The organism is Streptosporangiales bacterium (assembly GCA_009379955.1).
Lineage (GTDB): Bacteria > Actinomycetota > Actinomycetes > Streptosporangiales > WHST01 > WHST01.
The window spans coordinates 1-44,891 of record WHST01000047.1 but is presented as its reverse complement, the minus strand read 5'-3'; the positions used below and the strand labels follow the sequence as shown (position 1 = coordinate 44,891).

Genomic DNA, 44,891 nt, shown 5'->3' with positions numbered 1-44,891 from the left:
CAGGTTGACGTGCGGGCTCTACCGCACCGTTGTGATCACGCCGTCGCCAGGGACACCGCGGGCCACCCCCTACTTTTCACCCGTAGGGGATGGCCCGCCAGGGTCCCCCAGTGGTTGACGTGATCAACGGGGACTTCACCCTGTGCCGGGACGAGGTGAAGTCCACCGTCACGAGGTGAAGTACGGATCCCACCTAGAGCAGCTCCTGGGGATCGACCTGGACGCGCGCGGTACCCGGCTTCTTCGCGGCGCTCCGGACGGCGAGACCCGCGTGCAGGGCGCGGGCGAGCGCCGCACCCTCGGCGCGCGGCACCCGCACGACGGCCCGGACGTGGTCGGCGCCGTCGCGCGCCGGCACGGGGACCGGGCCGAGCACGTCGACCACCGCCGGCATGCCCTCGATGCGCAGCAGCTCGTCGACGGCGGACGGGTCACCGCTGACCACGGCGGCCCTGACCGCGGGTGGGAACCGCATCTCCTCGCGCTCGGCCAGCTCACGGTCGGCGAAGCCCGCGGTGTCCCACCGCATCAGCGACTGGACCGGTCGGAGGGTGCTCTCGGCCAGCACGACGACCCGCCCGCCGCTGCCACCCGACCGGACGAGCGCGCACGCGTTGGCCCAGCGGCGCAACGTCTCCTCGCCCGCCCGCAGGTCGGCGCGGCCGAGCAGCGCCCAGCCGTCGAGCAGCAGCGCGGCCGCGTAGCCCTGCGCCGCGACCGGCTCAGCCCCCGGTGTGGCGACGACGAGCTGCGGCGTGGCCGACACCTCGGCGAGGACGCCCGAGTCGCCGCCGCTCACCCGCACGGTGACGCCGGGGAAGGCACGGCCGAGCTCCTCGGCGGTGCGCGCGGCGCCGACGACCACCGCCCGCAGCCCGGTGCCGCCGCACGACCCGCATGCCCAGCGCGTGACCGGGCGGCCGCACCAGCGGCACGCCGGCCTGCCTCCCTCGCGGTCCGCGGCGAGCGGGCCGGCGCAGTGCGGACAACGGGCGCCGGTGCGGCAGCGCGCGCACGCCAGCGCGGGGACGTACCCGCGTCGTGGCGTCTGCACCAGGACCGGCCCGTGCTCGAGTGCCTCGTGTGCCGTGCGCCACGCGAGGTGCGGCAGCCGCGCGCTGCGCGCCCCTGGGTCACGCGCCAGCTCGGCGTCGTCGCCAGCGGCGCGGACCGCCGGCATGCGCTCCCGCACCTCCGCGCGGGCGCCGGCGACCACCTGTGCCCAGCCCGTCCGGACGAGCAGGGTCGCCTCGGCCGTCCGCGCGAAGCCGCCGATCAGCGCGGACGCGCCCTGCAGGTGCGCGCGGGTGCACAGCACCTCCCTGACGTGCGGGTACGGGGCACGCGGCTCCGCATGCAGGTCGTCGCCGTCGTCCCAGCACACGACGAGACCGAGGTCGTGGACCGGCGCGAACATCGCCGCCCGGGTGCCGACCGCGACCCGCACCGTGCCGCGGCGAACGGCGAGCCACCGCCGGTAGCGCTCGGCCGGCCCGAGCTCCGCGGTCAGCACGACGTGCCGGCCGGTGCCGAGGGTGGCAACCATCGCGGCGTCGACCCGGTCGAGGTCACGGTGGTCGGGCACCACCACGAGGACGCCGCGACCTCCGCCCGCGGTGCTGACGGCGGCCGCCGCGATCGCGGCGGGCCAGTCCTCGCCTGGCAAAGCGTCCCAGACAGCACGCACCGCGCGCCCCTCCGCGAGGCCGCGCAGGAACGCCGCACCCGCGACGTACCGCCGCCACGACTCCGCCGCCGGCGACTCGCCGACCTCCTCGGGCCGGGCTGCGCCGGCCGGGGGCTCGGCCTCCACCTTCGCGTGCCGGGGTGGGACGGCGAGCCGCAACACGTCGGCGAGGCTGCCCGCGTACCTGTCGGCGACGGCCCGCGCCACGGCCGCGACCTCCGGCGAGAGCACCGGCTCCGCCGACACCACGCGGTCGAGGAACGCCAGCCGGCCCTCGTGCTCGCTGCGCTCGACCCGTTCGAGGACGTAGCCGTCGGCCAGCGCGCCCGCGAACCGCACGCGCACCCGGCAGCCGGGGACGCAGTCGTCGGCGAAGCGGGCAGGCACGAGGTAGTCGAAAGGCCGGTCGAGGTGCGCGAGCGACATGTCGACCGCCACCCGCGCCACCGGACGCTCGGCGGCGGCCTCCACGGCCGGCTTGGTCCGCGACCGCCTGCTCCGGTCGCGGACCAGCGCCAGCTGTTCGGCCTCGGATCCGGTCACGGGTCCGTTCTACCTGACGCCCCCGACCCCGGCCCCGCCGCTTCCACAGGAGCCCCCATACCCCCTTGGTCATGCCGTCCCCTCCGCCGGCAGGGCCTCGTGCCCTGCTGTCGGATCCCAGTGGACAGGCGCGCGCTTACGTCGCGCCTACGCCCCACTTTCGTGTGGGGCGCAGGCACGACGGTGGAGCGGAAGGGTGGGTCAGACGCCGAGGAAGGACCGCAGCTGGTCGGCGCGGTCGGTGCGCTCCCAGGTCACATCGAGGTCGGTGCGGCCGAAGTGACCGTACGCCGCGGTGCCCTTGTAGATCGGCCGGAGCAGGTCGAGGTCGCGGACGATCGCGCCGGGGCGCAGGTCGAACACCTCGCCCACGGCCTTCTCGATCTGGTCGACGGGGATCTGCTCGGTGCCGAACGTCTCGACGAACAGGCCGACGGGGTGCGCCTTGCCGATCGCGTACGCGATCTGCACCTCGCACCGCTCGGCGAGGCCCGCGGCGACGATGTTCTTGGCGACCCAGCGCATGGCGTACGCGGCGGACCTGTCGACCTTGGACGGGTCCTTGCCGGAGAACGCGCCGCCGCCGTGCCGCGCGTAGCCGCCGTAGGTGTCGACGATGATCTTGCGGCCGGTGAGCCCGGCGTCGCCCATCGGGCCGCCGATCTCGAACCTGCCGGTCGGGTTGACGAACAGCCGGTAGCCGGTCGAGTCGATCGCGAACCGCTCGAGGATGGGCTCCACGACGTGCTGGCGGACGTCGGGGGTGAGCAGCGAGTCGAGGTCGATGTCGGCGGCGTGCTGCGACGACACGACGACGGTGTCGAGGCGTACCGGGGTCAGGCCGTCGTACTCGACCGTGACCTGGGTCTTGCCGTCGGGACGCAGGTACGGCACCAGGCCGTCCTTGCGCACCTTGGAGAGCTGCCTGGCCAGCTCGTGCGCGAGCTGGATCGGCAGCGGCATGAGCTGCTCGGTCTCGCTGCACGCGAAGCCGAACATCATGCCCTGGTCACCGGCGCCCTGCAGGTCGATCGGGTCGACCGAGCCCTCGGCGCGACCCTCGTACGCGGTGTCGACGCCCTGCGCGATGTCCGGCGACTGCGAGCCGATCGAGATCGAGACGCCGCACGACGCGCCGTCGAAGCCCTTGCTCGAGGAGTCGTAGCCGATGCCGAGCACGGTGTCGCGCACGATCTGCGGGATCTCGGCGTACGCCTTGGTCGTCACCTCGCCGGCGACGTGCACCTGGCCCGTGGTGATCATGGTCTCGACGGCGACGCGGCTCCTGGGATCCTGCTCGAGCAGAGCGTCGAGGATCGCGTCGCTCACCTGGTCCGAGATCTTGTCCGGGTGGCCCTCGGTGACGGATTCCGACGTGAATAGACGACTGGACACGAGTATTTCCTCCAAGGAGTTGGCTTCGGTCCGGGCAGAGTCTACCGAGAGCGCCGCGCACACAGAACCGCCGTTCGACGGGCGGTACCCCGAAATGACACCGGTCACAGCAGTTGACGCTGGTCACGGCCCCGACCGGCGTGGTCGCTCACGGCCTGTAGGCGTCGCTCAGCCGGTGAGACGCTCCACGACGAGGTCCCACACCCGATCCGCGAGCGCGGTCTTGGCGGACTCCTCGATCTCGGTCTCCGACCCGTCGGCGCCGAGGACGACGGCGGCGTTGTCGGCCGACTCGAAGCCGCGACCGCCGCCGACCTCGTTGACGACGAGCAGGTCGCAGCGCTTGCGCGCGAGCTTCTTGCGTCCGTTGGCGACCGCGTCGTCGGTCTCCGCCGCGAAGCCGACCAGGACCCGCAGGCCGGCCGGACGGTGCGCGCCCAGCTCGGCGAGGATGTCGGGCGTGCGGGTGAGGCGGACCGCCGCCGGGTCGTCGTCGGTCTTCTTGATCTTGCTCGTGGCGACCTCGACCGGGCGGAAGTCGGCGGGCGCCGCGGCCATCACGACGGCGTCGACGTCACGGACGTGCCGCTGGACGGCGTCGCGCATCTCCTCGGTGCTCTCGACCCTGACCACCGTGGCCCCGGCCGGGTCGGGCAGGCCGGTCGAGGCGGTCACCAGCACGACGTCTGCGCCGCGGGCCCACGCGGTCTGCGCGAACGCGTACCCCTGCCGCCCGCTCGACCTGTTGCCGAGGAAGCGCACCGGGTCGAGCGCCTCGCGGGTGCCGCCCGCGGTCACGAGCACCCGGGTGCCGGCGAGGTCGTGGGTCACCCGTCCGCGGTCGAGCGCGGCGCGGGCGACGGCGAAGATCTCCTCGGGCTCGGGCAGCCGTCCGGGTCCGGAGTCGGCGCCGGTGAGGCGGCCGCGCGCGGGGTCGAGGACGAGCACGCCGCGCTCCCGCAGGGTGCGGACGTTGGCGACCGTCGCGGGGTGCTCCCACATCTCGGTGTGCATCGCGGGAGCGACGACGACCGGACAGCGCACCGTCAGCAGGGTGTTGGTGAGGAGGTCGTCGGCGAGCCCGTGGGCCGCGCGGGCGAGGGTGTTGGCGGTCGCGGGGGCGACCACCAGCAGGTCGGCGCGCTGACCGAGGCGTACGTGGGGCACCTCGTGCGCGTCGTGCCAGACGTCCGTCGCGACCGGGTGACCGGTCAACGCCTCCCACGTGGCGGCGCCGACGAACCGCAGCGCACTCTCGGTGGGCACGACGCGGACGTCGTGTCCGGACTCGGTGAAGGCGCGGACCAGCGCGCACGCCTTGAAGGCGGCGATGCCGCCCGCGACCCCGACGACGACCAGCGGTCGTCCTTCGTCACCGGACACGCGCAGTGGGGGGCGCTACTCGCTGCGGGTGGCGGCGAGAGCGTCGTCCTCGGGAGTCTCGACCGTCTCGGTGTCGAGCAGGCCGGCGTGGATCTCGCGCAGCGAGATCGACAGCGGCTTCTCCTGGACGTGGGTCTCGACGAGCGGGCCGACGTACTCGAGCAGGCCCTCGCCGAGCTGCGAGTAGTACGCGTTGATCTGGCGCGCACGCTTCGCGGCGAAGATCACCAGCTGGTACCGGCTCGGCGTGGTCTGGAGCAGCTCGTCGATGGGCGGGTTGGTGATGCCCTCGGCGACCGGCTGGGTACCGGACAAGGCGGTCCTTCCGTGTGATGTGGCGACGCCGACCACCTGGTCAGGTGGCGGGTCGGTGGGGAATTCCCCACAAGGCTACCAGCCGGTCGCAGACCTCCCCCACCGATGTGTTCACCAGGGTCACGTCGAACTCGGACTCCGCGGCGAGCTCGATCCGCGCCTGGGCGAGCCGCTTCTCGACGACGTCCGGCGGCTCGGTGCCGCGTCCGACGAGGCGCTGGACGAGCTCCTCCCACGACGGCGGCGCGAGGAACACCTGGAGTGCGTCGGGCATCGACCTGCGCACCTGCCTGGCGCCCTGCAGGTCGATCTCCAGCAGCGTCGGCACGCCCGCGCCGAGGTGCTCGCGCACCGGGTCGCGCGGCGTGCCGTACCGGTTGCCCGCGAACTCGGCGTGCTCGAGCAGCTCGTCGCGGTCGCGCATGCCGTCGAACGTGGCGTCGTCGACGAAGCGGTAGTGGACGCCGTCGACCTCGCCGGGGCGCATCGCGCGCGTCGTCACCGAGACCGACAGCCACACCTCCGGGTGGTGCTGCCGGAGCCGCGCGACGACCGTGCTCTTGCCGACCCCTGACGGGCCGGACAGCACGACCAGGCGTGGGTCAGTCGGCCGCACCGAACTCGCGCTCGAGCGCGGCGACCTGGTTGGTGCCGAGACCGCGCACCCGGCGGGACTCGGCGATGCCAAGGCGCTCCATGATCTGCTTGGCGCGCACCTTGCCGACGCCGGGCAGCGCCTCGAGCAACGCGGCGACCTTCATCTTGCCGACGACCTCGTTCTGCTGACCCTCGCGGATGACCTCGGCAAGGGTGGCACCGGAGTGCTTCAGTCGGTTCTTCACCTCAGCGCGCGCCCGCCGGGCGGCAGCTGCCTTCTCCAGGGCGGCGGCCCGCTGCTCGGGTGTGAGAGAAGGGAGGGGCACTCGCAGTCACCTCGGTCTCGCTCGTTCTGACGCCTGAACATCGGCCGTCGACGCCGGTGCGTTTCCACCGGGTTCGCGACCGGCCTCAAGGGAACCTAGCGAGTCCAGTCGGCGCAGGGCAACGTGGGGTATGTCGCGCCGTCGTTCCGCGGTCCCGGATAGGGTGCGGAACCGCGTCGAACGTGCCCGAATGACGCGGATGCACCGTGAGATCCACGCCGATCCGCATGCACCGGAGGTCCGCTTGGCCGACGAGCGACGTACCCGTCGCCTCCTGCTCATCGGCATCGTCGTGCTCGCTGTGCTGACCGCGACGACCGTCGTCACCGGCGTGATCCGTTCGGGTTCGTCCGACGACACCTCGCCGCGGACGAGGGGTCCCTGGCGCGACCAGGCGGTGCTCGGCACCCCGCGCGACGACTTCGGCAGCGTCGTCGTCGGTGGGCGGATCTGGGCGATCGGGGGGATGACCGGCGAGCGCGGCAACCTGCTCGACTCGGTCGAGGTCTACGACCCACGCGGCGATGCCTGGTCGGAGGGACCGTCGCTGCCCGAGGCGCGTAGCTCCGTCGGCGCGGCCGCGGTCGGCGGCGTGATCTACACGATGGGCGGCCTGCGTCCACCCACCCGCGTCACCGGCACCGCGGCGGCCCTCGACACGGGCAGTCGCACCTGGACCAGGCTGCCCGACCTGCCGACGCCGCGGTACGAGCTCGCCGCCGTCGCCGTCGGTGACCGCGTGTACGCGATCGGCGGCGACGACGGCGACGGACCGTCGACCGCCGTCGAGATCCTCGACACCCGCACCGGGACGTGGTCGAAGGGTCCCGACCTGCCGCAGGCGAAGTCGAGCCTGCGCGCCGTCGCCCTCGACGGGAGGATCTACGCGGTCGGCGGCATCACGGCCGACCTCGAGACCCGCGACGTCCAGGTCCTCGACCCCGCGACCGGCCGCTGGACGAAGGGCCCCGACCTGCCGGGCCCGCTGGCCAACTTCGGCCTCGGCACCTACGACGGCCGGGTGCACGCCCTCCACCACGGCGACCATTGGACCTACCGTCCGAGCGACGACCGCTGGCAGGAGGCTCCCCCGATGCCCACGAGCCGGCACGGGCAGGGCGTCGCCACGGTGTCCGGCCGCCTCTACGTCATGGGCGGCTGCTCCCCGCAACCCCTGCGCGACGTCAACGTCGTCGAGTCCTACCGAGTGGCGACCTGACGGGTGACCCCGCGGTGTTCAGGCGGTCAGGTGGAGGCGGCGCAGCGAGCTGGCCAGCGCCGCCGCGGCGGCTCCCGGGTCGGCGGCGCCGGTGATGGGGCGGCCGACGACGATCAGGTCGGCGCCGTCGGCGATGGCCTGCTCCGGGGTGGCGATGCGGACCTGGTCCTGCGCGCCCGTGCCTGCGGGACGGACACCCGGGGTGACGAGGACGATGTCGGGGCCCACCTCGGCGCGGACGGACGCGACCTCGCGCGGCGAGCAGACCAGCGCCCGCGCACCGGCCTCGACGGCGCGCACCGAGAGCCGGCGGACGGCGTCGGTCAGCGGGCCGATCAGGCCGATCTCGTCGAGGTCGGAGTCGTCGAGTGACGTGAGCACCGTCACGGCCGCGATCCTGGTGTCGGGCAGCGCCTCGACCGCGGCGCGGATCATCGTGGGGCCGCCGCTCGCGTGCACGGTGAGGAACGTCGGCCGCAGGGACGCGACCGCGCGGGCGGCACCGGCCACCGTGGCCGGGATGTCGTGCAGCTTGAGGTCGAGGAAGATGTCGACGCCGCTGCCGCCGCGGACGCTGGCGAAGACCTGCGGACCGTGCCGCAGGTACAGCTCGAGACCGATCTTGAGCGTGCTCACCTGCGGTGTCACGGCCTCGGCCCAGCGTGCCGCCAGCTCGAGGTCGTGGGTGTCGAGCGCGACGGCGATGGGTGCACGTGTCACTGGCGCACCATCCTTTCTGCGGACGCCGAGACGGCGGGTTGGGGGCGGTGGGCGTGGCCGACGGCGTCGGCGAACGTGGCGAAGCCGCGCTCGGTGAGCGCGGCGGCGAGCTCGTCGTGGACGCGGCGGCACGCGCCCGGGTCGCCGAAGACGGCCGTTCCGACGGACACGGCGTTCGCGCCGGCGAGGACGAGCTCGAGGGCGTCGAGGCCGTGGCGCACGCCGCCCATCGCGAGGATCGGGACGTCGGGCATCGCCGCGCGCACCTGCCAGACGCAGCGCACGGCCACCGGGCGGATCGCCGGGCCCGACAGGCCGCCGGTGACGCCGGCGAGGACGGGACGCATCGTGTCGACGTCGATGACCATGCCGAGCAACGTGTTGATCATCGACAGGCCGTCGGCACCGGCGGCGACGCACGACCGTGCGATCGCGACGATGTCGGTCACGTCAGGGGAGAGCTTGGCGAGGACGGGCACGCCGGGCGCGGCGACCTCGCGCACGCCGGCCACGACCGTGGCAGCGGCGTCCGCGTCGCAGGCGAACACCTGGCCGCGGTTCTCGACGTTGGGGCAGGAGATGTTGACCTCGAGCGCGACGAGGCCGGGCGCGCCGCGCAGCCGCCGCGCCACCTCCACGTACTCGTCGGCAGACCCGCCGGCGACGGAGACGACGACCCGTGCTCCCTGCGCGGCGAGCCACGGCAGGTCGTGGGCCAGGAACGCGTCGATCCCCGAGCCCTGCAGGCCGATCGAGTTGAGCATGCCGGACGGCGTCTCGGCCATCCGCGGCGTCGCCCGGCCCGACCGCGGGTGCAGCATGATCGACTTGGTGACCACGGCACCGAGCGCGGTGAGGTCGACGTACGGCGCGAGCTCCCTGCCGTAGCCCGCGCAGCCCGACGCGGTGAGGATCGGCGCCGGCAGTTCGAGCGAGCCGAGTCGTGTGCGCATGTCGATCACTAATGGACCCCCGCTCCCCAGGTGTCTGCGGGCACGGTGCCGACGTCGGCCCAGCGCACCCGGTCGCCACGGAACACCGGCCCTTCGGTGCACGACCGGGTCATGCGGGTGACGCCGTCGTCGCCCACCACCGGCAGCACGCAGGTCATGCAGACGCCGACGCCGCACGCCATGGCCTCCTCGACCGCGGTGTACGCCGTCACGCCCGCTGCCTCGGCCGCACGCGTGCAGGCCGCGAGCATGGCCATCGGCCCGCACGCGTACAGGCGCGCGGCGCCGCTCGCGGCGAACAGGTCGGGCAGCACGTCGGTGACCATGCCCCTGGTGCCGGCGGACCCGTCGTCGGTGGTGACCGTGACCGAGGCGAAGGTCCGGTCGGCGTCGTCGCCGGCGAACAACCGGTCGGCGGACGCCGCGCCGACCACGAGGTGGGCCGCGGAACCGCCGGCCCGCAGTGCCGCACCGAGCGCGAACAGCGGCGCGGAGCCGTAGCCGCCGCCGACGAGGACGCACGCACGGGGAGTCTCCGGCAGCGGGAACGGCCGGCCCAGCGGTCCGACGACGTCGACCGTGTCGCCGGCACGGCGTTCGGCCAGCCACCGGGTGCCCTTGCCGTGCGTGGCGAAGACGAACTCGATCGTGCCGCCGGCGTCGCCCGCGTAGAGCGAGAAGCAGCGCCGCAGCATCATGCCGGTGTGCCGGCCGCCGACAGCGACGGCGACGAACTGGCCGGGCAGGAATCCCGCGAACTCCGGCGTGCGCAGCCGCAGCGACAGGTACGCGCCGCGCGTACCGACGGCGACGACCTCCGCCTCGCGCTGCACCGGCCGGGGGATCACGTTGCCGGCCCCTCCGCCGTCGCGGCGCGCAGGGCTGCGGCGTGCTCCTGCAGGGAGCGGACGCCGATCTCCCCGCGCACGGTCGCCTCGATGCCCTCGACGGCCGCCGCGAGTCCCTGCACCGTGGTCATGCACGGCACGCCCGTCGTCGTCGCGGCCGTGCGGATCTCGTAGCCGTCGACGCGCGGGCCGCCGTGGCCCGGGCTGCCGAACGGCGTGTTGACGATCAGGTCGACCTCGCCGTCGAGGATCCGCCGCACGATCGTCGGCTCGCCGTCGGGCCCGGTGCCCTCGCTGTGCTTGCGCACCACCGTCGCGGTGATGCCGTGCCTGCGCAGCACCTGCGCGGTGCCCTGCGTCGCGAGCACCTCGAAGCCGAGGTCGGCGAGCCGCCTGACCGGGAACACCATCGACCGCTTGTCGCGGTTGGCGACCGACACGAACACCCGGCCGGACGTCGGCATCGGGTGGCCGTAGACCGCCACCTGCGACTTCGCGAACGCCGTGCCGAACTGCGCGTCGATGCCCATGACCTCGCCCGTCGACCGCATCTCGGGACCGAGCACCGTGTCGACGCCGCGGAACCTGCCCCAGGGCAGCACCGCCTCCTTGACCGCGATCGGCGCGTCGAGCGGAAGGTCGCCGCCGTCGCCGCTCGGCAGCAGCATGCCCTCGCCGCGCAGGTCGGCGATGCTCGCGCCGAGCATCACGCGGGCCGCCGCCTTGGCGAGCGGCACGGCCGTCGCCTTCGACACGAACGGCACCGTGCGGGACGCGCGCGGGTTGGCCTCCAGGACGTACAGCACGTCGCTCGACAGGGCGTACTGCACGTTGAGCAGGCCGCGGACCCGGACACCCCGCGCGATCGCCTCGGTCGACTCCCTGATCCGCCCGATGATCTCCTGGCCGAGTGTCGTCGGCGGCAGCGCGCACGCCGAGTCGCCGGAGTGGATGCCGGCCTCCTCGATGTGCTCCATCACCCCGCCGAGGTAGAGCTCGTCGCCGTCGTAGAGCGCGTCGACGTCGATCTCGATCGTGTCGTCGAGGAACCGGTCGACGAGCACGGGACGCTCCGGCGAGACCTCGGTCGCACTCGCGAGATAGGACTCGAGCCGTTCGTCGTCGTACACGATCTCCATACCGCGGCCGCCGAGGACGTACGACGGCCGGACGAGCACCGGGTAGCCGATCTCGTCGGCGATGCCCTTGGCCTCGCCGAACGACGACGCGGTGCCGTGCTTGGGCGCGGGCAGCTCGGCGGCGGCGAGCACGTGACCGAACGCGCCGCGGTCCTCGGCCAGGTGGATCGCGTCGGGGGACGTGCCGACGATCGGCACCCCGGCCTGCTCCAGCGCCTTGGCCAGGCCGAGCGGCGTCTGCCCGCCCAGCTGCACGATGACGCCCACGAGCTCACCGGTCTGCCGCTCGGCGTGCACGACCTCGAGGACGTCCTCCAGGGTGAGCGGCTCGAAGTACAGCCGGTCGCTGGTGTCGTAGTCGGTGGAGACGGTCTCGGGGTTGCAGTTGACCATGACGGTCTCGAAGCCGGCGTCCTGCAGCGCCATCGAGGCGTGCACGCAGGAGTAGTCGAACTCGATGCCCTGCCCGATCCGGTTCGGCCCCGAACCGAGGATGATCACCTTGCGCCGGTCGCCCTCGGGGACCTCGGACTCCTCGTCATAGCTCGAGTAGAGGTACGGCGTGCGCGCCGCGAACTCGGCCGCGCACGTGTCGACCGTCTTGTACACCGGGCGGACGCCGAGCGCCTGCCGCAGCGCGCGGACGAGCATCTCGTCGATGCCGCGGATGCCGGCGATCTGGGCGTCACTGAAGCCGTGCCGCTTCGCCCGCCGGATCAACGCCGCGTCGAGGTCGCGGGCGTCGCGCAGCTCGGTCGCGACCTCGTCGAGCAGCACGATCTGGTCGAGGAACCACGGGTCGATGTGGGTGGCGTCGAACAGCTCGTCGAGGGTGGCACCGGCGCGCAGCGCCTGCTGCATGGTGGCCAGCCGTCCGTCGTGCGGGGTGCGCACGGCCTCCAGGAGCGCCGCACGGTCTCCGGGCTCCCCCACCCAGGAGAAGGTCGCCTCGGCGCGCTCCAGCGAGCGCAGTGCCTTCTGCAGCGCCTCGGTGAAGCAGCGCCCGATCGCCATCGCCTCGCCGACCGACTTCATGTGCGTGGTCAGCTCCGGGTCGGCGCCGGGGAACTTCTCGAACGCGAACCGCGGCGCCTTGACGACGACGTAGTCGAGCGTCGGCTCGAAGCTGGCTGGCGTCTCCTTGGTGATGTCGTTGGGGATCTCGTCGAGCGTGTAGCCGATGGCGAGCCGCGCCGCGATCTTGGCGATCGGGAAGCCGGTGGCCTTGGACGCGAGCGCGCTGGAACGCGACACCCGCGGGTTCATCTCGATGACGACCATGCGCCCGGTGCCGGGGTGGATCGCGAACTGGATGTTGCAGCCGCCGGTGTCGACTCCCACCGCGCGGATCACCGCGATGCCGACGTCGCGCATGTGCTGGTACTCGCGGTCGGTGAGTGTCATCGCCGGCGCGACGGTGACGGAGTCGCCGGTGTGCACGCCCATCGGGTCGATGTTCTCGATCGAGCAGACGACCACGACGTTGTCATGGTGGTCGCGCATGAGCTCGAGCTCGTACTCCTTCCAGCCGAGCACGCTCTCCTCGATCAGCACCTCGGTCGTCGGGCTCGCCTGCAGCCCGGCCGACGCCATGCGCCGCAGGTGCTCCTCGGAGTGCGCCATGCCAGAGCCGGTGCCGCCGAGGGTGAACGACGGCCGGACGACCACCGGGTAGTGCAGCTCCTGCGCCGCGGCGAGGCACTCGTCGAGGGTGTGGCACACGCGGCTGCCCGGGCTCTCGGCGCCGATCGCCGCGACGATCTCCTTGAACCGCTCGCGGTTCTCCCCCGCCTGGATCGCCTCGATCGACGCGCCGATCAGCTCGACGCCGTACTTCTCCAGCACGCCGCTCTCGTGCAGCGCGACCGCGGTGTTGAGCGCAGTCTGGCCGCCGAGGGTGGCGAGCACGGCGTCGGGGCGCTCCTTGGCGATCACCTGCTCGACGACGTCGGGAGTGATCGGCTCGACGTACGTGGCGTCGGCGAACTCCGGGTCGGTCATGATCGTCGCCGGGTTGCTGTTGACCAGGCTCACCCGCAGTCCCTCGGACCGCAGCACGCGGCAGGCCTGGGTGCCGGAGTAGTCGAACTCCGCGGCCTGGCCGATGACGATCGGGCCGGACCCGATGACGAGGACGCTGGAGAGGTCAGCCCGCCTGGGCATCGCCACCCCTCTCCATCAGCTCGGTGAACCGGTCGAACAGGTACGCGGCGTCGTGTGGGCCCGCGGCCGCCTCCGGGTGGTACTGGACGGAGAAGGCCGGCACGTCGAGGCAGCGGAGCCCTTCGACGACGTCGTCGTTGAGGCACACGTGGCTGACCTCGGCGCGGCCGTACGGCGTGTCGGCCGGGCCGTCGAGAGGCGCGTCGACGGCGAAGCCGTGGTTGTGCGCCGTGACCTCGACCCGTCTGGTGGTGCGGTCCTGGACCGGCTGGTTGATGCCGCGGTGGCCGTACCTGAGCTTGTAGGTGCCGAACCCGAGCGCCCGGCCGAGCACCTGGTTGCCGAAGCAGATGCCGAAGATCGGCACCCGGCGTTCGAGCAGCCGCTTGACGACCTCGACCTGGGCGTCGGCGGTCGCGGGGTCGCCGGGTCCGTTGGCCAGGAACACGCCGTCGGGCTCGACCGCGAGCACGTCGTCGAGGCCGGCGGTCGCGGGCAGCACGTGGGTCTCGATGCCGCGCTCGGCCATGCGGCGCGGGGTCATCGCCTTGATGCCGAGGTCGAGGGCGGCGATCCGCAGCCGCCTGGTGTCGAGGGCAGGCACGACGTACGCGGCCTCCGTCGACACCTCCTCGCACAGCTGCGCGCCGACCATGCCGGGGCTGGCGAGCACCCGGTCGCGCAGTGCCTCGACCGGTTGCGCGGAGCTGTCGCCGCTGAAAACGCCGGCGCGCATCGCGCCGCGTTCGCGCAGGTGCCTGGTGAGCGCACGGGTGTCGACGGCTTTGATGCCGACGACCCGCTGCGCGCGCAGGTGGTCCTCCAGGTCGCCCGTCGACCGCCAGTTGGACGCGCGCCGCGCCGGGTCGCGCAGCACGTAGCCCGCCACCCAGACCCGTCCCGACTCGGGGTCGTCGTCGTTCACACCGGTGTTGCCGACGTGTGGCGCGGTCATCACGACGATCTGCCGGTGGTACGACGGGTCGGTGAGCGTCTCCTGGTAGCCGGTCATGCCGGTCGAGAAGACGATCTCGCCGAACGTCTCCCCGACGGCGGCGTACGGCTCGCCGCGGAACACCCGGCCGTCCTCGAGGACGAGGACGGCGCCGCCCGTCGTGTCGGTCACGTTCCGATTCCCATCTGCCGCAGGCTCCTCGCCCAGCCGGCGGTGTCGCCCGTCGGGTCGAGCCGGATCGACGTCTCCAGCGCGACGCCGCCGTGTGTCCAGCGCACCACCAGCACCCCCTCGCGTACCTCTCCGCCGCCGAGCTCCTGCTCGTCGACGAGCAGGTCGTTGGTGCCGCGGCGCTCCAGCACGAGCCCCTCGGCCGCGAGCACGAGCTTCACCCGGCCGCGCCCGCCGAGCCCGTGGATCCGGACCGCCGACCCGTCCGACACGCGCACGGTGCCGAGATAGCCGCCTTCCGCGGGAGCCCGCAGCGCGCGGGGATACGTCGGCGGCGACGACAGCGGCGCGATCGGGGCGGGTGCCCGCCGCGACCGCAACCAGCCCGGCCGGACGAACAGCAGCGCCACGAAGAGGACGAGCACGACCGCGCCGAGCACCATCGCGAGGAGCGGCAGGAGGTTCACAGCGACCCGCCTCCTCTGACCGACTCTCTCACGCCGGCTTCCCGTCGAGCACCGTCGGCCTGCCGCGCAGGAACGTCGCGACCACGCGTCCGGACATCTCCCGACCGGCGTACGGCGTGTTGCGGCTGCGCGACGCCAGCTGCGCCGGGTCGAGGGTGTACGCGGCCGCCGGGTCGTACAGCACCACGTTGGCGGGCTCGCCCGCGGCGAGCGGCCTGCCGTGCTCGGGCAGCCGGCCGATCACGGCGGGTCGCGCGGACATGCGGTCGGCGACGCCGGCCCAGTCGAGCAGGCCGGTGTCGACCATCGCCTCCTGGACGACCGCCAGCGCTGTCTCCAGGCCGAGCATTCCCGGCGCGGCGCCCGGCCACTCGGCCTCCTTGTACTCCAGCGAGTGCGGGGCGTGGTCGGTCGCGACGCAGTCGATCGTGCCGTCGGCGAGGCCTTCGCGCAGGGCCAGGACGTCGTCGTCGCCGCGCAGCGGCGGGTTGACCTTGAAGAGCGGGTCGTACGTGCGCACGAGGTCCTCCGTGAGCACGAGGTGGTGCGGCGTGACCTCGGCCGTGACGTCCCAGCCCTTGCTCTTGGCCCACCGGATGATCTCGACCGAGCCGGCCGTCGAGACGTGGCAGACGTGCACCCGCGAGCGCACGTGCCCGGCGAGCAGCGCGTCGCGGGCGATCACGGCCTCCTCGGCCACCGCCGGCCAGCCCTGCAGGCCGAGCACGCCGGACAGGGCGCTCTCGTTCATCTGCGCGTCCTCGGTGAGGCGCGGCTCCTGCGCGTGCTGCGCGACGACGCCGCCGAACGCCTTCACGTACTCCAGCGCGCGCCGCATCAGCACCGCGTCGGACACGCAGTCGCCGTCGTCGCTGAACATCGTGACGCCGGCCGCGGAGTCGGCCATCGCGCCGAGCTCGGCGAGCCGCTCCCCCGCACGGCCGACGGTCACCGCGCCGATCGGACGGACGTCGCAGTGACCCGCCTCGCGGCCGAGCCGCCAGACCTGCTCGACGACGCCCGCGGTGTCGGCGCACGGCTCGGTGTTAGGCATGGCGAAGACCGCGGTGTAGCCGCCGAGCGAGGCGGCGAGCGTGCCGGTCTCGACGGTCTCGGCGTCTTCGCGGCCCGGTTCGCGCAGGTGCGTGTGCAGGTCGACGAGGCCAGGCAGGGCGACCAGCCCGTCACCGTCGACCACGCGCGCGCCGCCGGCGTCCAGGCCGCTGCCGACCTCGGCGATGCGCCCGTCGACGAGCAGCAGGTCGGTCGGCTCCGCGCCGAGCGGCGCGACGCCGCGCAGCAGGTAGGTTTCGCCGCTCACGCGTCAGCACCTTCCGTGTCGATGTCCGTGACACCGATCGCGGGCTCCGCGCCCCCGAGCAGCAGGTACAGCACCGCCATCCGCACCGAGACGCCGTTGGCGACCTGCTCGGTGATCGTGGACCTCACCGAGTCGGCGACCTCGGCCGCGATCTCCATGCCGCGGTTCATCGGTCCCGGGTGCATCACGATCGCGTGGTCAGGCAGCGTGGCCATGCGCCGGGCGTCGAGCCCGTAGCGCCGACTGTACTCGCGCGCGCTGGGGAAGAACGCGGCGTGCATCCGTTCCTGCTGCACCCGCAGCATCATGACGACGTCGCACTTCGGCAGCACCGAGTCGAGGTCGTACGACGTGTGGCACGGCCAGGTGTCGACGCCGACCGGCAGCAGCGTGGGCGGCCCGACCACCGTGACGTCGGCGCCGAGCGTGGCGAGCAGCAGCACGTTGGAGCGCGCGACCCGGCTGTGCAGCACGTCGCCCACGATCACGACCGACAGGCCCTCCAGCCGGTCGAGCCTGGTGCGCATCGTGTACGCATCGAGCAGCGCCTGGGTCGGGTGCTCATGGGTGCCGTCGCCGGCGTTGACGACACTGCCGCGGATCCAGTTGGTGAGCCGCAGTGGGGTGCCCGACGCCCCGTGCCGGACGATGACGGCGTCGGCGCCCATCGCCTCGAGGGTGAGCGCGGTGTCCTTGAGGCTCTCGCCCTTGGCCACGCTCGAACCCTTGGCCGAGAAGTTGATGACGTCGGCGGAGAGCCGCTTCGCCGCGACCTCGAAGGAGGTGCGGGTGCGGGTGGAGTCCTCGTAGAACAGGTTGACCGCGGTACGGCCGCGCAGCGTCGGCAGCTTCTTGACCGGGCGGCTCGCCACCTGCGCGAGCTCCGCGGCGGTGTCGAGGACGAGGAGGGCGTCGTCGCGGCTCAGGTCGCCGGCGGAGATCAGGTGCCGGTTCACCGTGCGTCCTCCGTCGCCTCGTGCTCGATGAGCACGGCGTCGTGCCCGTCACGTTCGGCGAGCAGCACCCGGACCGTCTCGGTGCGCGCCGTGGGGAGGTTCTTGCCGACGTAGTCGGGGCGGATCGGCAGCTCCCGGTGACCGCGGTCGACGAGCACGGCGAGCTGCACGGCCCGTGGCCGGCCGAGGTCCTCAAGGGCGGTCAGCGCGGCGCGGACCGTGCGTCCGGAGAAGAGCACGTCGTCGACGAGGACCACGAGCTTGCCCTCGACCCCGCCCTCGGGCTCCTCGGTGTGCTCGAGCGGCCGGGCGGGACGCAACCGCAGGTCGTCGCGGTACATGGTGGGGTCGAGCGACCCGACGGGCACCTCGACGCCCTCGACCCCGGCGATGCGTTCGGCGAGCCGCCGGGCGAGATCGACGCCGCGGGTCGGGATGCCGAGCAGCACCACGTCGGTGCCACCCTTGGCACGTTCGACGACCTCGTGCGCGATCCTGGTGAGCGCCCGCCGGATGTCCGATCCTTCGAGGACGACCCGGCCACTGCTCAAGACGTCACTGCTCACGACAGTCTCCTTCCCCGCCTCACGGGACGGGCCTTAAAGGATGCCGGCGTGGATTCGCGACGGCTGTCACCGTCGCGGAGATCCCCTGGTCAACCAATCACGTTAGCACCCCGCGTGCTGCGCCCCGCGCAGACTCGCCGTCAGTAATTGTCACTAACCCGTGACTGACAGCGACTACTCTCGTTGTCTCTCTGTAGGCGATAAATCACGGATCGTCGGGTTACATGCATCCCTTGACCCCGGTCGCGGTCATACTTACGGTCACTGTGAGTAGTCACTCGGGGTTTGGGTCTGCCGGTCATCGGGACCGAGGTCCAGTGACGGGGAAAGGACCGGAATGTCAGACTACGGAAAATCACTCGGCGCGCGACTGCGTGCCATTCGGCAGCAGCAGGGGCTCTCCCTGCACGGGGTGGAGGAGAAGTCCCACGGGCGATGGAAGGCCGTCGTCGTCGGGTCGTACGAGCGCGGTGACCGTGCCGTCACCGTGCACAAGCTCGCGGAGCTCGCGGAGTTCTACGGCGTACCGATCTCCGAGCTGCTGCCCGGCGGTCACCCGAGCAACGGCGTCGCCGACCGTCCACCCAAGCTGGTCATCGACCTGGGCAAGCTGTCCTCCCTCCCCCAGGACCAGTCGGGACCGCTCGCCCGCTACATCGCCGCCATCCAGCACCAGCGGGGCGACTACAACGGCCGGGTCCTCACCATCCGCAGCGAAGACCTGCGGGCCCTCTCGGTGATCTACGACCTCGAGCCGTCCTCCCTCGTCACCCAGCTCATCGGCTGGGGAGTGCTCAACGACGAGGCGCAGACGATCACCGAGACCCTCTGAGGGCTACGTACGCCCGCCCCCGGCTCTGGCCTGTCTCCCGCGAAGGCCGGGCCCGGGGGCGGTCTCGTGCTCGACCTCCGGCGCCACCTGGGGTCCCCAGCGGGGGTCCTGGCACCATGTGGGGTCCCCAGCGGGGGTCCCGGCACCGGCTGGGGTCCCCGGCCGGGGTTCGGCTCAGAGCGTCAGTGACGGCTTGAGGTTCAGCAGGGTCGCCAGCAGGCCGTTGACGAAGGCCGGCGAGTCGTCGGTCGACAGCTCCCGCACCAGGCGCACGGCCTCGGCGATCGCGACGCCGTCGGGCACGTCGTCGGCGTAGAGCAGCTCGTACGCGCCGAGCCGCAGCACGTTGCGGTCGACTGCAGGCATCCGGTCGAGCGTCCAGTCGACGGCGTGCTCGGCGATGAGCCCGTCGAGGCGTGCACGGTGCGCCGCCACGCCCTCGACGAGCGCGACCGCGTACTCGGGGATCGGCGGGTCGCCGGTGACGACGCGGTCGGCCAGCAGCCCCAGCGCGTCGATGCCGCGGACGTCGGCCTCGAAGAGTACGTCGATCGCCCGCTTACGCGCCTTGCCCCGCGCGCCGACCTCCGACCGCGGCGGCATCAGTTGGACACGCGGGAGATGTACTCGCCCGTCCGGGTGTCGACCTTCACGCGCTCACCGGTGGTGACGAACAGCGGCACCTGGATCTCCGCGCCGGTCTCGAGCCGCGCGGGCTTGGTGCCCCCGCTCGACCGGTCACCCTGCAGGCCGGGCTCGGTGTACTCGATCGCCAGCTCGACCGCCGCGGGCAGGTCGAGGTAGAGCGGCGTACCGCCGTGCATCGCCACGGTCGCCTCCTGACTCTCGAGCATGAAGTTCGCCGCGTCACCGACGGTGTCGGACGAGACGAAGATCTGGTCGTACGTCTCGGTGTCCATGAAGACGAAGTCGGCGCCGTCGCGGTAGAGGTACTGCATCCCCCGCTTGTCGACCGTCGCCACGTCGACCTTCACGCCCGCGTTGAACGTCTTGTCGACGACCTTGCCCGACGTGACGTTCTTGAGCTTGGTGCGGACGAACGCACCGCCCTTGCCGGGCTTCACGTGCTGGAACTCGACGACGTTCCACAGCGCGCCGTCGATGTTGAGTGTCATGCCGTTCTTCAGGTCATTGGTCGTGGCCACAGCTGTGCTGTCTCCTGCGCTCTGGTGGGACCGCGCCTCAGCCGAGGACGACGAGATCGCGGTCGGTTCGGGTCAGGGACTCCGCGCCCTCCGCGCCCACGAGGACGGTGTCCTCGATGCGTACACCGCCACGTCCGGTCAGGTAGACGCCCGGTTCGACGGTGACGGGAATCCGGTTCGCCAGTGTAGCCGTCGCGCTGTAGCCCAGAAACGGGTCCTCGTGGATCTCGAGTCCGACGCCGTGTCCCAGGCCGTGGGTGAACCGGTCGCCGTAGCCCGCCTCGGTGATCACGCCGCGACTGGCGGCGTCGACGTCCTTAGCCGGCACGTCGTGGCCGAGGGCGTCGCGACCGGCCTGCTGGGCGGCCTGCACGAGCTGGTGGATCTCCTTCTGCCAGCCCGCGGCGACGCCGACCACGAACGTGCGCGTCTCGTCGGCGTGGTAGCCGGCGTACCGCGCACCGAAGTCGATCTTCACCAGGTCGCCGCGCTCCAGCAGCCGGTCGGTGGGCTGGTGGTGCGGGATCGCCGAGTGCGGCCCGCTCGCCACGATCGTCGCGAAGCCGGGCGCGTCGGCGCCGTACTCGCGCATCTTGGCGTCGAGGCGGCGGGCCACGTCGCGCTCGGTCATGCCCTCGTGGACGCTCGGCAGCAGGTCGCCCAGCGCCTGGTCGGTGATGGCGCACGCCTTGCGCAGGGCCGCGAGCTCGATGTCGTCCTTCACCATGCGCAGCTCCTCGACGCCCCGGTCGAGGGACACGAGCTCGGTGCGCGCGGACGCGGTGACCATCGCGCGGTGCGTCGAGACGGTGACGTCGTGGTCCTCGAACGCGACCCGCCGCTCACCCGTCGTGCCGAGCCGTTCCACCGCGTGCACCGCGATCGGGAGACGGATGCCGGTACGGGCGGGATAGTCGACGAACAGCTCGAGGTCGGGTGCCTCGGTGCGGGCCTGGTCGCCATAGCGTCCGTCGGTGACGAGGACGTCGGCGCCGTTCTCCCGCACGACCAGGGCGGCGTTGGAGCCGGTGAACCCGGACAGGTATCTGACGTTCACCAGTCTGGTGACGACCGCCGCCTCGACGTCTCGCTGCGCGAGCAACACCCGGAGTCGATCTCTCCTGACCGCGTGGTTGGGCCCCGAACCCATGTGGCCGCCTTCCTCTACCTCTCGTCCCCGTGCACGGGCGTTCAGCGCACCGTGCCCGCGATCGGGCAGGCGACGTCGCCGGCATGCAGCACGGGACCGCCTCTCGACACCCGAAATCGGTACCCGACACCGTAACCCGTCGACTACCGCATGTCCCAGTCCCCGCCGAAATCGGTGGCGCACGACGGGCATACCGCGCGTCTCGGACCTCACGGTCGGGGCTAGCGCGGTGGCTGCTGCCCGTACTGCTGTGGCGCCTGCGGGTACGGCGGCTGCCCGTACTGCGGCTGCTGGTACTGGGGCTGTTGGTACTGGGGCTGCTGGTACTGCGGCTGTTGGTACTGGGGCTGTTGGTACTGCGGCTGCTGGTAGGGGGGCGCCTGCTGCGGGCCGGGGGGAAGCTGCTGCGCGTAGCCGCCCTGCTGTTGCGGAGCACCGGGAGCGACGCCGTCGACGAGCACCATGCCGGGCGGGTTCAGCTGCAGCAGCGCGTGGACGAACGCCGGGTGCGCCTTGCTCATCGACAACCAGTCGCGGTCGACGTTGGTGCCGAACACGTCCATCGCGATCTGCCCGAAGACACCGCTGCCGACGGCACACAGGATTCCGAGGACGAAGACGATCCCGCCGATCGTGCCGCCGAGCAGCCGGTTCGCCAGGATGGCCCCGCCGAACGCCAGGGCGAGACCGCCGAGCACGCCGACGAGCACGAAGATCCGCGCGTTGCGCACCTTGGCGCCGGTCTCCGCGCTCACCGGGAGCTCGAGCATGACGGGGCGGTTCTGCACCGCGAGGATCAGCGAGACGATGCCGCGGGGCGCCCAGCGCGCCACCGCGTTCTGGAACCAGATCTTCGTACCCTGGACGGCCGGCTGACCGGTCGTCACGCACACCGGCGGGAACCGCAGCTGCCCGATCGCCATCCGGTGCCACGAGACCTTGGTCGTCATGTCCCTCTGCTCCCCTCGTGCTACCACGTTCGTGCCGGGCCTGCGACGTGGGCGCGGACGCCTACGTTCCCGGTTCGGCCGCGACCGCTCGCAGGGCGAGTTCGTAGGACCGCAGACCGAACCCGGCGACGGTACCGGTCGCCACGGCGGCGACGACGGAGAGGTGCCGGAACTCCTCGCGCGTGGCGGGGTTGGTCAAATGGACCTCGACGAGCGCGGCCGTGCGCTGGGCGCAGGCGTCGCGCAGGGCGTAGGAGTAGTGGGTGAACGCCGCGGGGTTGAGCACCACGGGGAGGCGCCCGTCGGCGGCCTCGTGCAGCCAGCCGACGAGCTCCGCCTCGTCGTCGGTCTGCCTGACCTCGACGTCGAGTCCCAGCTCGCCGCCGAGCTTCTCGCAGAACGCCACGAGGTCGGCGAGCGACGTGCTGCCGTAGACATCGGGCTCACGCGAGCCGAGCCGCCCGAGGTTGGGGCCGTTCAGTACCAGGACGCGTGTCATGCGCTCATCAGCGACCGACCACCGCGTACGACTGCTCGAGCAGCTCGGGCGCCGGGTCCTCGAGGATCTCGGTCTCGCCGACGGCGGACAGGACGACGAAGCGGAGCTTGTCGCCGCGCGCCTTCTTGTCGATGCGCATCGTGTCGTGCAGCCGCGCCCATGCCTTGGCCCGGTAGTGCGTGGGTAGGCCGAGTGACTCCAGGACCGTGACGTGGCGCTTCGCCGTCACCTCGTCGAGGATGCCGGCGCGCTTGGCCAGCTCGGCGGCGTAGGCCATGCCGACGGAGACGGCGTGGCCGTGCTTGCACCGGTACTGCTCGTTGCGCTCGATCGCGTGACCGAGGGTGTGGCCGTAGTTGAGCGTCTCCCGCCTGCCCTGCTCGCGCAGGTCGGCCGACACGACCTCGGCCTTCATCGTGATCGCGCGCTCGACCAGCTCCCGCGCGACGGGGCCGGTCGACTGGGTCGCGGCCTTGGGGTCGTGCTCGATCAGGTCGAGGATCGCCGGATCGGCGATGAACCCGGCCTTCACCACCTCGGCGAGCCCGGCGACGTAGTGCTCGCGCGGCAGCGTGCGCAGGGCGTCGAGGTCGCACAGGACGGCCGCCGGCGGGTGGAACGCGCCGACGAGGTTCTTGCCGGCGGAGGTGTTGATACCGGTCTTGCCGCCGACCGCGGCGTCGACCATGCCGAGGAGGGAGGTGGGCACGTGCACCACGCGGATGCCGCGCAGCCACGAGGCCGCGACGAAGCCCGCCAGGTCGGTCACCGCTCCCCCGCCGACGGCCACCACGCAGTCGGACCTGGTGAAGTTCTGCTCGCCGAGCCGGTTCCAGCACATGGCGGCGACGGAGATGTCCTTGCCCGCCTCGGCGTCGGGGATCTCGATGCGCGACGTGCGCAGATCGGCGTCCTGCAGCAGTTGGGTCACCTTGTCGGCCGTCGCCCGCGCGGAACCGGTGGTCACCACGGCGACCTGCCGCACCCCGTCGCCGAAGGTCGCCGGCAGCTCGTCGAGGATGTCGCTGCCGACGAGGACGTCGTACGGCCGCTCGCCGCCGACCGGAATCCGTGTGGTGGTCACGTCTTGCCTCTCTCGTTCACGCCCGAGCTCCTGTATCTACTGCCTTCGGCGGCTAGCGCAGTGTCTACTGCCTTCGGCGGCTAGCGCAGTGGGTCACCGAGGACCGCGAGGCAGGCCTCGACGACCTCGGCGGGGCTGGCGTCCGCCGTGGGCACGACAGCCGTCGCCACTTCTTCGTACTGCGGTCGCCGCTCGTCGAGCAACCGGCGCAGGGTGCTGCGCGGGTTGACCAGGAGCAGCGGACGGGCGGTGTCGAGTCCGACCCGGTGCGCCGCCGCCGCGTGCGTGACGTCGAGGAAGACCACGGTGTGGCCGTCCAACGCCCTGCGCGTGCTCTCGTCGAGCACCGCACCGCCGCCGAGCGCCAGCACCCCGGTGTGGCTCCGCAACGCCTCGGCGACGGCCTCGCGCTCCATACTCCGGAACGTCGGCTCGCCGTCCGACACGAAGATCTCGGCGACCGGCTTGCCGGCGCGCGCCTCGACGTCGGTGTCGGTGTCGCGGAAGCCGAGGTCGAGCCGGTCGGCGAGGAGCTCGCCGACGGTCGTCTTGCCCGCGCCCGGCGGGCCGACGAGCACGAGGCGAGGGGCCGTCCGTGCGGCAACGGCGCTGTCGTCCCCGAGGGTCCCGATGTCGCCCACTGTTCGTACCTTCTCGTTCACACTCAGTAGTAGACAGGATCTCACGACGCGTGCCCCGCCGGACGCCGGGGCCTCGCTCTCCCGAGCCGGCTCAGCGGATGGCGAGGTTGTCGCGGTATCCCACCAGGTTACGCGCGACCTCGGCGACGGAGTCGCCGCCGAACTTCTCCAGTGCGGCGTCGGCGAGGACGAGCGCGACCATCGCCTCGGCGACCACACCGGCCGCCGGCACGGCGCAGACGTCGCTGCGCTGGTGGATGGCGGTGGCCTGCTCGCCGGTGGCCACGTCGACGGTGCGCAGGGCGCGCGGCACCGTGGAGATGGGCTTCATCGCCGCACGGACGCGGAGCAGCTCACCGGTGGTCATGCCGCCCTCGGTGCCGCCCGACCGGCCGGAGGCGCGGCGGATGCCGTCGTCGGTGTTGACGATCTCGTCGTGGGCCTGCGACCCACGGCTGCGCGCGACGTCGAAGCCGTCGCCGACCTCGACGCCCTTGATCGCCTGGATGCCCATCAGCGCGCCGGCGAGCCGCGCGTCGAGCCGGCGGTCCCAGTGGGTGTGGCTGCCCAGGCCGGGCGGCAGCCCGTGCACGACGACCTCGACGATGCCGCCGAGCGTGTCGCCGTCGGACTTGGCGGCGTCGACCTCCGCCACCATGAGCTTGCTCGTGTCGGCGTCGGCGCAGCGCATGGGATCGTCGTCGACGCGCGCCCGGTCGCCGGGTGCCGGCACGGTGCCGGGCGGCACCGCGACGGTGCCGAGCTCGACGACGTGGCTGGTCAGGTCGACGCCGCCCACCTGCCGCAGGAACCGCCGCGCGACCTCGCCGAGCGCGACCCGTGCCGCCGTCTCGCGCGCGCTCGCGCGTTCGAGCACCGGGCGCGCGTCGTCGAAGCCGTACTTCTGCATGCCGACGAGATCGGCGTGACCGGGCCGCGGCCGGGTCAGCGGAGCATTGCGGGCGAGCCCTTCGAGCGCCGCGGGGTCGACGGGGTCGGCGGCCATCACCGTCTCCCACTTCGGCCACTCCGTGTTGCCCACCTGGATCGCGACCGGGCTGCCGAGGGTGCGCCCGTGCCTGATGCCCCCGACGAACGTCACCTCGTCCTGCTCGAACGACATGCGCGCCCCGCGCCCGTAGCCGAGCCTGCGCCGCGCGAGCGCGGCGGCGACATCGGACGTGGTCACCTCGACACCGGCCGGCAACCCCTCGAGGATCGCCACCAGTGCCCGGCCGTGCGACTCCCCAGCGGTCAACCAACGCAGCATGAGGTCAGTCTCCCACCCGGCCGTCAGCGCCAGACCCTCACCTCGTGAACGTGGACTTCACCTCTTCCCCGCACCAGGTGAAGTCCACGTTGGTCACGTCCATTCGAAAAATGGGCGGCGACCAGGCACCCCGTGAGCGGCACCCTCACCGTGCCCAGGCACGGTGAGGGTGCCCCTGACGGGTCCCGGCAACGGCCGTTGGTTCAGGACGCGGTGCCGGCGCGGCGGGCGAGCTCGGTCTCGCCTGCCCTGCGCATCGCGGCGACGGGCGCCTCACGGCCGGTCATCGCGACGACCTGCAGGGCCGCCTGGTGCAGGAGCAGCTCGAAGCCGCCGACGACGGTGCCGCCCGACGACTCCACCGCCGCGGCGAGCGCGGTCGGCCAGGGGGCGTAGGCGACGTCGAACAGCGCGACGACGCGGTCGGCGTACGGGACCAGCGCGTCGGTCGTGCCGCCGGGAACGGTCGAGACGACGAGGTCGGCGGCGGACAGCTCGTCGTCGCCCGGCCAGCCGGCGAAGCGGCAGGTCATGCCGAACCGCTCCGCCACCGTGCGCAGCTCGGCCGCGCGCGCCTCGCTGCGGACGACGGCGACGACGCCGGTCGCGCCGAGGCCGGCAAGCGCAGCGGCCGCGGAGCACGCGGTCGCGCCGCCGCCCAGCAGGACAGGGCGTCGCGGCCGATTCAGGCCCGCCTCGGTGAGGGCGACCCGGAGGCCGGGCACGTCGGTGTTGTCGGCCGTCCGCCCGTCGCCCAGCACGAGGGTGTTGGCGGCGCCGACGTCTCTCGCCAGCGGCGTCACGGAGTCGGCCACGTCGAGCGCGACCCGCTTGAGCGGCATGGTGAGCGACAGGCCCGCCCACGAGTCGTCGAGCCCGGACACGAAGCCTGGCAGCTCGTCCTCGCCGCACTCGATTGCCTCGTACGACCAGTCGAGCCCGAGTTCGGCGTAGGCGGCCCGGTGCAGGACGGGCGACAGCGAGTGCGTGACGGGCGAGCCGAGGACCGCCGCTCTAGCCACCGTCCCGATTCCTCTTGAACTCTTCCTTGAACCGCTTGAACTCGGCGGGGTCGTCGGTGAACTTCGTCTCACCGGTCTCGAGGTTGGTGGTGACGAAGTACAGCCAGGGACCGGTGGCGGGGCTGAGCGCGGCCTTGATCGCCGCGGAACCCGGGTTGCCGACGGGACCGGGTGGCAACCCGTCGTTGCGGTAGGTGTTGTACGGCGAGTTCACGTCGAGGTCGTCGTGCGTGACGTGGTACGTCGACTTGTTGAGCGCGTACAGCACCGTGCTGTCGAACTGGATGCGCATGCCCTTGTGCAACCTGTTGAACACCACCCGCGACACCTTGGTGAAGTCCTTGGTCTTCACCTCGGCCTCGAGCATGCTCGCCAGCGTCAGCGCCTCGTGCGGGGTCAGGCCGACCGCCTTCGCCCGCGTCGCGAGCTGGAGGTTCGCCTCCTCCTGGAGGTAACGCTCCACCATCGCCTGCAGGATGGTCGACGGGGTCGAGCCCGGCGGGAACTCGTACGTCGCGGGGAACAGGTACCCCTCGACCTTGCCCTTCGCCGAGGCCGGCAGCCCGAGCGTGCTCGCGTCCTTCGCGGCGGCCTGGAACTTCGACACCGGCATCTCGGTCTTCTTCGCGAGCAGCGCGAGCACCTTGCTCGCCCGCAGGCCCTCGGGGACGGTCACCCGCCACTGGATCTTCGCGGCCGGGTCGAGCAGCTTGTCGAGCGCGAGCGCGGCGGCCATGTGCTTGTTGAGCTTGTAGTGACCCGGCTGGATGTTCATCGAGGCGGGGTCGTCCTCGGCCGCCTTGCGGAAGGCCTTGGCGCTCTTCACGACGCCGGCCTTCTCCAGGTCGGTCGCGATGGACCGCGTCGACTGGCCCGACTCGACCTGGAAGGTCACCATGCCCGAGCCCGCGCCGGTGTAGTCGGGCACGTCAGTGACTGCCTGGACGACGGTGTACCCGCCCCAGACGAGGCCACCGAGCACACCGACGATCACGAAGAACGCGATCGCGGCGGCCGCCCGGCCCTTCCGCCGACGCCGACGCTCCCGCCGGCGCCGCGCGTGGCGCCGGCTTCGGGGTCGCGGCGCCTCCTCCTCGGTGAAGCCGAGGTCGAGGTCCAGCTCGTTCATCCCTCTCCCGGGACGATCTGGCCGGGCGGTTCCCCGATCTGCCGCTCGGCGTCCAGTGCGGTCTGCAAGATGACGACCGCTGCCATCCGATCGATAACTCTACGTCGTGACCGCCCCGCAACCCCAGCGGTACGCAGCCCGTGTTCGGCAGTCACCGTACTCAGTCGCTCGTCTACCATCCGTACAGGTACGGGTGCCAGGCGTGTCGCGAGCGTGGCGGCGTAGGCGCGCGCCGCGGTCGCCGCGGGCCCCTCGCGCCCGGAGAGTGAGAGAGGGAGACCGACGACCGCCTCGATCGCCTCGTGCTCACCCACCAGCTCGACGAGTGCGTCGACGTCGCCGCGACCGCGGTCGAGCGTGGTCACCGGGGTCGCGAGCACGCCGTCAGGGTCGCATGCGGCGACGCCCACCCGGACGGTGCCGACGTCGACGCCGATCCGCGCACCGCGGCGCATCGCGGGTTCAGCCACCGGCCGCCGTCGTGCCGATCTCGCGCTCCACCGCGGCCAGCGCCTCGCCGACCGCCTCGGGCCGGGTGCCGCCGCCCTGCGCGACGTCGTCCTTGCCGCCGCCACCGCCGCCGAGCACCTTCGCGCCGACGCCGACCAGGCGGCCCGCGCGCAGGCCGCTGTCACGGCCCTTCTCCGTCACGGCCACGACGAGCCCGGGCCGGTCGTTCGCCACGCCGGCGAGCACGACGACCGCGGGACGGTCACCGAGCCGGCCGCGCAGGTCGAGCGCGAGCCGGCGCAGGTCGTCGACGGCCGTGCCGTCGGGAGCCTGGTGGGTGAGGACGCTGACACCGCCGACGTCGTGCACCGCCTCGAGCAGCGCGCCCGCATCCTGCAGCAGCTGAGCGGACCGCAGCCTGGCGATCTCCTTCTCCGCGTCGCGGAGCCGGTTGACGGTCTGCTCGACGCGGTCGCGCAGGTCGGTGCGCGGCACCTTGAGCAGGTCGGAGAGCTGCGAGACGAGCAGGCTCTCGCGGCTCAGGTGACTCATCGCGTCGGTGCCGACGAGGGCCTCGACGCGGCGGACCCCGGAGCCGATCGACGACTCGCCGAGCAGCTTGACGACGCCGAGCAGGGACGTGTGTGCGGCGTGCGTGCCGCCGCACAGCTCGCGCGACCACGGCCCCCCGACGGAGACCATGCGCACCTCGTCGCCGTACTTCTGGCCGAACAGCGCCATCGCTCCCATCGCGAGCGCCTGGTCCTTGGGCAGCACCGCCGCCTCGACCTGGAGGTCCTCGGCCACCAACGAGTTGATCCGCTCCTCCGCCTGCTGCAGCGTCGAGGGCGGCGGAGGCGAGGCCGCGGCGAAGTCGAACCGCAGCCGCCCAGGCGCGTTCTCCGAGCCCGCCTGCGTGGCGGTGTCACCGAGGATCTCGCGCACCGCCTTGTGCACCATGTGCGTCGCGGTGTGCGAGCGCGAGATCGACCGGCGGCGCGTCGCCTCGACCTCGCCGTAGACCTCGTCGCCGACCCGCAGCTCGCCCGACGCGACCGTGCCACGGTGGACGACGAGTCCGGGCACCGGCGCCTGGACGTCGTGGACGTCGAACGTCGCGCCGCCCGCCCTGATGCGGCCGTGGTCGGCGAGCTGACCACCGCTCTCGGCGTAGAACGGGGTGCGGTCGAGCACGAGCTCGACCTGCTCGCCCTCGGTGGCGACCGGCACGGAGACACCGCCGGAGACGATGCCGCGCACGCGCGACTCGGTGGCCTGCTCGGTGTAGCCGGTGAACTCGGTGACGCCGGGCTCGCGCAGCGCCGAGTAGACCGAGACGTCGGCGTGGCCGACCTTCTTCGCCCGCGCGTCGGCCCTCGCCCGGTCGCGCTGCTCCGCCATCAGCCGGCGGAACCCCTCCTCGTCGACGGTGAGACCCTGCTCGCCCGCCATCTCGAGGGTGAGGTCGATCGGGAAGCCGTACGTGTCGTGCAGCTGGAACGCTCGGCCGCCGGGCAGCTCGACGCCGCCGGACTCCCTGGTCTCGCGCGCCGCCTGCTCGAAGATCTGCGTGCCGGTGCGCAGGGTCTGCCGGAACATCTCCTCCTCGGCGTAGACCACCTCGGAGATGCGCGCCCAGTCGGTGCCGAGCTCCGGGTAGGTGCCGCGCATGACGTCCTTGCTCGCCGGCAGCAGCTCGGGCATGGTCGGCTCGTCGACGCCGAGCAGCCGCATGCCGCGGACCGCGCGGCGCAGGATCCGGCGCAGGACGTAGCCACGGCCCTCGTTGCCCGGCATGACACCGTCACTGACGATCATCAGCGCCGTGCGCACATGGTCGGCGATGACCCGCAGGCGCACGTCGTCCTCGTGGTCCGCGCCGTAGCGGCGCCCGGAGACCTCCGACGCCCGGTCGAGGACCGGCCGCACCTCGTCGATCTCGTAGAGGTTGTCGACGCCCTGCAGGAGGTACGCGACGCGTTCCAGGCCCATGCCGGTGTCGATGTTCTTCGCCGGCAGCTCGCCGACGATCGGGAAGTCCTCCTTGCCCTCGCCCGGGCCGCGGAGGTTCTGCATGAAGACGAGGTTCCAGATCTCCATGTAGCGGTCCTCGTCGACGTCCGGACCGCCCTCCTTGCCGTAGGCGGGGCCACGGTCGTAGAAGATCTCACTGCACGGACCGCACGGGCCGGGGACGCCCATCGACCAGAAGTTGTCGACCATGCCGCGCCGCACGATGCGCTCGTCGGGGAGGCCGGTGAGCTGCTTCCAGAGGTCGTACGCCTCGTCGTCGTCCTTGTAGACGGTGGGCCACAGCCGGCTCTCCTCGAACCCGTACCCGCCCTCGGACTGCGGCTTGGTGACGAGCTCCCAGGCGTACTCGATCGCCTGTTCCTTGAAGTAGTCGCCGAAGGAGAAGTTGCCGTTCATCTGGAAGAACGAGCCGTGCCTGGTGGTCTTGCCGACCTCTTCGATGTCGAGCGTGCGGACACACTTCTGCACGCTCACCGCACGGTCGTACGGCGGCCGCTCGTCACCGAGGAAGAACGGCTTGAACGGGACCATGCCCGCGTTGACGAACAGCAGGGTCGGGTCGTCGAACGGCAGGGCGGCCGAGGGCACGACCGTGTGACCGCGCTCCTCGAAGAAGCGCACGAACCTCCGTGCGATCTCTGCCGTCTTCATGCCGGTCTCCCTCACCCTTCGGTTCTGTCGCGCGTGACCGCGCCGCTCGAGGTCAGCTCGCGCGTCCCCTTCGCAGGATCCACGACACCGGCAGGCCGGCGCGACGTGATTTCCCTGCGCGCCTCATAAGACTCCAGCTCGTTCGCGATCTCCTTGACGGCGAACGCGAGCGTGACGGCCTCCATGGCCGCGCGCTGCCAGGTGGCGCGGCGGCGGTTCCTGCGGCCGCGCCGACCGAGCCGTCTGGTGGCGACGACCCCCAGGACGAAGCCGATCGCGACGAGCCTGGCCGGTCGGTTCATGGTCCCTCCAGGATGGGCTGACACGAGGAGTGACGACCCTACCCCCGGCGGGTCATGACTCCTCGGTCTCCCCGCCCCGCGACCGCTTCCTCGCTCACCTCCGGCAGGACTCGCGACGGCGTCCGCAGCGGGCACCGTCGCAACGCGACTCCTACCTCCGGCTCACTCGTCAGCTCCTTCGCTCACCCCGCCGTCGCCGCGCAGGATGCCGCGGATCCTGCCGAGCACCTCGGCGTAGTGGCGTTCGGTGCCGTGGGTCGTCGGCTCGTAGTACACCCTGTCGGCCACCGTATCCGGCGCGTACTGCTGCCTGACGACGCCGCCGGGGTGGTCGTGCGGGTAGGCGTAGCCCTGACCGTGCTGCAGCTTCTTCGCCCCCTGGTAGTGGGAGTCGCGCAGGTGCGTGGGCACCAGCCCGGCGCGCCCCGCGCGGACGTCGTCCATCGCGGCGCCGATCGCCTTGGTCACAGCGTTGGACTTCGGCGCGAGCGCGAGGTGGACGACGGCGTGCGCGAGGGTGAGGGTCGCCTCGGGGAAGCCGATCATGGCCACCGCGTCGGCCGCCGCGACGGCGGTCTGCAGCGCGGTCGGGTCGGCCATGCCGATGTCCTCGCTCGCGAGGATCACCAGCCGGCGGGCGATGAACCGCGGATCCTCCCCCGCCACGATCATCCGCGCCAGGTAGTGCAGCGCGGCGTCGACGTCGCTGCCGCGCAGGCTCTTGATCAACGCGCTCGCGACGTCGTAGTGCTGGTCGCCGTCGCGGTCGTAGCGCACCGCGGCCCGGTCGACCGCCTGCTCGAGGATCTCGAGCGACACCTCGGACATGCCGCGGCTCGTCGCCGCCCCGGCGGCGGCCTCGAGGTAGGTGAGCGCGCGACGGGCGTCGCCGCGGCGAGCCGGACCAGGTGCTCCTCGGTGTCGTCGGGGAGCGTCACCTCTCCCCCCAGGCCGCGCGGCTCGGTGAGCGCACGGCGGACGACGGCGCTGACGTCGTCGTCGGTCAGCGGTTCGAGGCTCAACAGCAGCGAGCGTGAGAGCAGCGGGCTCACCACGGAGAAGAAGGGGTTCTCCGTGGTCGCGCCGATGAACGTGACCCAGCGGTTCTCGACGGACGGCAGCAGCGCGTCCTGCTGGGTCTTGTTGAACCGGTGCACCTCGTCGACGAACAGCACGGTCTGCCGGCCACTCATGCCGAGCTCGCGCCGCGCCTGCTCGACCACCGCGCGGACGTCCTTGACCCCGGACGTGACGGCCGACAGCTCGACGAACGTGCGCTTGGTCGCGAGCGAGACGACGTACGCGAGGGTGGTCTTGCCGGTGCCCGGCGGCCCCCACAGCAGCAGCGACATGGGGGCGTCGCTCTCCACGAGGCGGCGCAGCGGCGCGCCGGGACGCAGCAGGTGCTGCTGGCCCACGACCTCGTCGAGGCCGCGCGGGCGCATGCGTACTGCCAGCGGCTGTTGCGCCACCTCGGCGCGCTCTCGCGCGTCCTCGAAGAGACTGTCCTGGTCACCCACGCGCTCACCGTAACGCCCGCCCCTGACGCCCGCCGCCGCAGACCACCAGCCGCCGGGGTCCCCGGTCGTGGCGCCTACTCCCCGCTGGGGACCCCGGTCGTCGTGCCTACCCCCACTGGGGACCCCGGCGGGGGTTGGGGCTTCACCGCCACCGGAGGTCGCGTCGGCGGGGGATAACGTAACGGCGTGCTCGACGCCCTCGGTCGGTTCTGCCACCGACACAACCGCCTGATCGTGATCGCCTGGCTCGCCCTGATCCTCGTGGGCTTCGGCATCGGCTCGAAGGTCTTCGACCGGCTCGCCGAGTCCGACTACGCCACGCCCGGCAGCGAGTCGGTGCGCGGCACAGACCTGGTGGAGGACGTCGCGGGGGCCGGCGAGCGGGTGGTGGTGCTCGTCGACGGGCACGACGTCGACGACCCGTCACTGCGCACCGCGGTCACCGAGGCGGTCGGTGACGTGCGCACCCAGCCGCATGTGCTCTCCGCGGTCGACTGGTACTCCACGCGCACGCCGTCGATGCGCTCCGAGGACGGCGAGGCGAGCCTGGTGCTCGTCGAGCTCGACAACACGCTGTCCGGTTCGGCCGCGGACGAGGCGCACGATCTCGTCCGCGAGCGGCTGGAGCGGCTCTCGGACGAGGTGTCGGGCGTCGACGTGAAGGTCGGCGGCACGACCGCGGTGTTCCGCGACTTCACCACCCAGATCGAGCACGACATCAGGCGCGGCGAACTGATCGCGTTCCCGATCACGCTGGTGCTGCTCGTCCTGGTGTTCGGCGGCATCGTCGCGGCGCTGCTGCCCCTGGTCGGCACGGTGGGCGCGGTCGCCGGGTCACTGCTCGCGCTGCTCGGCTTCACGTACGTGATCGACATCGACTCCAACGCGATCTCGATCACCACGATCATGGGCCTCGGCCTGTCCATCGACTACGCGCTGCTGGTCGTCAGCCGCTACCGCGAGGAACGTGGGCACGGTCTCGACGGCCGTGCGGCGACCGGACGCGCCATCGCGGCAGCCGGCCGCACCGTCTGCTTCTCCGCGCTCACCGTCGCGGCGGCGTTGAGCGGCATGTTCGCGTTCAAGACACCGATGTTCCACGCGTTCGCGCTCGCGGGCATCAGTGTGATCGTCATCGCGGCGCTCGCGGCCCTCACCCTCGTCCCCGCCCTGCTCGGTCTCGCCGGGCGCTGGATCAAGGCGCCGACTCGACCGGTCCCCGACGAGGGCTTCTTCTCCCGGATCTCGCGGGGCACGCAGAAGGTGGCGCCGCTCGTCGCGATCGTGGTCGCGGGGCTGCTGCTGTTCGCCGGCTCGCCGTTCCTCGACGCGAAGTTCGGCGGCGTCGACCACACCGCGCTGCCCAGGTCCTCGGAGAGCAGGATCGTCGCCGACGCCCAGGAGGACCGCTTTCCCGGCGGCGGCAGCGAACCCGTCAGCGTCGTCGCCGAGGTGCCGCGCGCCGAGCTCGGCGCGTACGGCAGGCAGACTGTCGCCGACCTACCTGGCGTCAACCGCGTGCGCGCGGGCGATCTGGGCAACGGCGTCGCGGTGCTCGACGTGTACCCCGACGACCCGGCGGCGGGCCAGACCAGGGAGGAGGCCGGCGAGAAGGTCGTCCGCGCGATCTGGGCCGACCGTCCCGACTTCGCGGTCTACGTCACCGGATCCGCCGCGCTCCTCGTCGACCTGAAGGCCGAGATCGCCGACCGGCTGCCGTGGGGACTCGCGATCATCGGGATCGCGACGTTCCTGCTGCTGTTCCTCATGACGGGGTCGATCCTCATCCCGGTCAAGGCGCTGGTCATGGACGCGCTGTCGCTCGGCGCGACGTTCGGCATGCTCGTCCTCGTCTTCCAGGAGGGTCACCTCTCCGATCTGCTCGGCTTCGACCCGCCGGGCTCGCTCGACCTGTTCGTGCCGATCCTGGTGTTCGCGTTCGCCTTCGGCCTCTCCATGGACTACGAGGTCTTCCTGCTGTCGCGGATCAAGGAGGCGTACGACGCGACCGGCGACAACAAGCGGGCGGTGACCATCGGCCTGCAGCGCAGCGGACGCATCATCACCTCCGCCGCGCTGCTGATCATCGTCGTGTGCGCGGGCTTCGTGTCCGGGGAGCTCGTCATGATCAAGCAGATGGGGTTGGCGATGTGCGTCGCCGTGGCCGTCGACGCGACCCTCGTGCGCTGCCTGCTCGTCCCGGCGACGATGTCGCTGCTCGGCCGGGCCAACTGGTGGGCGCCCCGCTGGCTGCGCCGCGTCCATCGGCGGATCGGGCTGCACGAGTCGCCGCCACCGGCGGGCGCGACCCCCTCGCTCGCGGCGCCCGGCCTCGCCGACCCGGCACCGTCCGACGCGGCCGCTCCGGTGGTGCGCCACGTCACCCAGCAGGTGCCCACGGCCTCCGGTCGCGTCGTCCCCGTCCGCATGGTCCTGCGCGACGACGACGGCCCGGTGCTCGTGTTCTGGCCGGCGCTCGGCGTGGCGGCCACGTACTACACACGCTTCGCCGACGCGCTCGCCGACCGCGGCATCTCCGTCGCGCTGCCCGACCTGCCGGGCCAGGGCGACTCGACCGTCGAGCCGCGCACGGCGTCGGTCGGCTACGGCAGCCTCCTCGCGACCGACGTGCCCGACACGCTCGCCGCCGTGCGCGACCTGCTGCCGGGCCGCAGGTTGCTGGTCGGCGGCAGCAGCATCGGCGGGCAGCTCGCCGTGCTGTACGCCGCCACCCACCCCGACGACGTCGACGGAATCGTCCTCGTCGCCAGCGGCACCGCCTTCTTCGGCGGCTTCCCGAACGTGCGCCGGCGGCTCTCGGTGCTCGGCCTCTCCCAGTTCGTCGACCTGACCAGCCGGCTCTCCGGTCACTGGCCGGGCGACCGCTTCGGGTTCGGCGGAGCGCAGCCCGCCGCGCTGATGCGCGACTGGGCCCGCAACGCGCGCACCGGCCGCTACGTCGTCGACGGAGTCGACCTCGACCCGCTGGTCGCGCGGGTCCGCGTGCCGGTGCTCGCGATCACGATGGCCGGCGACGACCTGGCGCCGACGAGCTCCGTCGACCACCTGTGCGGCAAGCTCCGCGGCGCCCGCGTCGACCGCTGGCACCACGCGCCCGACGGGCCCGCGCCCGGCCATCTGAGGTGGGCCAGGAACCCCGGCTCCGTCGCCGACCGCATCGCCGCCTGGGCCACCGGGAGCGGCGCAGTCCGCCCCCACGTGGACGCATCGCGTTGGTCATAGCCAGGACGACGCCGCCACGTGGGGTCACCGGCCGGTGGCGGCACCGTCCGGCGTAACAGTCGGCTCGCCGGAACGGCACTTACGGATGGCTAGGCTTGTCGGGTGATCGAAGCCCTCTCGCCCGATGATCTCCTGGCAGCCACCGACGGCGACATGTACGTCCGCGTCGCGGTCGCCAACGGGGCCGTGACCGACGGCGCGTGGGCCGGCGACGGCGCGGTCGTGTGGGCGAACACCCACCACGGCCGGCCGGGTTTCGCCGGCGTCGGCTCGCCGCACGGTGCCGCCACCGTCGTCGCCGCGCTCCTCGACGAGATCCCGGACGCGCGGCGAGCGTCGCTGCCCCGCGGGTGGCTCGACCACCTGCCCACCGACCTCCGCGTCGAGAGCCGGTCGGACTGGGACTGGATGTGGACGACCACCCCGCCCCCGTCCCTCCCCGGCGCGGCCGGCGCCCGCTGGCTCGTGCCGGACGACCACGACGACGTCTCCGCGCTGCTCCACGAGGTCAGTCCGGGAGCGTCGACCTGGCCGGACGACGGCAGGTCGCACCGGTGGGCGGGCATCCGTGACGACGACGGCGTGCTCGTCGCGTGCCTCGCCGACACCAGCCGCAGCGCGACCGTCGCGCACGTGTCGTCGGTCGCCACCGCGGCCGCGCATCGCCGCCGCGGGCACGCCCGCGCGCTCATGGGCTGGGTCACCCGGCGGTTCCTCGAGGAGGGCAGGTCACCGGTCACCCTCGGGATGTACGCCGACAACGACGCGGCCCGCGGCATGTACGGGAGCCTCGGCTTCACCTGCCAGCACACCTTCACCGGCGCCGTGGTCGCGGCAGCGACCCACCCCGACGACCCGACGCTCACCCGTGAGGGGCACCCTCACCGTGCCCTGACACGGTGAGGGTGCCGTTCACGTGCCGCGGCCCGGCGGCCCGGCGAGCCCGCAGCGATGAGCCTGGCGGTGCGGTCTATAGGCGCATCGCCTTGACCATCGCCCAGAACACGTCGGTGTTGTCGATCGTCCCGTCGAGACGCGCCGAGCCGGGGCCCGTCGCCGTCACGGGCGTGTCCGCGGCCGTGTGCCCGCCGGTGGTCCAGTCGACCGTGAACTGCAGGTCAGAACCCGCGATGGTGAACGGGCCGTCCTCCTGCTGCTGACCCGAGCCGCCTTCGTCCTCGCCGTCGACGTTCTCGATCGTGAGGCCGCCGGTCTCGTGGTCGCCGCCGACGATCACCAGGGTGCGCGGGTTCTCCTGCACGAACCGCAGGACGGTGGCGACGGTGTCGTCGAGCGCCTGGCCTGACGTGATCGTCAGCGCGGCGTTGTTGGCGTGCGCCATGCCGTCGATGCCCTCCTCCTCGACCATGAGGAAGAAGCCCTGTCGGTGGCGCGAGAGCGTCTGCAGCGCCTGGTCCGTCATGTCGGTGAGCGGGACGCTCGGGTCGTACAGGTCACCCTCGCCCTCCGGGTGGTACTCGAACATCTCCTCGTTGGCGAACAGCCCGAGCAGCCGGTCGCCCTCGGCCTCGCGGAGCTCGTCGGCGTTCGTGAGGTACTCGTAGCCGAGGTCCTTCGCCTTCTCGACGAGGTTGCCCTTGGTGCCCTGGCTCTCCTCGGTCGGGTCGGTCTCCGGGTGGTCGGGCCAGGCGCCTGGCTCACCCTTCGGGTACCACCAGTCCTCGCCGCCGCCGAGGATGACGTCCGGGCGGCTCTCGTCCAGGTACTGGCGCGCGATCTCGCTCTGGTCGCCGCGGTCGGGCACGTGCGCCGCGAACGCCGCCGGCGACGCGTCGGTCACCTGCGCGGTCGTCACGAGACCGGTCGCCTTGCCGGCCTTCTTCGCCATCTCCAGAACGGTCTCGACCCGGTTGCCGTCGGCGTCGACGCCGATCGCGCCGTTGTACGTCTTGTGCCCCGTGGCGAACGCCGTCGCGGCGGCCGCCGAGTCGGTCACGGCCTCCTCCGGGTCGGCGGCGTCGGTGTGCACCGACCCGGTGACCGGCAGCTCGTTCATGACGAGGTCGTCGTCCTGGCCCACCGTGGCGAGCCGGATCAGGTTGCGATGCGCAAGGCCCATGCCGTCGCCCTGCAGGTAGATGACGTTGCGCGCCACCTGGCCGTGGCCGTCCGCCTGGCCGGCCCGGTCGCCGTGGACGGTGAGCATCGTCGCCACCCCGAGCGCGAGTAGCCCGGAGACCGCCCAGCCCTTGCGTATCACCGCGTCGAACATCGTGGCACCACCGATTCGTCACCCGTCGTTTACCCAGTGTTCACCTCGGCACACTGTGCCAGCGACGCCACAGCGCGTGCCACCCCAGCGACGGATGGTCACCAGCGCAGGTGCTGCCTCGGTTGTCAGGCGGTCAGCGCGAGCGGCGGCGGTAGCGGTAGCGCACCTTGACGGTGCCGCTGCGCACGCTGCCGTGCACCCGCAGCAGGGGCGCACCGGGCTCGACCGGGTCGTTCGCCTTGCTCAGGACGGAGCCGCTGGTGGTGGACGCGGACTCGATGCGGACGGCCCACCCGCGTGGCACGATCAGCACGACGCTGCCCGACCTGGCGGTCGCCTCGACGACTATCTCGGGCGGGCACGTCGCCTCGGTGAAGTCGAGCTTCACCGTGCCGCTCCCGCACTGCGCCCTGATCCGGCGCGGCACCAGCCATGCCCCGCTCCGCTTGATCGTGCCGCTGCCCGTCTCGAGGACGAGCGGCTCGCCGGAGTCCGCCGGCACCGGTGGGGACGGCGCCGCGGTCACGAGATCGGCGAGGATCGGCTCGAGGTCGGCCCTGGTCTTGGCAGCGAACACCAGCCCGAGCCGCTCGTCGAGCTCGTCGAGGTCGAGCCGGCCGTCACCGGCCGCGGCGCGCAGGACCTCGGCCGCCTCGTGGCGGTCGGCGTCGGACGCGCGCAGCGCCGGCGCTCGCCCCTTCTGCGGGGCGGGCAGTGACTCGGCGCTGGAATCAGAGCTCATGACGGATGATTCTCGCCGCCCGCGGCCGACTTGGGAACCGCGTCGATGCCCGCTTCCCTGCGCTGCTGCGCCGTGATCGGTGCCGGCGCGCCCGTGAGCGGGTCGAACCCACCGCCGGACTTGGGGAACGCGATCACCTCGCGCAGCGAGTCGGCTCCCGCGAGCAGCATGCAGACGCGGTCCCAGCCGAACGCGACGCCGCCGTGCGGCGGCGGACCGTACTGCAGCGCGTCGAGGAGGAAGCCGAACTTCGCCTGGGCCTCCTCGGCGCCGATCCCCATCAGGTCGAAGACCCGCTGCTGCACGTCGCCGCGGTGGATACGGATCGACCCACCGGCGATCTCGTTGCCGTTGCAGACCAGGTCGTACGCGTAGCCGAGCACGTCGCCGGGGGCCTCCTCCAGCCGGTCGGCCCACTCGTCCTTCGGCGAGGTGAACGCGTGGTGCACCGCGGTCCAGGTGCCGGAACCGACGGCGACGTCGTCGGTCGCCGACGCCAGCTCGAACAGCGGTGCGTCCTTGACCCAGCAGAACGCCCAGCTGCTCTCGTCGATCAGGCCGCAGCGTCGGCCGATCTCCAGGCGCGCCGCGCCGAGGAGCGGACGGGCGTCGCGCGGCGTGCCGGCCGCGAAGAACACGGCGTCACCTGGCTCGGCGCCGACCGCCTTCGCGAGCCCATCGCGCTCGTGCTCGGCGAGGTTCCTCGCCACCGGGCCGCCGAGCGTGCCGTCGTCACCGACGAGGACGTACGCGAGGCCCTTGGCACCGCGCGCCTTCGCCCAGTCCTGCCAGCCGTCGAGCTGCTTGCGGGTCTGCGTGGCACCGCCGGGCATGACCACCGCGCCGACGTACTCCGCCTGGAACACCCGGAACGGGGTCTCGGCGAAGAACCCGGTCAGCTCGGTGAGCTCCTGGCCGAACCGCAGGTCGGGCTTGTCGGATCCGAAGCGCGCCATCGCCTCGTGGTACGCGATGCGCGGGATCGGCAACGGGATCTCGTGCCCGGCGACCTCGCGCCACAGCGCGGACGCGACCGCCTCGCCGACCTCGATCACGTCGTCCTCGGACACGAACGACATCTCGACGTCGAGCTGGGTGAACTCCGGCTGCCGGTCGGCCCGGAAGTCCTCGTCGCGGTAGCACCGCGCGATCTGGAAGTAGCGCTCCATGCCCGCGACCATGAGCAGCTGCTTGAACAGCTGCGGCGACTGTGGGAGCGCGTACCAGGAGCCGGGACGCAGCCGGGCGGGCACGACGAAGTCGCGCGCGCCCTCCGGCGTCGACCGCGTCATCGTCGGGGTCTCGATCTCGACGAAGTCGCGCGCGTGCAGCACCTCGCGGGCGACGCGGTTGATCTCCGAACGCATCCGGATCGCGGCCGCGGGGCCCGGCCTGCGCAGGTCGAGGTACCGGTACCTGAGCCTGACCTCCTCGCCGACGTCGACGTGCTCGTCGAGCGGGAACGGCAGCGGGGCCGACTCGCTGAGCACCACGAGCTCCGCGGCGTCGACCTCGACGTCGCCCGTCGGCAGCGCCGGGTTCTCGTTGCCGGCCGGACGCCGCGCGACCATGCCGGTGACCCGCACGCAGTACTCGCTGCGCAGGTCGCCGGCGGCAGTCGCCACGGAGTCGGAACGGAACACGACCTGGACGACACCGCTCGCGTCGCGCAGGTCGACGAAGACGACACCGCCGTGGTCGCGGCGGCGCGCGACCCAGCCGGCGAGGGTGACCGTGTCACCGGCGTGCGCAGCACGCAGCGCGCCGGCGTCGTGGGTGCGGATCAAAGCTTCTCCTTCAGTGCTGCGACGAGATCGGTCAGCGCGACGGCGTCCTGCTCGCCACTGGCGAGGTCCTTGACCTGCGCGACGCCGCCGGCGAGATCTCGCTCGCCGATGATCACCGCGTAGCGCGCTCCCGACCTGTCGGCCGCCTTCATCGCGCCCTTGAGGCCGCGTCCGCCGTACGCCATGTCAGCCTCGACCCCCACCGACCGCAGCTCGGTCAGCAGGCCGAAGGCACGCCTGCGTGCCTCGTCGCCGAGCGGGACCAGGAACGCGCCGGCCACCGCCGCCGCGGCCACCGTGACGCCCTCGGCCTCGAGCGCGAGCACCGTGCGGTCGACGCCGAGCGCCCAGCCGACGCCGGGCAGCCGGGGCCCGCCGACGAGCTCCGCGAGGCCGTCGTACCTGCCGCCGCCGCCGATCTCCGACTGCGCGCCGAGTCCCGGGTGGTCGAACGTGAACGTGGTGCGGGTGTAGTAGTCGAGACCGCGGACCAGCCGAGGCGAGTCCTCGTACGCGACACCGACGTCATCGAGCAGCGCGCGCACCTCGTCGTGGTACGCGCGGCACTCCGCGCACAGCTCGTCGACCACCAGCGGCGCGGCCGTCATCGCGTCGGCGATCTCGGGCCGCTTGTCGTCGAACATCCGCAACGGGTTCAGCTCCGCACGTGCCCGGGTGGGCTCGTCGAGGTCGAGGCCGCGCAGGAAGCCGAGCAGCTTCTCGCGGTACGCCGGCCGGCACTCGCGGCAGCCCAACGTGTTCAGCAGCACCCGGAACCTGGTCAGGCCGAGCGACCGGTAGCCCGCGACGGCCAGCTGGACGAGCTCGGCGTCGAGCGCCGGGTCCTCCAGCCCGAGCGCCTCGGCGCCCACCTGCCAGAAGTGGCGGTAGCGGCCGGCCTGCGGCCGCTCGTACCGGTACATCGAGCCCGAGTACCAGAGCTTGACCGGCAGCGAGCCGCGGTCGAGGTGGTGCTCGACGGCGGAGCGGACGACGCTGGCGGTGCCCTCGGGCCGCAGCGTCAGCGACCGGCCGCCCTTGTCGTCGAACGTGTACATCTCCTTGCTGACGACGTCGGTCGACTCGCCGACGCCGCGTTCGAACAGACCGGTGTCCTCGAACGTCGGCGTCTCGACGTAGCCGTAACCGGCGGCGCGCAGCGGGTCGGCGAGGCCGGCGCGCACGGCGAGGTGGGTCTCGGACAACGGCGGGAGGAGGTCGTAGGTGCCCTTGGGCGCACGGAAGGTTGCCACTAGTTCTCTGTTCCACTCTCCTGGTCGAGCAGCTCCCGCAGGAACGGGTTCCCGCGACGCTCCCGGCCGATCGTCGTCTGGGGGCCGTGGCCCGGCAGGACGACCGTCGTGTCGGCGAGCGGCAGCACCCTCGTCCGCAGGGTCTGCAGCATCGTCGCGTGGTCGCCGCCGGGCAGGTCGGTGCGGCCGATCGAGCCGGCGAACAGCACGTCGCCCGCCAGGCACACCTCGGGCACGTCGTCGTCGGCCGGCAGCCGGAACAGCACCGACCCCCTGGTATGGCCGGGAGCGTGGTCGACGCCGATCTCCAGGCCGGCGAGCTCGACGGTCTCGCCGTCGGCGAGCGGCTTCACGTCGTCCGGCTCGGTCCACTCGAAGCCGCCGAGCATCGCGACCGTCTCCGGCGACAGGCCGCGCTCGGGGTGCTCCAGCAGCTCGGCGTCGTCGGGGTGGATGTACGCGGCCACGTCGCGCGCCCCGCAGACGGGCGTGACCGAGAAGGTGTGGTCGAGGTGCCCGTGGGTCAGCAGCACGGCCACGGGCCGCAGCCGGTGTTCGTCGATGAGCGCGTCGAGCTCGCGTCGCACCCCGTAGCCGGGGTCGACGACGACGCACTCCTCACCTGCCGCAGGCGCGACGACGTAACAGTTCGTGCCGAACGCCTGGGCGGGGAAGCCGGCGATGAGCACCGAAAACCCCCACATCTCGCCCCGGACCGGATGTCCTCGGGATACTGCCGAGCGTACCGACGCGGCGTGCGCGGCCGCGCACGACATGCCCCCAGCGTCCCGTCAGGTGATCACGAGGCGGCATCAACCGCGGCGGGGCCCCTCACGGCTCCTCCCGCGCCAGCTACCATGCCGGGATCCCGGAGTATTCCCACGAGGAGGATGAGCGCGTGCCCGGCAAGGAGCGACGCAGGCAGCTCGAGCGCGAGAGGTACCAGCGCCAGGTCACGCGCAGGATCCGCAAGGACGAACGCCGGCGCACGATCAGAGCCGTGGTCACGTCGGTCCTCATCGTCGTGGTGGTCGTCGGTGGCATGACGTTCCTCGCCTTGACGCTGTCCAAGAAGGACCGCGACGATCCGTCGGCGTTGCCGACCAAGGAGTCGTCGGCGCCGCCGAAGCCGACCCCCACCAAGGCCGCCGCGAACACCTGCGCCTACGCCAAGGTCCCTGCCCAGGCGGGCAAGCAGAAGGACGTCGGCACGCCGCCGAAGAAGCCGGTCAAGTCCGAGTTCGAGGCCACGCTCGCCACCAACCGCGGCGACATCACGGTGGCACTCGACGGCAAGAAGGCGCCGTGCACGGTCAACTCGTTCGGCTTCCTGGCGAGCAAGAAGTTCTTCGACGCCACGCCGTGCCACCGGGTGGTCAACAAGCAGATCTACGTGCTGCAGTGCGGCAAGCCCAAGGGCGAGGCCCAGGGCCCTGGCTACCAGTACGCGTCCGAGAACACCACCGGCGCGACGTACAAGAAGGGCACGCTCGCGATGGCGAACAGCGGGACGCCGGACAGTAACGGCAGCCAGTTCTTCATCGTTTACAAGGATTCGCCGCTGCCACCCCAGTACACCGTGTTCGGGCACGTCACAGGCGGTATCGGTATGGTCGAGAAGGTGGCCAAGGGTGGCGTCACCAAGGAGGATCCGCAGGTCGGCGGCGGCCCGCCCAAGAAGAAGGTCACCATCAAGAACATCACGGTCGAGAAGGCGTAGCAGGGCACCGTGGCCGGAGGAGGAGCCGTGACGAGCGACCCGTGGGGCCGCGTCGACGACGACGGCACCGTCTACGTGCGCACGTCCGAGGGCGAGCGTGTCGTCGGGTCATGGCAGGCGGGGTCGCCCGAGGAGGCCCTCGCGTTCTTCCACCGCAAGTTCGACGAGCTCGCCACCGAGGTCGACCTGATCGAGCAGCGCATCGGACGGGGAGCGCTCTCCCCCGACCAGGCGACCAAGCAGATCGCGCACCTGCGCGAGTCCCTCGCCTCCGCCGCCGCGGTGGGCGACCTCGACGCGCTGAGCGCCCGCCTCGACGCCCTCAGTCCCGCCGTCGAACGCCGTCGCGAGGTCGTCCGCGAGGAGCGCGAACGCCACCGCGACGAGGCGAGGCAGCGCAAGGAGGCCGTGGTGGCCGAGGCGGAGGAGATCGCCGCCAACGGCACGCGGTGGAAGGCGGGCGGCGACCGGATCCGCGAGCTCATCGACCTCTGGAAGACCCTCGACCGGCTCGACCGGCCCACCGACCAGGCGCTGTGGAAGCGGCTCGCCGCCGCGCGCAACACCTTCGCCAAGCGACGCCGCCGCTACTTCCAGGACCTCGCGAGCCACCACGACGAGGCCCGTGCCGCCAAGCAACGGCTCGTCACCGAGGCCGAGTCGCTCCAGGACTCCACCGACTGGGGACCCACGTCGGGGCGCTTCCGCGACCTGATGAACGAATGGCGCGCGGCCGGTCGCGCCGAACGCTCCGTCGACCAGGACCTCTGGAACCGCTTCAAGGCCTCCCAGGACGCGTTCTTCGCCGCACGGTCGGCCGTGTTCGACCAGCGCGACGCGGAGCAGCGCGCCAACCTCGAGCAGAAGACCACCCTCGTCGAGGAGGCCGAGGCGCTCCTGCCCGTCACCGACCTCTCCGCGACCCGCAACGCCCTGCGCGACGTGCACGAGCGCTGGAACGCCGCCGGCCACGTCCCGCGCGGCGACCGGTCCCGCATCGAGTCGCGCATGCGTCGCGTCGAGGACGCGGTGCGCGAGGCGGAGGAGCGGGAGTGGCGGCGTACCAACCCCGAGGCCAGGGCGCGCGCCGAGGCCACCGTCGCGCAGCTGCGCGAGTCGATCGCGAAGCTCGACTCCCGGGCCGAGAAGGCCGGGGCCGCCGGCCGGGAGAAGGACGCCCACGACGCCCGCGACGCCGCGGAGGCCCGCCGCGAATGGCTCGCGGAAGCCGAACGCACGCTGGCCGAGTTCAGCTGACGGCCCCGAGGCCCGCGCCACTTCTCGCGGGGTCCGAAGTGATCACGTTAACCTCCCGAACGGGGACTTCACCTCGTCCCTGCACGAGGTCAAGTCCCCGTTGATCACGTCAACCACTGGGGGACCCTGGCGGGCCATCCCCTACGGGTGAAAAGTAGGGGGTGGCCCGCGGTGTCCCTGGCGACGGCGTGATCACAACGGTGCGGTAGAGCCCGCACGTCAACCTGCCGCT

Annotated in this window: 39 protein-coding genes and 1 pseudogene; 6 read left to right on the top strand and 34 right to left on the bottom strand. The window is 72.3% G+C overall.

Translation table 11 applies throughout. The features are described 5' to 3' along the window. Positions 1–193: 193 nt before the first annotated feature. The 6 genes from GEV10_15640 to GEV10_15615 form a co-directional block, all read right to left on the bottom strand. Complete coding sequence (locus GEV10_15640; protein MQA79889.1) at positions 194–2,113, bottom strand: primosome assembly protein PriA; 1,920 nt, start codon at positions 2,111–2,113, stop codon at positions 194–196. Between the two features lie 318 nt (positions 2,114–2,431). Then, positions 2,432–3,625: a methionine adenosyltransferase gene (locus GEV10_15635; protein ID MQA79888.1), complete on the bottom strand. Its 1,194-nt coding sequence runs from the start codon at positions 3,623–3,625 to the stop codon at positions 2,432–2,434. Between the two features lie 168 nt (positions 3,626–3,793). Next, a complete protein-coding gene (coaBC, locus tag GEV10_15630) occupies positions 3,794–5,008 on the bottom strand; it encodes a bifunctional phosphopantothenoylcysteine decarboxylase/phosphopantothenate--cysteine ligase CoaBC (protein MQA79887.1) in 1,215 nt (404 codons plus the stop codon). Between the two features lie 15 nt (positions 5,009–5,023). Continuing rightward, on the bottom strand, positions 5,024–5,323 hold the full coding sequence (locus GEV10_15625) for a DNA-directed RNA polymerase subunit omega (GenBank protein MQA79886.1): 300 nt from the start codon (positions 5,321–5,323) through the stop codon (positions 5,024–5,026). A gap of 40 nt (positions 5,324–5,363) precedes the next feature. Beyond that, on the bottom strand, positions 5,364–5,939 hold the full coding sequence (locus GEV10_15620; protein ID MQA79885.1) for a guanylate kinase: 576 nt from the start codon (positions 5,937–5,939) through the stop codon (positions 5,364–5,366). Further along, a complete protein-coding gene (locus tag GEV10_15615; protein MQA79884.1) occupies positions 5,926–6,246 on the bottom strand; it encodes a 30S ribosomal protein S13 in 321 nt (106 codons plus the stop codon). The genes GEV10_15620 and GEV10_15615 overlap by 14 nt, the downstream gene beginning before the upstream one ends. Before the next feature lie 130 nt (positions 6,247–6,376). On the opposite strand from GEV10_15615, the gene GEV10_15610 reads away from it, so the two are divergent. Beyond that, on the top strand, positions 6,377–7,465 hold the full coding sequence (locus tag GEV10_15610) for a hypothetical protein (GenBank protein MQA79883.1): 1,089 nt from the start codon (positions 6,377–6,379) through the stop codon (positions 7,463–7,465). Between the two features lie 18 nt (positions 7,466–7,483). On the opposite strand, the gene pyrF is transcribed toward GEV10_15610, so the two are convergent. From pyrF to pyrR, 9 genes are all read right to left on the bottom strand, one after another. After that, positions 7,484–8,185 carry an orotidine-5'-phosphate decarboxylase gene (pyrF, locus tag GEV10_15605; protein ID MQA79882.1) on the bottom strand — a complete coding sequence of 234 codons (702 nt, stop codon included), beginning with the start codon at positions 8,183–8,185 and terminating at the stop codon, positions 7,484–7,486. Beyond that, complete coding sequence (locus GEV10_15600) at positions 8,182–9,138, bottom strand: dihydroorotate dehydrogenase (protein MQA79881.1); 957 nt, start codon at positions 9,136–9,138, stop codon at positions 8,182–8,184. The genes pyrF and GEV10_15600 overlap by 4 nt, the downstream gene beginning before the upstream one ends. An 8-nt stretch (positions 9,139–9,146) precedes the next feature. Continuing rightward, positions 9,147–9,836: a dihydroorotate dehydrogenase electron transfer subunit gene (locus GEV10_15595; protein MQA79880.1), complete on the bottom strand. Its 690-nt coding sequence runs from the start codon at positions 9,834–9,836 to the stop codon at positions 9,147–9,149. A 146-nt stretch (positions 9,837–9,982) separates the two neighbouring features. Then, the gene (gene carB / locus GEV10_15590) at positions 9,983–13,288 is read right to left on the bottom strand and encodes a carbamoyl-phosphate synthase large subunit (protein ID MQA79879.1); all 3,306 of its coding nucleotides are present in this window, start codon (positions 13,286–13,288) and stop codon (positions 9,983–9,985) included. Continuing rightward, positions 13,272–14,414, bottom strand: a complete 1,143-nt coding sequence (carA, locus tag GEV10_15585; GenBank protein ID MQA79878.1) for a glutamine-hydrolyzing carbamoyl-phosphate synthase small subunit — start codon at positions 14,412–14,414, stop codon at positions 13,272–13,274. The genes carB and carA overlap by 17 nt, the downstream gene beginning before the upstream one ends. Next, positions 14,411–14,881 carry a hypothetical protein gene (locus GEV10_15580; protein MQA79877.1) on the bottom strand — a complete coding sequence of 157 codons (471 nt, stop codon included), beginning with the start codon at positions 14,879–14,881 and terminating at the stop codon, positions 14,411–14,413. The genes carA and GEV10_15580 overlap by 4 nt, the downstream gene beginning before the upstream one ends. 28 nt (positions 14,882–14,909) lie before the next feature. After that, the gene (locus GEV10_15575; GenBank protein ID MQA79876.1) at positions 14,910–16,202 is read right to left on the bottom strand and encodes a dihydroorotase; all 1,293 of its coding nucleotides are present in this window, start codon (positions 16,200–16,202) and stop codon (positions 14,910–14,912) included. Further along, positions 16,199–17,158 carry an aspartate carbamoyltransferase catalytic subunit gene (locus tag GEV10_15570; GenBank protein MQA79875.1) on the bottom strand — a complete coding sequence of 320 codons (960 nt, stop codon included), beginning with the start codon at positions 17,156–17,158 and terminating at the stop codon, positions 16,199–16,201. Before GEV10_15570 ends, GEV10_15575 begins: the two co-directional genes overlap by 4 nt. Then, positions 17,155–17,724 (bottom strand): bifunctional pyr operon transcriptional regulator/uracil phosphoribosyltransferase PyrR, encoded by a 570-nt coding sequence (pyrR, locus tag GEV10_15565; GenBank protein ID MQA79874.1) that lies wholly within the window; start codon positions 17,722–17,724, stop codon positions 17,155–17,157. Before pyrR ends, GEV10_15570 begins: the two co-directional genes overlap by 4 nt. 337 nt (positions 17,725–18,061) lie before the next feature. Here pyrR and GEV10_15560 point away from each other — a divergent pair, with 337 nt between their 5' ends. Beyond that, the gene (locus GEV10_15560) at positions 18,062–18,556 is read left to right on the top strand and encodes a helix-turn-helix domain-containing protein (GenBank protein ID MQA79873.1); all 495 of its coding nucleotides are present in this window, start codon (positions 18,062–18,064) and stop codon (positions 18,554–18,556) included. A gap of 174 nt (positions 18,557–18,730) precedes the next feature. On the opposite strand, the gene nusB is transcribed toward GEV10_15560, so the two are convergent. The 14 genes and pseudogenes from nusB to GEV10_15490 form a co-directional block, all read right to left on the bottom strand. Further along, a complete protein-coding gene (gene nusB, locus GEV10_15555; protein ID MQA79872.1) occupies positions 18,731–19,159 on the bottom strand; it encodes a transcription antitermination factor NusB in 429 nt (142 codons plus the stop codon). Next, positions 19,159–19,722 carry an elongation factor P gene (gene efp / locus GEV10_15550; protein MQA79871.1) on the bottom strand — a complete coding sequence of 188 codons (564 nt, stop codon included), beginning with the start codon at positions 19,720–19,722 and terminating at the stop codon, positions 19,159–19,161. The genes nusB and efp overlap by 1 nt, the downstream gene beginning before the upstream one ends. Before the next feature lie 37 nt (positions 19,723–19,759). Further along, positions 19,760–20,872: a M24 family metallopeptidase gene (locus GEV10_15545; GenBank protein MQA79870.1), complete on the bottom strand. Its 1,113-nt coding sequence runs from the start codon at positions 20,870–20,872 to the stop codon at positions 19,760–19,762. Between the two features lie 221 nt (positions 20,873–21,093). Then, positions 21,094–21,822 (bottom strand): hypothetical protein, encoded by a 729-nt coding sequence (locus GEV10_15540; GenBank protein MQA79869.1) that lies wholly within the window; start codon positions 21,820–21,822, stop codon positions 21,094–21,096. Between the two features lie 61 nt (positions 21,823–21,883). Then, the gene (gene aroQ / locus GEV10_15535; GenBank protein MQA79868.1) at positions 21,884–22,321 is read right to left on the bottom strand and encodes a type II 3-dehydroquinate dehydratase; all 438 of its coding nucleotides are present in this window, start codon (positions 22,319–22,321) and stop codon (positions 21,884–21,886) included. A gap of 7 nt (positions 22,322–22,328) precedes the next feature. Then, positions 22,329–23,405 (bottom strand): 3-dehydroquinate synthase, encoded by a 1,077-nt coding sequence (locus GEV10_15530; protein ID MQA79867.1) that lies wholly within the window; start codon positions 23,403–23,405, stop codon positions 22,329–22,331. An 80-nt stretch (positions 23,406–23,485) separates the two neighbouring features. After that, positions 23,486–24,037 carry a shikimate kinase gene (locus GEV10_15525; protein ID MQA79866.1) on the bottom strand — a complete coding sequence of 184 codons (552 nt, stop codon included), beginning with the start codon at positions 24,035–24,037 and terminating at the stop codon, positions 23,486–23,488. A 100-nt stretch (positions 24,038–24,137) separates the two neighbouring features. After that, positions 24,138–25,313: a chorismate synthase gene (gene aroC / locus GEV10_15520; GenBank protein MQA79865.1), complete on the bottom strand. Its 1,176-nt coding sequence runs from the start codon at positions 25,311–25,313 to the stop codon at positions 24,138–24,140. 206 nt (positions 25,314–25,519) lie between these two features. Further along, positions 25,520–26,347 carry a shikimate dehydrogenase gene (locus tag GEV10_15515; GenBank protein MQA79864.1) on the bottom strand — a complete coding sequence of 276 codons (828 nt, stop codon included), beginning with the start codon at positions 26,345–26,347 and terminating at the stop codon, positions 25,520–25,522. Next, entirely contained in the window at positions 26,331–27,467 is a 1,137-nt protein-coding gene (gene mltG / locus GEV10_15510) for an endolytic transglycosylase MltG (GenBank protein MQA79863.1), read from the bottom strand. The genes GEV10_15515 and mltG overlap by 17 nt, the downstream gene beginning before the upstream one ends. Next, a complete protein-coding gene (gene ruvX / locus GEV10_15505; protein MQA79862.1) occupies positions 27,464–27,922 on the bottom strand; it encodes a Holliday junction resolvase RuvX in 459 nt (152 codons plus the stop codon). Before ruvX ends, mltG begins: the two co-directional genes overlap by 4 nt. Positions 27,923–27,929: 7 nt before the next feature. Next, a complete protein-coding gene (gene alaS, locus GEV10_15500) occupies positions 27,930–30,602 on the bottom strand; it encodes an alanine--tRNA ligase (protein MQA79861.1) in 2,673 nt (890 codons plus the stop codon). 11 nt (positions 30,603–30,613) lie between these two features. Then, entirely contained in the window at positions 30,614–30,904 is a 291-nt protein-coding gene (locus GEV10_15495; protein ID MQA79860.1) for a hypothetical protein, read from the bottom strand. Between the two features lie 162 nt (positions 30,905–31,066). Beyond that, positions 31,067–32,349: pseudogene (locus GEV10_15490) on the bottom strand (AAA family ATPase). A gap of 261 nt (positions 32,350–32,610) precedes the next feature. Between GEV10_15490 and GEV10_15485 the strand changes: the two are divergent. Both GEV10_15485 and GEV10_15480 read left to right on the top strand, forming a co-directional pair. Continuing rightward, positions 32,611–35,667, top strand: coding sequence for an alpha/beta fold hydrolase (locus tag GEV10_15485; protein MQA79859.1), 3,057 nt, complete (start codon positions 32,611–32,613; stop codon positions 35,665–35,667). A 102-nt stretch (positions 35,668–35,769) separates the two neighbouring features. After that, positions 35,770–36,570: a GNAT family N-acetyltransferase gene (locus GEV10_15480; protein ID MQA79858.1), complete on the top strand. Its 801-nt coding sequence runs from the start codon at positions 35,770–35,772 to the stop codon at positions 36,568–36,570. Positions 36,571–36,637: 67 nt separating this feature from the next. On the opposite strand, the gene GEV10_15475 is transcribed toward GEV10_15480, so the two are convergent. From GEV10_15475 to GEV10_15455, 5 genes are all read right to left on the bottom strand, one after another. Then, positions 36,638–37,834: an alkaline phosphatase gene (locus GEV10_15475; protein ID MQA79857.1), complete on the bottom strand. Its 1,197-nt coding sequence runs from the start codon at positions 37,832–37,834 to the stop codon at positions 36,638–36,640. Positions 37,835–38,033: 199 nt separating this feature from the next. Further along, complete coding sequence (locus GEV10_15470) at positions 38,034–38,642, bottom strand: DUF1707 domain-containing protein (protein ID MQA79856.1); 609 nt, start codon at positions 38,640–38,642, stop codon at positions 38,034–38,036. Continuing rightward, the gene (gene aspS, locus GEV10_15465; GenBank protein MQA79855.1) at positions 38,639–40,429 is read right to left on the bottom strand and encodes an aspartate--tRNA ligase; all 1,791 of its coding nucleotides are present in this window, start codon (positions 40,427–40,429) and stop codon (positions 38,639–38,641) included. Before aspS ends, GEV10_15470 begins: the two co-directional genes overlap by 4 nt. Beyond that, a complete protein-coding gene (locus GEV10_15460) occupies positions 40,426–41,682 on the bottom strand; it encodes a histidine--tRNA ligase (protein MQA79854.1) in 1,257 nt (418 codons plus the stop codon). Before GEV10_15460 ends, aspS begins: the two co-directional genes overlap by 4 nt. After that, positions 41,682–42,371, bottom strand: coding sequence for an MBL fold metallo-hydrolase (locus GEV10_15455; GenBank protein ID MQA79853.1), 690 nt, complete (start codon positions 42,369–42,371; stop codon positions 41,682–41,684). The genes GEV10_15460 and GEV10_15455 overlap by 1 nt, the downstream gene beginning before the upstream one ends. 209 nt (positions 42,372–42,580) lie before the next feature. On the opposite strand from GEV10_15455, the gene GEV10_15450 reads away from it, so the two are divergent. Together GEV10_15450 and GEV10_15445 are read left to right on the top strand one after the other, a co-directional pair. Then, positions 42,581–43,402, top strand: coding sequence for a peptidylprolyl isomerase (locus GEV10_15450; protein ID MQA79852.1), 822 nt, complete (start codon positions 42,581–42,583; stop codon positions 43,400–43,402). A 27-nt stretch (positions 43,403–43,429) separates the two neighbouring features. Then, entirely contained in the window at positions 43,430–44,659 is a 1,230-nt protein-coding gene (locus GEV10_15445) for a DUF349 domain-containing protein (protein MQA79851.1), read from the top strand. Positions 44,660–44,891 lie beyond the last annotated feature (232 nt).

What these genes read in the sequence shown, in the direction of transcription:
- GEV10_15640 (MQA79889.1), bottom strand. Translation starts at nt 2,113, where the DNA reads ATGTCGCTCGCGCACCTCGACCGGCCTTTCGACTACCTCGTGCCTGCC.
- GEV10_15610 (MQA79883.1), top strand. Translation starts at nt 6,377, where the DNA reads ATGTCGCGCCGTCGTTCCGCGGTCCCGGATAGGGTGCGGAACCGCGTC.
- GEV10_15600 (MQA79881.1), bottom strand. Translation starts at nt 9,138, where the DNA reads ATGCGCACACGACTCGGCTCGCTCGAACTGCCGGCGCCGATCCTCACC.
- GEV10_15595 (MQA79880.1), bottom strand. Translation starts at nt 9,836, where the DNA reads ATGATGCTGCGGCGCTGCTTCTCGCTCTACGCGGGCGACGCCGGCGGC.
- carB (MQA79879.1), bottom strand. Translation starts at nt 13,288, where the DNA reads ATGCCCAGGCGGGCTGACCTCTCCAGCGTCCTCGTCATCGGGTCCGGC.
- GEV10_15560 (MQA79873.1), top strand. Translation starts at nt 18,062, where the DNA reads ATGTCAGACTACGGAAAATCACTCGGCGCGCGACTGCGTGCCATTCGG.
- nusB (MQA79872.1), bottom strand. Translation starts at nt 19,159, where the DNA reads ATGCCGCCGCGGTCGGAGGTCGGCGCGCGGGGCAAGGCGCGTAAGCGG.
- GEV10_15545 (MQA79870.1), bottom strand. Translation starts at nt 20,872, where the DNA reads ATGGGTTCGGGGCCCAACCACGCGGTCAGGAGAGATCGACTCCGGGTG.
- GEV10_15540 (MQA79869.1), bottom strand. Translation starts at nt 21,822, where the DNA reads ATGACGACCAAGGTCTCGTGGCACCGGATGGCGATCGGGCAGCTGCGG.
- aroQ (MQA79868.1), bottom strand. Translation starts at nt 22,321, where the DNA reads ATGACACGCGTCCTGGTACTGAACGGCCCCAACCTCGGGCGGCTCGGC.
- mltG (MQA79863.1), bottom strand. Translation starts at nt 27,467, where the DNA reads ATGAACGAGCTGGACCTCGACCTCGGCTTCACCGAGGAGGAGGCGCCG.
- ruvX (MQA79862.1), bottom strand. Translation starts at nt 27,922, where the DNA reads ATGCGCCGCGGTGCGCGGATCGGCGTCGACGTCGGCACCGTCCGGGTG.
- alaS (MQA79861.1), bottom strand. Translation starts at nt 30,602, where the DNA reads ATGAAGACGGCAGAGATCGCACGGAGGTTCGTGCGCTTCTTCGAGGAG.
- GEV10_15495 (MQA79860.1), bottom strand. Translation starts at nt 30,904, where the DNA reads ATGAACCGACCGGCCAGGCTCGTCGCGATCGGCTTCGTCCTGGGGGTC.
- GEV10_15475 (MQA79857.1), bottom strand. Translation starts at nt 37,834, where the DNA reads ATGCTCACCGTCCACGGCGACCGGGCCGGCCAGGCGGACGGCCACGGC.
- GEV10_15470 (MQA79856.1), bottom strand. Translation starts at nt 38,642, where the DNA reads ATGAGCTCTGATTCCAGCGCCGAGTCACTGCCCGCCCCGCAGAAGGGG.